This window comes from Actinosynnema pretiosum, assembly GCF_024171695.1.
GTDB lineage: Bacteria > Actinomycetota > Actinomycetes > Mycobacteriales > Pseudonocardiaceae > Actinosynnema > Actinosynnema pretiosum.
In genome coordinates, this window is record NZ_JAMTCF010000024.1 from 1 (window position 1) to 56,054 (window position 56,054).

The 56,054-nt window shown below is 72.3% G+C and carries 58 protein-coding genes and 4 tRNA genes (1 of these 62 running past the window's edge); 41 read left to right on the forward strand and 21 right to left on the reverse strand.

The features are described 5' to 3' along the window. Window positions 1-2,488 (reverse strand): RHS repeat domain-containing protein (locus tag LV78_RS35105; RefSeq protein ID WP_253850420.1); only part of this gene is annotated, 2,488 nt, incomplete at its 3' end. A gap of 958 nt (window positions 2,489-3,446) precedes the next feature. On the opposite strand from LV78_RS35105, the gene LV78_RS35110 reads away from it, so the two are divergent. Continuing rightward, on the forward strand, window positions 3,447-3,803 hold the full coding sequence (locus tag LV78_RS35110) for a helix-turn-helix domain-containing protein (RefSeq protein WP_253850421.1): 357 nt from the start codon (window positions 3,447-3,449) through the stop codon (window positions 3,801-3,803). On the opposite strand, the gene LV78_RS35115 is transcribed toward LV78_RS35110, so the two are convergent. From LV78_RS35115 to LV78_RS35130, 4 genes are all read right to left on the reverse strand, one after another. Then, the gene (locus tag LV78_RS35115) at window positions 3,749-4,087 is read right to left on the reverse strand and encodes a S26 family signal peptidase (protein WP_253850422.1); all 339 of its coding nucleotides are present in this window, start codon (window positions 4,085-4,087) and stop codon (window positions 3,749-3,751) included. The genes LV78_RS35110 and LV78_RS35115 overlap by 55 nt on opposite strands. Continuing rightward, on the reverse strand, window positions 4,087-5,871 hold the full coding sequence (locus tag LV78_RS35120; protein WP_253850423.1) for an ABC transporter ATP-binding protein: 1,785 nt from the start codon (window positions 5,869-5,871) through the stop codon (window positions 4,087-4,089). Before LV78_RS35120 ends, LV78_RS35115 begins: the two co-directional genes overlap by 1 nt. Further along, entirely contained in the window at window positions 5,868-6,806 is a 939-nt protein-coding gene (locus LV78_RS35125; protein ID WP_253850424.1) for a TlpA family protein disulfide reductase, read from the reverse strand. The genes LV78_RS35120 and LV78_RS35125 overlap by 4 nt, the downstream gene beginning before the upstream one ends. Window positions 6,807-6,868: 62 nt before the next feature. Further along, window positions 6,869-7,030 carry a hypothetical protein gene (locus LV78_RS35130; RefSeq protein ID WP_253850425.1) on the reverse strand — a complete coding sequence of 54 codons (162 nt, stop codon included), beginning with the start codon at window positions 7,028-7,030 and terminating at the stop codon, window positions 6,869-6,871. 572 nt (window positions 7,031-7,602) lie between these two features. On the opposite strand from LV78_RS35130, the gene LV78_RS35135 reads away from it, so the two are divergent. The 3 genes from LV78_RS35135 (at window position 7,603) to LV78_RS35145 (ending at window position 10,816) form a co-directional block, all read left to right on the forward strand. Continuing rightward, window positions 7,603-9,204 (forward strand): 3'-5' exonuclease, encoded by a 1,602-nt coding sequence (locus tag LV78_RS35135; RefSeq protein WP_253850426.1) that lies wholly within the window; start codon window positions 7,603-7,605, stop codon window positions 9,202-9,204. 16 nt (window positions 9,205-9,220) lie between these two features. Beyond that, window positions 9,221-9,484 (forward strand): hypothetical protein, encoded by a 264-nt coding sequence (locus LV78_RS35140; RefSeq protein ID WP_253850427.1) that lies wholly within the window; start codon window positions 9,221-9,223, stop codon window positions 9,482-9,484. 357 nt (window positions 9,485-9,841) lie between these two features. Then, window positions 9,842-10,816, forward strand: coding sequence for an aminoglycoside phosphotransferase family protein (locus LV78_RS35145; protein WP_253850428.1), 975 nt, complete (start codon window positions 9,842-9,844; stop codon window positions 10,814-10,816). Here LV78_RS35145 and LV78_RS35150 read toward each other — a convergent pair. Together LV78_RS35150 and LV78_RS35155 are read right to left on the reverse strand one after the other, a co-directional pair. Then, entirely contained in the window at window positions 10,776-12,176 is a 1,401-nt protein-coding gene (locus LV78_RS35150) for an NsdA family TPR-like regulatory protein (protein WP_253850429.1), read from the reverse strand. The genes LV78_RS35145 and LV78_RS35150 overlap by 41 nt on opposite strands. 138 nt (window positions 12,177-12,314) lie before the next feature. Then, the gene (locus LV78_RS35155) at window positions 12,315-12,701 is read right to left on the reverse strand and encodes a winged helix-turn-helix domain-containing protein (protein WP_253850430.1); all 387 of its coding nucleotides are present in this window, start codon (window positions 12,699-12,701) and stop codon (window positions 12,315-12,317) included. 100 nt (window positions 12,702-12,801) lie between these two features. Here LV78_RS35155 and LV78_RS35160 point away from each other — a divergent pair, with 100 nt between their 5' ends. The 23 genes from LV78_RS35160 (at window position 12,802) to LV78_RS41890 (ending at window position 28,983) form a co-directional block, all read left to right on the forward strand. Continuing rightward, window positions 12,802-13,056, forward strand: coding sequence for a hypothetical protein (locus LV78_RS35160; RefSeq protein ID WP_253850431.1), 255 nt, complete (start codon window positions 12,802-12,804; stop codon window positions 13,054-13,056). Then, entirely contained in the window at window positions 13,053-13,355 is a 303-nt protein-coding gene (locus LV78_RS35165; RefSeq protein WP_372495020.1) for a WhiB family transcriptional regulator, read from the forward strand. The genes LV78_RS35160 and LV78_RS35165 overlap by 4 nt, the downstream gene beginning before the upstream one ends. After that, entirely contained in the window at window positions 13,352-13,912 is a 561-nt protein-coding gene (locus tag LV78_RS35170; protein ID WP_253850432.1) for a hypothetical protein, read from the forward strand. Before LV78_RS35165 ends, LV78_RS35170 begins: the two co-directional genes overlap by 4 nt. Beyond that, complete coding sequence (locus LV78_RS35175) at window positions 13,912-14,346, forward strand: RRQRL motif-containing zinc-binding protein (protein WP_253850433.1); 435 nt, start codon at window positions 13,912-13,914, stop codon at window positions 14,344-14,346. The genes LV78_RS35170 and LV78_RS35175 overlap by 1 nt, the downstream gene beginning before the upstream one ends. Beyond that, on the forward strand, window positions 14,343-14,522 hold the full coding sequence (locus LV78_RS35180; RefSeq protein ID WP_253850434.1) for a hypothetical protein: 180 nt from the start codon (window positions 14,343-14,345) through the stop codon (window positions 14,520-14,522). The genes LV78_RS35175 and LV78_RS35180 overlap by 4 nt, the downstream gene beginning before the upstream one ends. 98 nt (window positions 14,523-14,620) lie before the next feature. Next, the gene (locus tag LV78_RS35185) at window positions 14,621-14,794 is read left to right on the forward strand and encodes a hypothetical protein (RefSeq protein ID WP_253850435.1); all 174 of its coding nucleotides are present in this window, start codon (window positions 14,621-14,623) and stop codon (window positions 14,792-14,794) included. 101 nt (window positions 14,795-14,895) lie between these two features. Next, window positions 14,896-15,231, forward strand: coding sequence for a hypothetical protein (locus LV78_RS35190; RefSeq protein ID WP_253850436.1), 336 nt, complete (start codon window positions 14,896-14,898; stop codon window positions 15,229-15,231). Further along, window positions 15,228-15,503 (forward strand): hypothetical protein, encoded by a 276-nt coding sequence (locus LV78_RS35195; protein WP_253850437.1) that lies wholly within the window; start codon window positions 15,228-15,230, stop codon window positions 15,501-15,503. Before LV78_RS35190 ends, LV78_RS35195 begins: the two co-directional genes overlap by 4 nt. Then, window positions 15,500-16,666: a coiled-coil domain-containing protein gene (locus LV78_RS35200; RefSeq protein WP_253850438.1), complete on the forward strand. Its 1,167-nt coding sequence runs from the start codon at window positions 15,500-15,502 to the stop codon at window positions 16,664-16,666. The genes LV78_RS35195 and LV78_RS35200 overlap by 4 nt, the downstream gene beginning before the upstream one ends. Continuing rightward, entirely contained in the window at window positions 16,663-17,049 is a 387-nt protein-coding gene (locus LV78_RS35205; protein WP_253850439.1) for a hypothetical protein, read from the forward strand. The genes LV78_RS35200 and LV78_RS35205 overlap by 4 nt, the downstream gene beginning before the upstream one ends. Window positions 17,050-17,148: 99 nt before the next feature. After that, complete coding sequence (locus tag LV78_RS35210) at window positions 17,149-17,508, forward strand: TraA-like protein (protein ID WP_253850440.1); 360 nt, start codon at window positions 17,149-17,151, stop codon at window positions 17,506-17,508. A gap of 53 nt (window positions 17,509-17,561) precedes the next feature. Beyond that, window positions 17,562-19,538 (forward strand): plasmid transfer protein TraB, encoded by a 1,977-nt coding sequence (traB, locus tag LV78_RS35215; RefSeq protein ID WP_253850441.1) that lies wholly within the window; start codon window positions 17,562-17,564, stop codon window positions 19,536-19,538. Window positions 19,539-19,734: 196 nt separating this feature from the next. Beyond that, window positions 19,735-20,220, forward strand: a complete 486-nt coding sequence (locus tag LV78_RS35220) for a Pycsar system effector family protein (RefSeq protein ID WP_253850442.1) — start codon at window positions 19,735-19,737, stop codon at window positions 20,218-20,220. 38 nt (window positions 20,221-20,258) lie between these two features. Beyond that, entirely contained in the window at window positions 20,259-20,969 is a 711-nt protein-coding gene (locus LV78_RS35225) for a hypothetical protein (protein ID WP_253850443.1), read from the forward strand. 76 nt (window positions 20,970-21,045) lie between these two features. Continuing rightward, complete coding sequence (locus LV78_RS35230) at window positions 21,046-21,744, forward strand: hypothetical protein (RefSeq protein WP_253850444.1); 699 nt, start codon at window positions 21,046-21,048, stop codon at window positions 21,742-21,744. Window positions 21,745-21,798: 54 nt separating this feature from the next. Further along, entirely contained in the window at window positions 21,799-22,254 is a 456-nt protein-coding gene (locus LV78_RS35235; protein ID WP_253850445.1) for a hypothetical protein, read from the forward strand. Window positions 22,255-22,289: 35 nt separating this feature from the next. Beyond that, window positions 22,290-22,616, forward strand: coding sequence for a hypothetical protein (locus LV78_RS35240; RefSeq protein ID WP_253850446.1), 327 nt, complete (start codon window positions 22,290-22,292; stop codon window positions 22,614-22,616). Between the two features lie 78 nt (window positions 22,617-22,694). Beyond that, complete coding sequence (locus LV78_RS41270; RefSeq protein ID WP_301307955.1) at window positions 22,695-24,101, forward strand: DNA cytosine methyltransferase; 1,407 nt, start codon at window positions 22,695-22,697, stop codon at window positions 24,099-24,101. Between the two features lie 16 nt (window positions 24,102-24,117). Beyond that, window positions 24,118-25,083, forward strand: a complete 966-nt coding sequence (locus LV78_RS35255) for a bifunctional DNA primase/polymerase (RefSeq protein WP_253850447.1) — start codon at window positions 24,118-24,120, stop codon at window positions 25,081-25,083. Next, the gene (locus LV78_RS35260; protein ID WP_253850448.1) at window positions 25,080-26,621 is read left to right on the forward strand and encodes a YfjI family protein; all 1,542 of its coding nucleotides are present in this window, start codon (window positions 25,080-25,082) and stop codon (window positions 26,619-26,621) included. Before LV78_RS35255 ends, LV78_RS35260 begins: the two co-directional genes overlap by 4 nt. A 199-nt stretch (window positions 26,622-26,820) precedes the next feature. Continuing rightward, a complete protein-coding gene (locus tag LV78_RS35265) occupies window positions 26,821-27,219 on the forward strand; it encodes a hypothetical protein (RefSeq protein ID WP_253850449.1) in 399 nt (132 codons plus the stop codon). Window positions 27,220-27,436: 217 nt separating this feature from the next. After that, a complete protein-coding gene (locus LV78_RS35270) occupies window positions 27,437-27,646 on the forward strand; it encodes a helix-turn-helix domain-containing protein (protein ID WP_253850450.1) in 210 nt (69 codons plus the stop codon). Beyond that, a complete protein-coding gene (locus LV78_RS41890) occupies window positions 27,643-28,983 on the forward strand; it encodes a site-specific integrase (protein ID WP_253850451.1) in 1,341 nt (446 codons plus the stop codon). The genes LV78_RS35270 and LV78_RS41890 overlap by 4 nt, the downstream gene beginning before the upstream one ends. 119 nt (window positions 28,984-29,102) lie before the next feature. Here the strand turns inward: LV78_RS41890 and LV78_RS35280 are convergent. The 4 genes from LV78_RS35280 to LV78_RS35295 form a co-directional block, all read right to left on the reverse strand. Continuing rightward, window positions 29,103-29,174: transfer RNA gene (locus tag LV78_RS35280), tRNA-Val, on the reverse strand. A gap of 50 nt (window positions 29,175-29,224) precedes the next feature. Continuing rightward, entirely contained in the window at window positions 29,225-29,644 is a 420-nt protein-coding gene (locus LV78_RS35285) for a TIGR02611 family protein (protein ID WP_253850452.1), read from the reverse strand. Window positions 29,645-29,658: 14 nt separating this feature from the next. Beyond that, entirely contained in the window at window positions 29,659-30,459 is an 801-nt protein-coding gene (locus LV78_RS35290) for an anti-sigma factor (protein WP_253850453.1), read from the reverse strand. Then, window positions 30,456-31,109 (reverse strand): RNA polymerase sigma factor, encoded by a 654-nt coding sequence (locus tag LV78_RS35295; protein WP_253850454.1) that lies wholly within the window; start codon window positions 31,107-31,109, stop codon window positions 30,456-30,458. Before LV78_RS35295 ends, LV78_RS35290 begins: the two co-directional genes overlap by 4 nt. 244 nt (window positions 31,110-31,353) lie before the next feature. Here LV78_RS35295 and LV78_RS35300 point away from each other — a divergent pair, with 244 nt between their 5' ends. The 5 genes from LV78_RS35300 to LV78_RS35320 all read left to right on the forward strand — a co-directional run bounded on the left by LV78_RS35300 (window position 31,354) and on the right by LV78_RS35320 (window position 32,842). After that, the gene (locus LV78_RS35300) at window positions 31,354-31,779 is read left to right on the forward strand and encodes an SsgA family sporulation/cell division regulator (protein ID WP_015800852.1); all 426 of its coding nucleotides are present in this window, start codon (window positions 31,354-31,356) and stop codon (window positions 31,777-31,779) included. Window positions 31,780-31,913: 134 nt separating this feature from the next. Further along, window positions 31,914-31,986: transfer RNA gene (locus LV78_RS35305), tRNA-Gly, on the forward strand. 60 nt (window positions 31,987-32,046) lie between these two features. Continuing rightward, window positions 32,047-32,118: transfer RNA gene (locus LV78_RS35310), tRNA-Cys, on the forward strand. Window position 32,119: 1 nt separating this feature from the next. Next, window positions 32,120-32,191 (forward strand) — tRNA-Val (locus LV78_RS35315). 231 nt (window positions 32,192-32,422) lie between these two features. After that, window positions 32,423-32,842, forward strand: coding sequence for a hypothetical protein (locus LV78_RS35320; RefSeq protein WP_253850455.1), 420 nt, complete (start codon window positions 32,423-32,425; stop codon window positions 32,840-32,842). A 139-nt stretch (window positions 32,843-32,981) separates the two neighbouring features. Here LV78_RS35320 and rox read toward each other — a convergent pair whose 3' ends face one another. From rox to LV78_RS35340, 4 genes are all read right to left on the reverse strand, one after another. Then, window positions 32,982-34,412 (reverse strand): rifampin monooxygenase, encoded by a 1,431-nt coding sequence (gene rox / locus LV78_RS35325; RefSeq protein ID WP_253850456.1) that lies wholly within the window; start codon window positions 34,410-34,412, stop codon window positions 32,982-32,984. A 277-nt stretch (window positions 34,413-34,689) separates the two neighbouring features. Further along, window positions 34,690-35,598: a trypsin-like serine peptidase gene (locus LV78_RS35330; protein WP_253850457.1), complete on the reverse strand. Its 909-nt coding sequence runs from the start codon at window positions 35,596-35,598 to the stop codon at window positions 34,690-34,692. Between the two features lie 148 nt (window positions 35,599-35,746). Beyond that, window positions 35,747-36,391 (reverse strand): response regulator, encoded by a 645-nt coding sequence (locus LV78_RS35335; RefSeq protein ID WP_253850458.1) that lies wholly within the window; start codon window positions 36,389-36,391, stop codon window positions 35,747-35,749. A gap of 12 nt (window positions 36,392-36,403) precedes the next feature. Continuing rightward, on the reverse strand, window positions 36,404-37,627 hold the full coding sequence (locus LV78_RS35340; RefSeq protein WP_253850459.1) for a sensor histidine kinase: 1,224 nt from the start codon (window positions 37,625-37,627) through the stop codon (window positions 36,404-36,406). 368 nt (window positions 37,628-37,995) lie between these two features. Here LV78_RS35340 and LV78_RS35345 point away from each other — a divergent pair, with 368 nt between their 5' ends. Then, window positions 37,996-39,207: a cytochrome P450 family protein gene (locus LV78_RS35345; RefSeq protein WP_253850460.1), complete on the forward strand. Its 1,212-nt coding sequence runs from the start codon at window positions 37,996-37,998 to the stop codon at window positions 39,205-39,207. A gap of 58 nt (window positions 39,208-39,265) precedes the next feature. Here the strand turns inward: LV78_RS35345 and LV78_RS35350 are convergent, their stop codons facing one another. Next, the gene (locus LV78_RS35350; RefSeq protein ID WP_253850461.1) at window positions 39,266-40,681 is read right to left on the reverse strand and encodes a short-chain fatty acyl-CoA regulator family protein; all 1,416 of its coding nucleotides are present in this window, start codon (window positions 40,679-40,681) and stop codon (window positions 39,266-39,268) included. 204 nt (window positions 40,682-40,885) lie between these two features. Between LV78_RS35350 and aceA the strand changes: the two genes are divergently transcribed. The 3 genes from aceA (at window position 40,886) to LV78_RS35365 (ending at window position 44,553) form a co-directional block, all read left to right on the forward strand. Then, entirely contained in the window at window positions 40,886-42,154 is a 1,269-nt protein-coding gene (gene aceA / locus LV78_RS35355; protein WP_253850462.1) for an isocitrate lyase, read from the forward strand. Between the two features lie 53 nt (window positions 42,155-42,207). Then, on the forward strand, window positions 42,208-43,809 hold the full coding sequence (aceB, locus tag LV78_RS35360; protein ID WP_253850463.1) for a malate synthase A: 1,602 nt from the start codon (window positions 42,208-42,210) through the stop codon (window positions 43,807-43,809). Between the two features lie 168 nt (window positions 43,810-43,977). After that, entirely contained in the window at window positions 43,978-44,553 is a 576-nt protein-coding gene (locus tag LV78_RS35365; RefSeq protein WP_253850464.1) for a TetR/AcrR family transcriptional regulator, read from the forward strand. 379 nt (window positions 44,554-44,932) lie between these two features. Here the strand turns inward: LV78_RS35365 and LV78_RS35370 are convergent, their stop codons facing one another. The 4 genes from LV78_RS35370 to aroB form a co-directional block, all read right to left on the reverse strand. Beyond that, complete coding sequence (locus LV78_RS35370) at window positions 44,933-45,355, reverse strand: VOC family protein (RefSeq protein WP_253850465.1); 423 nt, start codon at window positions 45,353-45,355, stop codon at window positions 44,933-44,935. A gap of 96 nt (window positions 45,356-45,451) precedes the next feature. Further along, window positions 45,452-46,558 (reverse strand): sugar phosphate nucleotidyltransferase, encoded by a 1,107-nt coding sequence (locus LV78_RS35375; protein WP_253850466.1) that lies wholly within the window; start codon window positions 46,556-46,558, stop codon window positions 45,452-45,454. Further along, complete coding sequence (locus LV78_RS35380) at window positions 46,555-48,534, reverse strand: TIM barrel protein (protein WP_253850467.1); 1,980 nt, start codon at window positions 48,532-48,534, stop codon at window positions 46,555-46,557. Before LV78_RS35380 ends, LV78_RS35375 begins: the two co-directional genes overlap by 4 nt. Then, window positions 48,531-49,679 carry a 3-dehydroquinate synthase gene (gene aroB, locus LV78_RS35385; protein ID WP_253850468.1) on the reverse strand — a complete coding sequence of 383 codons (1,149 nt, stop codon included), beginning with the start codon at window positions 49,677-49,679 and terminating at the stop codon, window positions 48,531-48,533. Before aroB ends, LV78_RS35380 begins: the two co-directional genes overlap by 4 nt. Window positions 49,680-49,910: 231 nt before the next feature. Here aroB and LV78_RS35390 point away from each other — a divergent pair, with 231 nt between their 5' ends. The 5 genes from LV78_RS35390 to LV78_RS35410 all read left to right on the forward strand — a co-directional run bounded on the left by LV78_RS35390 (window position 49,911) and on the right by LV78_RS35410 (window position 56,018). Continuing rightward, window positions 49,911-50,993, forward strand: a complete 1,083-nt coding sequence (locus LV78_RS35390) for an MFS transporter (RefSeq protein ID WP_253850469.1) — start codon at window positions 49,911-49,913, stop codon at window positions 50,991-50,993. Between the two features lie 243 nt (window positions 50,994-51,236). Continuing rightward, window positions 51,237-52,139: an SDR family oxidoreductase gene (locus LV78_RS35395; RefSeq protein ID WP_253850470.1), complete on the forward strand. Its 903-nt coding sequence runs from the start codon at window positions 51,237-51,239 to the stop codon at window positions 52,137-52,139. After that, the gene (locus tag LV78_RS35400) at window positions 52,136-53,710 is read left to right on the forward strand and encodes a trehalose-6-phosphate synthase (RefSeq protein WP_253850471.1); all 1,575 of its coding nucleotides are present in this window, start codon (window positions 52,136-52,138) and stop codon (window positions 53,708-53,710) included. Before LV78_RS35395 ends, LV78_RS35400 begins: the two co-directional genes overlap by 4 nt. Beyond that, window positions 53,710-54,984: an aspartate aminotransferase family protein gene (locus LV78_RS35405; protein ID WP_253850472.1), complete on the forward strand. Its 1,275-nt coding sequence runs from the start codon at window positions 53,710-53,712 to the stop codon at window positions 54,982-54,984. The genes LV78_RS35400 and LV78_RS35405 overlap by 1 nt, the downstream gene beginning before the upstream one ends. Next, window positions 54,981-56,018, forward strand: a complete 1,038-nt coding sequence (locus tag LV78_RS35410) for an alcohol dehydrogenase catalytic domain-containing protein (protein ID WP_253850473.1) — start codon at window positions 54,981-54,983, stop codon at window positions 56,016-56,018. Before LV78_RS35405 ends, LV78_RS35410 begins: the two co-directional genes overlap by 4 nt. Window positions 56,019-56,023: 5 nt before the next feature. Here LV78_RS35410 and LV78_RS35415 read toward each other — a convergent pair whose 3' ends face one another. Beyond that, a protein-coding gene (locus tag LV78_RS35415; protein WP_253850474.1) for a YihY/virulence factor BrkB family protein crosses the window boundary here: on the reverse strand, window positions 56,024-56,054 show its 3' end. The gene runs 890 nt beyond the window's last position; the window shows 31 of its 921 coding nt (coding positions 891-921); its start codon lies beyond the right edge, outside the window; its stop codon occupies window positions 56,024-56,026.

A 56,054-nucleotide genomic window follows, 5' to 3' on the forward strand; every position in this document is an offset into this window, starting at 1 on the left:
CCTCCTGCCCGGTCGGGTCGGTCGACCTGAACCTCGCGAACGCGCTGTCGTACACCCGGTAGCCCAGCAGGTAGTGCCCCCGCTGCAACTGGTAGGCGCCCAGGTAGCGGAATGGGTTGGCCTTGGCCGCAGCCCCGGTGGCCGTGACCGCGCCGTACGGGGCGTAGCTGTACTCGGCGGCGATCAGGCCGTTCCCGTCAACGAGGGCCAGAACGCTGCCCTGGTAGTCGGTCACCGCCCCGTGGCGCGCGCCCGAACCGTCCTTCACCCCGACCAGCAAACCATTGGTGTCACGGGTGAATCCCGAGCGCACGCCGTTGTCCACGAACTCTGATACCCCGAGCGCGGTGCGCGTGAACACGTGCGTGACCCGACTGCCACCGGTCGGGGTCTCGGTGATCTGGTTCGGTTGGGTCTGGTCGGCGGTGTCGTAGGCGAACTCCATCACCCGCGCGCCCTCGTAGTCCCCGGTGCGCACCTGGTTGCTGGGGCTGTGGGTGAAGCTCGTCGCCGGGCTCGACGTGGACTTGTAGTTGCCCGCCCCGTCGAAGGACACCGCCATGTCGTTGATCTTCGTGTACTGGTCGGCGGCGTTGACCTCATAACTGCGCCCCTCACCGGAGAGCAGGTTGGAGGCGTTGTCCAGCCGGTAGGTCCCGGCACCGGCCGAGGTCAGCCTGCCCAGCGCGTCGTAGCCGTAGTCCGTCGTGACGCCCTTGACGGTCTTGGACTGGACCCGGTCGGTGTCACCGCCGTCGGGCCGGGTGAACCGGTAGGAGGCCGCGAGCAGCTCCCGGTCGCCGTTGACCACGGTGATCGAGGTCTGCCTGCCCGAGTCGTCGTACCCGGTGCGCTGCGTGGCGCCACCGGGGAAGTCCGTGCTGGTGCGCCGATCCGCGTCGTCGTAGCCGAACCCGGTGGTCCCGCCGTGCGCGTCGGCCAGCGAGGTCAACCGGTCCGCCGCGTCGTAGGCGTACGTGGCCGTCCCGCTCGGCGTGGTCAACGTCCTGAGGTTGCCCACCTTGTCGTAGGTGTACGAGACGACCTCACTGCCGCGCGTGACGCGGGCGAGCTGGTTGCGCGCGTCGTAGGCCAGAACCCGCGACACACCGGGCACCTGCGTACCGGTGAGGTTGCCGTTGACGTCATAGCTATTGGCCTGCAACACCTCCACGCCGCGCTTGACCGACACCACCCGGTCGAGCCGGTCGTAGCCGTACTCCAGCTTGACGCCGTTGCCGTCGGTGACGCCGGTCAACCGCGACAGCGAGTCATAGGTGTAGGAACTGGCTCCGGCGGGAGCGGGTGGGGCGACGGCGGTGAGGTTGCCGCGCGTGTCGTAGGAGTAGTTGGTGACCGCGCCCTTGCCGTCGGTCCGGGTCTTCACGAGACCGCGGGCGAAGTAGGAGTAGGTCTCGATGTCGGCGTTCAGCCCGGTGGACCGCGCCTTGGTCAGGTTGCCGTTGGCGTCGTACTCGCGGGTGACCTGGTTCCCCGACCCGTCGGTGACCTGCGTGGGCAGGTGCGGGTGAGCGGAGTCGGTGTACCCCACCACGTTCTCCGCGCCGGTCGGCAGCTTGGTGCCGATCATGTTGTTCAGCGAGTCGTACTCGCGGGTGGTGGAGTGCGACAGCGAGTTCGTGGTGGTGTTGACGTCGCTGGCCGCGGTCCAGGTCTGCGACTGGACGTGCCCGAGCGCGTCGGTCGCCTTGGTCTGCCTGCCCTTGTCGTCGAACTCGTGGGTGGCGGCATGGCCGTTGGCGTCCGTGACGCGGTTGTCGGCGTAGGTGCTGGTGGCTCCGCCCGGCTTGGTCAGCGCCGTCAACCTCCGCGCCGAGTCGTACTCCAGGCTGTAGGTGTTGCCACGCGGATCGGTGATCGCGCCGGGCAGCTTCCAGTCCGCGGCGTCGCGGATGTAGGAGACCTTGGTCCGCTCCCCCGCGCGGTCGGTGAACTCGCGGATGGAACCGCCGTCGTAGGCGTAGTCCCCGTACGTCTCACCCGCCGGATCGGTAATGGACCGGGGAAGCCCGTCGGCGTCGTGGGCGAAGGTCGTCACGCGCGTCTGCGAGTCGGTCACGGACGAGACGTGTCCCTCGGGGGCGTAGCCCATGGTCAAGGCGTTGCCGTTGCGGTCGGACTGCGACACCAGCCAGCCCGATCCGGTGAACAGCCAACGCTCACCGGAGGAGTCGAAGGTGACGACGTAGCCGCCCTCGGGCGTCCTGGTCAGCTTGGTGTGGAGGCGCTCGGCGGGCGCGAAGGAGCCGTCGGCGTTCTTGTCGAACCACACGCACTCACCACTGGGCCCGTACAGCAGCGCGCCCGTGTCGTACTGGCGCAGCCCGATCCGGTCGTAGCCCCGCTCCCAACTCCCGTACCCCTCCTGGGTGTTGAGGAACCAGTTCACCGACAGGTGCAGACCCGTGCCCTTGACGGTCAGCTCGCGGTAGGCGAGCACGGCATTGCGGTTGGATAGGTTGACCATCAACTCTAAGCGGTCGCTGATCTGGTGGCGCTCCATCGGGAACCAGGGCAGCACGCCGTCGTTATCGGCCAGGCAGCCGATCACCGTTCTGGCCTCACCCTCCCCGCGCCGCTCTTGCCCGCGTTCACCCAAGGGCTGCCACGCCGCGCCAGGCGGTGGACCACCCGTCCCGGTGCGATTGGCCTCCTGTGGCGGCGACCAAGTCGCCGGTTCGGCGACACCCGGCTCGGCCTGGGCGATCACGGCGGTTGTCGGCACCGCAGTGACCGAGGCAGCGACCAGCGCGGCGGCTCAAGAGCGCAGCACTAACCCACGCAGCATCCTGCGTCTCACGAGAATCCCCCTTGCGAACTGGCACGCCCCCCGGCGCCCAGCGCTCCGGAACTCCTTGGTGAAGCCCGGCCGAACCGGCACTAACGGCGAAAGACCCCAGGCGCACTCGGAGAGCGCGAGCGGATTCGGCACCGTGGTGCCGATCATCGGATGACACTGTTGGCGGTGGTGGCCACCCACGACGCGCGGTATCGCAGGACCTGCCCCGGCCCGCCCGAACGGCATCTTGCGCCCCTTCGACCCAAGCGGGAACAGATCTCGTGGAATGCGGTCCGGACATCCGCTCCGAAGAACCGGGCGAAGCTCCCCGCGTGCAGGAACCGAAGTTTTCACCCACTTGGCCCCACACACCTCCGGAACCGACAGGTAGTGTCGCGGCGACGGATTGATCACGGGGGTCGGTCGATCCGTCACGAGCCGTTGGGGAACGGCTCGGCACGCGCGCGGGAAAACCGCCCCCACCGTGCTCGAACACCACCAGCACAGCTCAGAGCAGCGCGAACGCGCCGCTCACCGCTTTCCCGCGCGCGCAGCGAGAAAACCGGTCACGGTCCACCGCGCGGCTTTCGCCACACTCGCGCGGCCATGCCCGGATAAACTGGGGAAGCGCGGGGGAATGGCGAAGATGAGAATCGATCAGAGCACGCAGAACAATTCCGCGACGGTTCCGGAGAACGCCGCAGCGGAACGTCCGGCCACCGACCGCAGGGCGGATCTGGCCCGCGACCTGGACGAGCTGCGCCTGCTGCGCGGCCTGTCGTTCCGCGACCTGGCCCGCCGCACCGGGTGCGCGCGCAGCACCCTTCACGACGCGCTGGTGGGCCGCAGGTTCCCCCGGCTCGACACGGTGCTGGCGATCGTGCGCGCCTGCGGCGACGACCCTGCGGGCTGGCGGCCGAGGTGGGTGGCCGCCCGCCCGCGCGCCGGTCACACGCCGGGCACGGCGCCGACGACGTCCCGGCAGCTGACCAGGCCGAGCTGACGGGAGTCCTGCGAGCGCGGGTTGTCGCCCGCCACCGCGACGAACCCGGCGGGCACGCGGTGCACGCCGGGCATCGTCGGGGCGAGCCAGTCCGGCACCGGGTCGCCCGCGACCGCCGCCACCCGCTTGATCCGGTGCGGCAGCACGGGATCGGGCACCCGGAACACGACCACCTCGCCGCGCCGGGGCCCGCGCGCCCGCCTGCGGGCCACCAGCCGCTGGCCGTCGCGCAGGGTCGGCGCCATGCTGCCGCCCCGCACGGTCACCCTGGTCCACCACGCCATCAGCGCACCCTCCCGTCCTGGTAGCCGCCCGCCTGGAGGCGGAACAGCCGGGCGTACTCGCCGCCCGCGTCCATCAGCTCGTCGTGGCGGCCCCGCTCGGCGATCCGGCCGCCGGACAGCGTGACGATCAGGTCGGCGCCGCGCAGCGCGGACAGCCGGTGCGAGACGAGCAGCCGGGTCCGCCCGGCCGCGTGCCGCCGCAGGGTCTCGTGCACCCGGTGCTCCCCCACCGCGTCCAGGCCGGACGTGGGCTCGTCCAGGACCAGCAGCTCGGCGTCGGCGCGCATCAGGCACCGCGCGAGCGCGACCCGCTGCCACTGCCCGCCGGACAGCGCCACACCGGTCCGCTCGCCGTCCGCGTGGGTGCGCGAGAGCATCGTGTCGTAACCGCGCGGCAGCGCGTCCAGGACGTCGTCGACGCGCGCGGCGATCGCGGCCGAGGTGACGCGCTGCCGGTCGTCGAGGTCGCGGACCTGCCCGATGCCGATGTTCTCGGCGGCGGTGAGGTCGTAGGCCATGAACTCCTGGAACACCACGCCGATCCGCGCGCGCAGCGCCGCGACGTCCAGCTCGCGCAGGTCCACCCCGCCCCAGGTGATCGAGCCGCGCTGCGGGTCGTAGAACCGGCACAGGAGCTTCACCAGCGTGCTCTTGCCAGCGCCGTTGACCCCGACGAGCCCGACGGCGGCGCCCGGCGGGATGGTGAGGTCCACGCCGCGCAGCACCCAGGGCCCGTCGTCGGAGTACCGGAACCAGACGTCGTGGAGCCGGATCTCGGCTTCCCGCAACGGGATTCCCGTCCCCCGCTCCAGGTCGTCGGGCGTGCCGACGACGTCGAGGTAGTGCCCGAACAACCGCACCGCCCGCCCGGCCTCGCCGAGCTGGAGCACCACCCCGGACACCCCGCCCTGCACCCCGGCCACGGCCCCGAGGAACAGCACGAGGTCCCCGACCGTGGCCCGCCCGGACCCGACGCCGACCGCGACGACGACCGTGCCGATCCCGCCGACCACCGCGCCGAGCAGCGCGAGCCCGCTCTGCGCCAGGGTCCCCCGGCGGGCGGCGGCGAGGCGGGCCCCGGAGACGGCGGTGAGCGAGTCGACCATCCTGGTGTGCAGCAGGCTCCCGAGCCCGAAGAGCCGGATCTCCTTGGCGGCGCGCACGTCCGTGAGCAGCGCCCGGTAGAACAGCCGCCGCCGGTCGGCCGCGACCCAGGCCTCCTCGGTGGCCGCCTCGCGCCGGGCGGTGGCGAGCCGAGCGAGCACGGCGGTGGCCGCGCAGACCAGCAGCAGCGGCACCATCGGCGGCCAGACGAGCAGGAGCGCGCCGGTGAACCCGAAGAGCAGCACGGCGGAGCGGACGGCCTCCTGGGCGAACTGGGAGACCGTGCCCGGCGCGTCCTGCGCGGCCTCCTCGGCCAGGCGGAGGCGGTCGTGGAAGGCGGGGTCCTCGACGTGGCGCAGTCCGGGCAGGGCGGCGATCCGGCGGAACAGCCTGCTCTCCACGGTGAGCGCGACCCGGTGCTGCACGACGTCGCCGAGGTGCCCGCAGAGGTAGAGCAGGGCGACCGCGCCCCCGCCGGCGAGCGCGGAGCCGACGGCGAGCACCGCGGCCCGCTCGGCGGAGGCCGTGCCGGAGGTGAGCTCGTTGACCAGCAGCCCGGTGAGCCAGGCGCTGGCCGTCGGCCCGGCCCCGGCGAGCACGGTGAGGGCGAGGGTGACCGCCGCGAGGGCGGGCGCGGCCCGGAAGGGGAGCGCGAGCGCGGCGGTGGCGGAGCGGATCACCGCGCGGGCGCCGGGACGGCGAGGACGCCGTCGCCGAGCTTGGTGCCGGAGGCGGTGACGACGCCGCCGTGGACGTGCAGGAGGGTGGGGAAGGCGAGGACGCCGAAGGCGGTGAGGAGCGGGTCGTCGGCGCCGATGAGCACCACGCGACCGAACTGCCCGACCTTGGCGACGAGCCGGGCGGTGGCGTCGGGTTCGGCGGGGTCGACGTCCACGAAGGACACGAACCTCCCCGGTGGCGGCTCCGCGACGAGCGCGTCGCTGAGCACCCGGCAGGGCCCGCACCCGACGGAGAAGAACCCGATCCCGGTGGGTTCGCCGAGGTCTTCGCGCGTCAGCGCTTCCCCGTCGGTGTCGACGGCGGAGAACCCCTGGACGACCGTGCCCGGTGCCGGGAGGTTCGAGTGCCGGGGCGCGGCGCCCGCCTGGAGCTCCTTGATCCTGGCGACGAGCCCGACCGTGAACAGCAGGTGCGCGCCCACCACGACGACGAGCAGCGCGACGACGATCGTGAGCGGTGTCAACGTTTCCCCCAGTGAGACGGATGGCGCGAGGTACCCGCAGCAGGCGACCGCGATCAACGCGCCGTTGCGCGCGAGGTGGCGGGCTCCGAGCGGTCCCCCGTCGGACCCGAAGCACCGGCAGCTGACGCCCCGACCACCGAGGAGCGCCACACCGATCCCCGCGCAGAACACCAGCAGCAGAGCGGCGGCGACCAGGAACCCGACCTTCGTGCCCGGAAGCCCGAGCAGCACGACGACGAGCGCCTCGCCCACGAGCAGCGCGCCCACCACCACCCCGACGGGCGCCCACCGGGGCACGAGCGGGGAGAGGGACTCGCGGAACTCCCGGATCTCCCGCCGCCCCCGCGCCTTGCCCAGGAGAGCGGCGAGGAAGACCCCCACGAGCACCGCACGACAGATCAGCTCGACCACGACGACCTCCGGTCAGGCGCAAGGCGCCTGCGGGGCCGCACGACCCCGCAGGCGCCCCCCGCTCACGAGCAGGTGCTGCTCTTCGTGGAGCAGATCCCGTTGCAGTTGAACCGGTACCCCTTCTTGCAGCACTGCCCGTGCTCGGGAACGCACGCCCCGGCGTCGACCCGCGGCAGCACAACCGCGACGAGCCTCTCGGCGGCGGAACGGATGAGTTGCTTCATGGTCGTCCTCCCCAGTCCCAGGTGATCCACTGACGAGGTCCACGGTGACGGGCCAGGGGTGGGCGTGGAAAGGGCGTCGGACGAAGTCGGACGCGCTCGGACGTGGTGGGGAACGGGGAATTCGAGTGGCGTGGAGGGGCGCCGGGCTCAGGTTTCCGGGTTGTTCGCGCTGCCCGGAAAATGCAAGATGCCCCTGACCATCACTGGTCAGGGGCATCTGGCGCACTGTGGGCGATACAGGGATCGAACCTGTGACCTCTTCGGTGTGAACGCATCCGAAGATTTCCTAAGCGTTTGACACGGTCTCAGCTGTAGCACTTTGAAGTGTAGATACAGGCTTAGATCGTCTCATTCGTCTTTAGCTCTAACACCCCTTCCCGTCGCATCTCGGCAACCTCTTCGACTACACGCTCGCAGACTGAGCGTGCACAGTCGAGCGCAAATTGGTTCACCATCCCACCTGCCCGCACGGAAGCAGGTGTCGAAAACCCCTTTCAACCTTCTCGACGGCCAGGGGCAGGTAATCGATCCCCCACACCTGCCAGATTTCAGCACTCCCTGAAGGGAACGTGATGGCCGCGAAGACCAAGCAGCCCAAGCCTCCGACCTACGGCCCGATTCAGATCGCCGCCCGCATCGGGCTCGCCCGGTGGCAGGCCGAGGTGGCCCGCGAGCGCGACCTGTTGCCCGGTCCGGACCTGCCCAGCGGGCGCTGGTCCGAGGAGCTGGCCCTCAAGCTGACCGACCAGGTGCCCGACATCGTCAAGGCCGTGGGTGCCGAGCACCCCATCGGGGCCTCGCGCGCCGCCGACCACCTGAGCGAGCGCGCCGGGCTGGAGATCACCTGGCACGACGTCAAGGCCATCGCCGCCGCCCGACCGGACCTGCTGCCCGTGGCGATGGAGTACGAGAAGGGCTACGACGTCCACGCCCTCTACGCCGTGACCGACCTGGACGCGCTGGCCGAGCAGCACGGCGGGCTGCTGGCCGGGATCGTGGCGGACCGACTGCGCTGGACCGGGACCAGCCAGACCCGCGAGCAGGCCGCCGACGCGCTGGGCGTGCAGCCGCGCGAACTCGACAAACTGCCCCTAGAGCGCGGCCCACTCGGACGGTACGACACCGAGCAGGTCCGGGCACTGGCCGCCGACGAGACCGCGGCGGCCGAGGTGATCGCCGACCGCCGTCTCGGCCCCGACCAGGCCGCCTCCCGGCTGGAGATCCGCCGCACGGACTGGGACTACGCGGTCGCGGCCGGGTGGATCGCGCCGGTGGAGACCGTGTGGATGAAGGTCTCCCGCCGCCGCGAGGTGCCGGTACCGCTCTACCGCACCGGTGACGTGGACGCGCTGCTGGAGATCCCCGGCGTGCCGTGGGAGCAGGTCAGGGCCTGCCGCCGTGGCGAGCCGAGCCCGCTCCGGGAGTTCGCGCCGCACGAGCCGTCCCGCGCGACGGTGCTGCGACGCTGGCTCGCCGAGTTCGGCGCGCGGCACGACGTCGAGGTGTGGGCGGTCTACGACCGGGGTTCGGAGCGGTGGCGGATCGACTGGGAGATGCCCGGCGGGCACCCCACCCGCGAGGAGGTGCAGGCGGCGATCGGGGCCGATCCGGTCGTGTCCGCGTACGCCGCCGACCTGGAGCTGTCCACCGAGGTCGGCGCGGCGATCCGCTGGGCCCGCGACATGCTGGAGCCGGGGGCGGCGGTCATCCTGGACACCGAGACCACGGGCCTGGGCGGGGACGCAGTCGTGGTCGAGATCGCCGTGATCGACGCCCACACCGGCCGGGTGCTGCTGGACACCCTGGTGAACCCAGGCGACGTGCCGGTGGGCGCCGGGGCACGAGCGGTGCACGGCATCACCGACGCGCAGCTGGCGCAGGCGCCGGGCTGGGACCGGGTGCTGCCCAAGCTCCGCCGGGTCACGCGCGACCGGACGGTACTGGCCTACAACGCCGAGTTCGACCAGCGCGTGGTGGTGAACACCAGCGTCCGCAACGGCAAGCGGCCGATGCACCTGGCCGAGGACGCCACCTGGGGGTGCGTGATGACCCGCCGCAGCGACTGGCTGCGCACCCAGCGCTGGCAGGCGCTGGGCGGCGGCCACCGGGCACTCGGCGACTGCCGGTCCGCCCGCGAGGTGCTCATCGACATCGCCCAGCTCGACAAGCACTGACCGGGCAGGAGGCACGATGGACTTCAGGTTGAAGGGCACGCGTGAGCAGGTCGCGGTGTGGGTGGAGGTGCTGCGCGGGGCGCTGGACGTCCAGTCCGTGTCGGCGTTCCGGCCGTGGACGCGCGACGATCCGCTGTCGAAGGTCGGCGCGGTCTACGTCACTGCGGAGCTGCGCCTGGAGGACGCGCGGCGGGTCGTGCAGGCGACGGCGACCCGGCTCGACAACGGCCAGGCCGCGCTTCCTGCTGCGCCACGTCGACGGCGGCGGCAGTTGAGGTAGCGGGTTAGCGATGTTGGGGGCTCCGCACCAACGTGGTGTGGAGCCCCCAACACTAGGTATGTCCTGCGCCCGAAAGCTTCGTTCCCACGTGGGCGGGGAAGACGCTGGCGAGGCCATGATCCCCACCCACAACACCGGAACACCCCCGCGTGCGCGAGGAAGACGCAGTCCTCAACGTCCACCGTGAACGGCCGCCGGGAACACCCCCGCGTGCACGGGGAAGACACTTCTTGACCTGCGGTTCCCTGAACCAGAACAACGTTTCTCATTCAGTTGAGCAGGTGCCGTGCCAAGCACGACGACCTCGGTTCGATCTCGTCAGAGGCCCCAGTATGAGCCCATGCGGAGGAGTCGCCAATGGTCAACACAACCATGTCGCGTGCCCTGCTGAGCAACCAGCAGAAGCCTTCCCGCACCACGAGTAGCGTTCAACCGGTGACGCCGAGTAGGAGCACCAGCCCGCTGACCTCCGCTGAGGCCGAGCGCGTTCTGACCACCGCCTGCCGTCAGGTCGACCTCGACCCCACCGACGCCGAGTTGCTGCGGATCGGCTCGAACGCCGTCTACAGGCTGCGCACCCCAGTCATCGTCCGCATCGCACAGGCCAACGAAGACGAAGCGGGCGCTCGTCGTCAGGTCGCGGTTGCCCGCTGGCTGGCCGCAGTCGACTACCCGGCCACACGGGCACTTCGTGTGAAGCAACCCGTCAAGACCGACGGCGGCTTGGTCACCTTCTGGGAGTCAGCCTCCGAACGAGAGGACTACGCGCCGATCACCCAGGTCGCACGCCTGATCCGCGAACTGCACGAACTACCGCCGCCGCACCTGGATCTCCCAGCGTTCGAACCGTTCACGCAGACGCTGACCGACATCGAGCAGCACACCGGCAAGGAAAAACTCGACTTCCTGAAAGAGTCGCTGGAAAAGCTCAAAGCGGAATACGCGCTGCTGACCTTCCCGCTCCCGGCAGGCGTGATCCACGGAGACGCCAACGTCGGCAACGTCATCCTGGATCGTGACGGGAACCCGCTGCTCATCGACCTGGACAACTTCGCCATCGGCCCACGCGAGTGGGACCTGGTTCAAACCGCCGCGTTCTACGAACGGTTCGGCTGGCACACCGAAGCCGAGTACCGGACGTTCGTGGACGTCTACGGCTTCGACATCATGGAATGGCCCGGCTATCGCGTTCTCGCCGATTATCGTGAGATCGCCATGACCGTCTGGCTGGCCCGGAAGGCAGCGGGTAACCCTGAGGCTGGAGCCGAGCTGACCAAGCGCCTGGCCGCGCTCAGGACCGGAGGGAGCCGCGCGGACTGGGAACCGCTGTAGCCCACAACCGGGTGGTGCGCGCCTGTTCCACGAAGGCGCGCGCCACCGGGCTGTCACCCAGGCCGTCCAACCGCTGCCGGAACTCCCCCACGTACGACGCGCACCGCGCCGACACCAGCTGCTCGCCGACCTGCAACGCGGTCAGCGCCACCCGGCACGCTTCCTCGGTCTCGCCCTGGTGTAGGTAGGCATCGGCCAGCACCATCGTGGCGAAGAAGTCGCTGCGCACCTGCTCACCGTTGCCGCCCACCGACTGCATGGCGTACGTGGTCGCGTCCACGGCACGCCCCAGGTCCCGGTTGCAGTGCCCCAGCTCGGCCGCCAGTTCGGCGTCGTCGAAGTAGCCGAACCACTCGGCCTGGCCGTCACCCTCGCACCGCTCGAACTCCCGTACGGCTACAGCCATAGCCCGGTCGCACGCCACGGTGTCGCCCAGCCTCGCCAGCGCCCGCGCTTCCATCGCGGAGAAGTGCGCAGCCGACCGCGCCGAGCCTGCTGACTCCGTGCCCACCCGCGCCGCGCGCGCCAGGTTCGCGGCCTCGCGGTAGCGCCCCAGGAACGTGGCCTGGTGGCTCATCGCGTCCAGGATTCCTGCGGCCAGCAACCGGTCACCGGCGGCGTCGGCAAGCTTGAGCGCCTGCACGAAGTACCGCTGAGCCAGACCGTGCAGACCCGCGTCGTAGGACATCCAGGCACCGAGCATGGTTGCGCTCGCCGCCACCTGGAACAGCTCCCGGCCGACGACGTCGGTGTAGGTGCCGCGCAGCAGCTGCGCGAGGTCGTTGCGCAGGAACTCGACCAGCGACCGGCGCGCGTGCCCGCCGCCAAACTGGGCGTCCAGGCGGTCGAACAGGTCCACGGTGGTGCGCACGCGAGCCAGGTCGGCCAGGCCCACCACGCGGGCGCCCGTGGACAGCAGCTCGACATCGGCGGCCGAGCTGACCAACCAGGAGAGCGACGCCTCGTTCCAGGCCGCGACGTTGGTCGGCGACGCCAGCAGGGTGTGGACCTGGTCCAGGTCCCCCTGCCACAGCCGCGTCAGCGCGGCGACCCCCTCTTCGGAGCTGTCCGGGTACTTCAGGCCGAAGTCGGCGGGCAGCTTCTCTGTGCGGCCGAAGCCAAGTTCCTCCAAGCCGACTGTCCTGCCCAGACGCTGGCCGAGCGCAGTCGCGATCGCCCGCCGCGTGGGCAGGTCGCGGGGCACCATGCCGTTCAGCCAGCGCGAGACGTAGGTGTGGGTGAGCGGTCGCCCAGCGTGCGTGCTGACTGCGCGAGCGAACGTCTTGCGCCCCACAGAACCATCTTCCCGCAGGAACCCGGCCTCGCGCATCAGCGCAGCCAAGCGTTCATTGCCGTCCACGTCGTCACCTCCCGCTGCGCCCTTGACCGAGTGTGCCCTCAACTGCGCCCTTTTGTGTGCCCTTTCGCTACCCGAAACTTTGAGCCATCGGGAAAACAGCGATTGCGGAGGGAGGGAACAGCGATCACCAAAGGCGGTTCACGAACTGGGCAGCCGATCGATCAGGCTACCGACTTGCCTCTCCAAGGCGTCAAGGTCCCGGCGAACGGATCGCAACTTGTCGCGCACATCCAAGAGGTCTGCCCGAGCCGCTCGGATCTGCTGATCGGCAGTCAACGGCGCATCACCCACTTCGCACACGACCGCCCTAGCGTTCGCCTTGATCCGTACCCTCCCCTCAGCCGCGAGCTGCCGAACCGCTTCCCCCACCGTGTTCGGAGCCGCTCCCAGGAGCTTGGCCAAGTCCCGGTAGCTGGGCAACTGCTTCCCCACCGAGTACTCCCCGTCGTCTATGCCACGACGAATCTTGTCAGCTAGCTGAGCACGACTGCGCTGCTCAGGGGCGTTCTCAACGTCATCGGCCACCGCCCCAGAGTACTTCCGCCTTAAGTCACTCGTTGACACGTGTCTCACAGCACCTTACTGCCTCAAGTCATACAAGCTGTCTTAAGTCACTGGAGAGGTCATGAACGAGCCCTACCTGGTCATCCAGCCGAAGCAGCAGGCCGACGAGCCCGCGCCGCGCCCCACCACCACGCTGCCCAAGAGCGACCTGGAGCTGCTGAGCAGCGCCCTCCAAGACGCGCTGGCCGCGCAGGAGCAGGGCCTGGTCATCGGCCCACCCGTGGACGAGATCACCCTGCGCCGCGCGGAGCGGCGCGCCCGCCGCGCCGACGCCGCGCGCACCCAGGAGACCTACATCGTCAGCGGTGCGGCGTGACCACCGCGCGCTCCCTGAACAGGGGAGACACGTTGTGGACGCTGCTGGGCAGCCTGTCCGGCACCGACTTCGGCGCGCACCCCGCGTGCGTCGGCGAGGACCCGGAGCTGTTCTTCCCGTTCCCCGGTCAGCACGACCAGGTGGCCGCGGCGAAGTCGGTGTGCGGGCGGTGCCCCGTGCGCCAGGCGTGCCTGGCCCACGCGCTGCACCACGACGCGGAGGGCGTGTGGGGCGGCACGACCGAGGACGAGCGGCGGCAGCTGCGCCTGGTGGTCGTGGACCGGAAGGCGGCAGCGTGATGGCGACGCAGGCGTTCCGGATCGATGACGGCGGGGACTGGTCCGCCGCGAGCGACGGGGTGTCCCGGTTCGGGGTCTACCTGGGGCGGTCGGGGTTCGAGCTGGTGGAGGACGCGGCCAGCTTCGCCACCTCGGTGGTGCGGGTGGCGCTGCCGCCGGTGATGTCGCCGGGGTACGTGCGGCAGCACCCGCGTGTGCAGGACGTGTCAGCGCTGCGTGGTGACGCCGGTGAGCTGGTGTTCGCGGTGTCGCTGGTGTCGGCGCTGCCCGCCGCGCTGGAGGCGATGGGGCGCCGCTCGCTGGGCTGGGAGCGGGAGCGGTTCGCCGGGCAGGTGTCCTGGTTGGAGCCGGTGCGCTGCGACCGGGTCGGGTTGCTGCCGGTCCTGGTGGTGCGCGTGCCGGTCCCGGTGGAGGCGCTGCCCGCGCCGCGCTACCGGGCGGACGGTGCGCCGGAGCTGGGCGCGGCCAAGCGGGCGGTGCAGGTGGTGGTGGCCGAGCTGGAGCGGGTGGTCGCGCCGGTGCTTCAGGCGCTGGAGCCGCACGGGGCGGTGGCGTGATGGGCCGCCGGTTCGAGCTGGTCACGGTGGTGTTGCCGTGGAACGGGCAGGCGGTGTTCTGCCGGGGTGAGTTGGACGGGTTGCCGGTGTTCGGGTGGCGTGGCAGGCCGGGCGCGGTCCCGGCCGGGTTGTGCACCCGGCGGCAGTTGCGCGCCGAGGGGCTGCGGCCCGGCGGGGCGGACCCGGTGGCGCTGCTGGTGTTCGGCCACCGCTTGCCCGCCAGGTCGGTGGAGGTGTGCCCGCTGTGGCGCCGGGAGACCGCGCGTCCGGTACGGCCGATGACCGCCGCGAAGTGGGCGGCGCACCGGGCGGCGATGCGTGCCCGCCAACTCTGCCGCACCTGCCTGGCCCAGGTGGACCACGTGGTGCGCGGTCCGCTGCGCCAGTGCTCGACCTGCTACCAGTCCGACGACGCGACCTGGAGCGCCGCATGAGCAAGCACCAGCGCAACCTGATCGACCGCGCCACCGGCAACCGGTTCACCCAGGAACGGCCTTTCGGCCCGGTCCAGCCGGTCACCGGCGCGGACGGCACCCCGCCGCCCTCGCAGCGCTCCCGCTCGTGGGAGCGCCTGGTGGCCAGCGGCGTGGACCTCCAGCCCGACAACTGACTTCGCCCGGACCAGCGGGCACGTCCCGCCAAGAACAGCCCCGCCGGTCCGGCCCGCCCACAACACGCCCCCAGGGGGGCGAGACAGGAGAACGTCCGGTGGACACCGTCCAGATCACCGTTGAGGTCACCGGCACCTGCCCCTCGGGGCACCCGGTCAGCTCGAACCTGTCCTACGCGGTCGTCCAGGGCAGCCACGGCGCGGTCAGCGCCAACGCCACCTGCCCGGTGCACGGCCAGCCGGTGCACATGTCCGGCACCTACACCGCCTGACCAGCAAGCCCGGACCGGCGGGCACGTCCCGCCAAGAACAGCCCCGCCGGTCCGGCCCATCCACAACACGCCCCCAGGGGGCGAGTCAGGAGAGCACCAGCATGTCGAGCACGGACAAGTCCCACAAGCCGCTGTTGCGGCCTGATGAGTACCGCGAGGCCGCGCGCACGGTCCTGACCTTGAGCGACGCCGACCAGGACCTGCTGGCCAAGGTGGCGGACCGCTACCTGGACGTGGCCGACGTGGTCGAGCGCGCCGGTGAGGTGCCCGCCGAGCAGCGCGCCCAGTTCGCCCACGACGTCGACCACGTCGTGGAGTACCTGGTCAAGGCGCTGACGGCCACGACCAACAACGTCTGGCCGCTGCTGGCCACCGCGCGGGTGTTCCTGCGGCTGGCGAGGGACGCGGCGCGTCCGCAGCAGGGTCGGGTGGCGTGATGGCGATGGGGTGCCTGGGCAGGATGCTGTCCGCGCCGTTCGTGCTGGTGGGGTCGCTGCTGAAGCTGCTGTTCCTCCCGGCCCTGGTGCTGGTGTTCGTGGTGCTGCTGGCCCCGGAGGGCTGGGGTCTGGTGGTCGGGGTCGGGCTGGGCGGCTACCTGGCGGGCGTGATCACGGCGTTCCGGGCCGGGGCGCGGGGCATGACCCGGTCGCTGGAGCGCAGCGGCATCCGCTTCACCGGTGACGAGCGGTCCACGGGTGGTCGGCGATGAGCACCTGGCAGGAGAGCCGCCGCGCCGACAAGGCGCTGGCGCGGGAGCAGGACCGGGCGGACCGGGCGCAGGCGTTCGAGCAGCGCCGCCTGGACGCGGTGGCCAGGGCCGAGCAGCAGCGGGCCGATCGGGAGGCCGCCGAGCTGCTCGCCCGGCAGCGGAGCGAGGCCGCCCGCGAGCGGCGTGAGCGCCTGGTCGCCGCGACCACGGGGTGGGTGCGGGCCAACGCGCTGAACCTGATGTTCGTGCCGGTGATCCTGGTCCCGGCGCTGCTGGCCTGGACCGCGATGGCCGCCTACGGGGCGCAGGTGTTCGGCCCGGTAGGTGTGCTGCTGCCGCTGTTCTCCGAGGTGGCGATGTGGGCGTTCGCGTTCGCGGTGCCGCTGGCGCGGCGGGCCGGGCGCCCGACCCGGTGGCTGCACTTGGGCGTGGCGGTGTTCGCGCTGGTGGCGGGGGCGCTGAACTTCGTGCACGGCCTGGACGCCGGGGACCACGCTGGGGTGGCCTCCGGTGTGGTGATGGCGCTGGTGTCGGTGTCCGGGGTGGTGGTGCACCAGCTGATCACCGCCGCCGAGGGCAAGGCCCGGCCCACCCGCGCCCAGCGCGACGCGGCGCGGTTGGAGCGGGCGGCGCGGCAGCGGGTCCACCAGGTGCGGCGGGCGGCGCTGCGGCAGGCAGTGGCCGAGATCGCCGAGGACGGCACCGCGCGCCTGGTGCACCGTCCCGGCGTGGTCGCGCTGCGCCGTCGCCTCGGCCGCGCGCGGCTGGTGCCCACCACCGTGGCCGGGCTGCCGGTCACCGCCGAGGACACCGTCGCCGACGTCCTCATGGGCGAGATCAACGAGTACCTCGCGGCGCTACCCGCCACCCCGCGCACGCCCGCCGCGCAGGAGCGCGGCGAGCCTGCCGAGCAGCCCCACACCGGCACGGGCGCGCAGGCCGCGCACACCTCGGGAACAGCGCAAACGCCCACCAGTGCCGACGCGGACAAGATCGCGCGCTACACGGCGCGGGCACGTGCGGCCATCGACGGTGGCCGCCTGCCCGCCGCACCCTCGCGCAAGGACGTGCAGCGGTTCCTGCGCTGCCGCACCGAGTACGCCGCCGCCGTGGCGCGCGCCCTCGGCGGCGACCAGGACCCCGGTCAGGAGGTGACCGCGTGAGCACCGCGACGGCGACCAAGCCGACCGACGTGGCGCGGCGTGAGGCTGCGGCGGAGGTGATCCGGCAGGCCGAGGAGGTCATCGGCGCGGCGGCGATGCTGTTCGGTCCGCGTGCCCTGACCGAGGCGACCCGGTCGCGACCGACCATCGCGAGCACCGCCGAGGGTGAGGGCGACGGGAAGGTGTCCCGGTCGCGGCGCTGGGGCCGTCCCCTCCCGGCTTCAGCCTCTCCCGGCAACGCGGCCGAGGCGACCGGGACGGCGGCCGGTGACACCGGCGAGAGCGCCCTGGTGGTGGTCGACGGGGTCGACATCACCGACCTAATGCCCACCGCCCTCACCGTGGCGGCCGGGCTGGCCGCCCGCGACCGGGTCGCGGCCTGACCTTCCGGGTGCGGCACCCACCCCCGCCGCGTGGGTGCCGCCGCCCGGTCGGCCAAGGCTCGACCACCCCACACCACTTCCGTCCGGAAAGGACACCTGATGGCCGAGATGATCGCGTTCGGTGAGCCCGAGTTCTTCGCCACCAGCCAGATCCGCGACTACTGCAACAACGCCCGCCAGATCCTGCGCCCGATGGCCTACGAGCTGGAGGTGGCCAGCGAGGAGCTGCGCGCGTCGCTGCGCTTCGTCAAGACGGTGGACCCGAAGATGCTCGGCCTGGACCGGATCGTGCGGGCGAAGCTGGTCGCCGACCACCTCAAGAACGCCGGTGAGGCGCTGGTGGTCGCGCAGACCTCGATCACCAAGACCTACCTGTCCTTCCGCAAGCACTACGTGGTCGAGCTGGACAAGGCGGGTTACACGCCCCCGAAGGGCCGGGACTTCGACTTCAAGGGCTGATCCCGCGCACGGCACGCGGCGACCGCGAGAACAACCAGCGAGAGGAGCAGGTCATGGGCAGGCGTACCGGCGGAAGCCGCACGACGGAGTACGAGCAGAGCAAGGACTTCGGCTACTACGTGCCGCGCAGCTACTGGGCGTCCCGCTTCGCCCCGTACGTGGGCGAGTGGGCCGCCGTGGGCGGGATGTGGGCGGCGGGCGCGGCCACGCACGTGCTGTGCGCGGACAGCGAGGTGCTGCCCTGGGTCACGCCGGGGCTGACGCTGCTGGGCACCGGGTTGTCGGCGGTGGCGTGGAAGGCCGGTGCGGCGCGCGGGCTGTCGACCCGGCTGCACGCCACCGCCACCACCGCCCTGGGCGGGCTGTGGCTCACGGCCTCCTCCATCGTGGCGCCCTGGACGCAGCCGATGACCGGGCTGTGCCTGTACGGCGGCGCGGCGGTGGCGCTGTCCTGGAACATCCGCCGGATGCTCCGGAGCGGCGGCGAAGGCGGCGGGGACGGCACGGGCGGGCTGTTCGAGAAGATCAAGCTGGCCGGGGTGCGCACCGGGCAGGTGGCGGTGGCCCCGAACAAGGTCGTGGTGCCGCTGGCGCTCCCGGCCGGTGAGGTGTCCATCGAGGACGTGCAGAAGAGCGCGGACAAGGTGGCCCAGGTGCTGCGGCTGCACAAGGGCTCGGTCCGGATCACCGGCGACCCGGACGACCTCTCGCGCGGCGAGATGACGATCGTGCCGCAGGACGTGCTGCGCAAGCCGCAGCCGTGGGCCGGCCCCTCGCACCCCGGCGGTTCGATCACCGACCCGCTCGTGGCGGGCCTGTACGAGGACAACGAGCCGCAGTGCCTCTACCTGCCCGGAGACCGCAAGACCCAGCGGCAGGCCACGCACTACGTGGTGCAGGGCATGAACGGCTCCGGCAAGAGCCACGGGGCGAAGCTGGTGTGGGCGGAGATCCTGACCCGGATCAACGTCAACCTGCTGGTGCTGGACCCGTCCAAGGGCGAGCAGACGGTCGGGTTCCTCGGGGACAGCACGCCGGTGGTGATCGGTCAGCAGCAGTGCCAGGACCTGATCTCCAAGGTGCCCGACGTGATCACCGACCGGGCCACCCAGCTGGGCCGGTGGGGCTTCGACCAGTGGAGCCCGGAGGCGCACGCCAAGCACGGGATGCCCTACCTGGTGATCTGGGTCGAGGAGGCCCCGCGCGTGCTGGAGGACGCCAGGACCATCACGCGCATCGCCCAGGAGGCCCGCTCGGCCGGGATCTCGCTGGTGCTGTCCCTGCAGAAGGCCAGCTTCCGGCAGATGTCCACCGACATCCGCTCGCAGCTGGGCGGGGTGTGGTGCTTCGGGGTCAGCCAGATCGAGGACGCCGCGTTCACCCTGTCCGAGGAGGTCATCGACGCCGGGGCCCGCCCGGACCGCTGGAAGAACCGCCGCCCCGGCTGCAACTACCTGGAGGGACCCGGCATCGAGGAGGAGCGTTTCCCCGTCCCCGCGCGCACCTTCGACGTCGGCTCCGACGAACTGTCCGAGGCGATCGAGGCGCACGCCGACGTGCGGGCGCCGCTGTGGGAGCCCACCGCCCGAATCCTGGGCCTGTCCACGAAGCCCACCAGCGAGAAGGGAACCGCCGTGCCCGCGCCCAAGCCCGCCCAGGACAACGACGACCTGGACGCCCTGCCCCTGCCCGAGGACGACGAGGTGGCCGCGCTGCCGGTGGACCACGAGCCGGAGCTGGAGTGCGGTCCCGAAGACGAGCTGCCCGAGGACAACGAGATGGAACTGCCCGGCGGGCGCCCGCCGCGCAAACAGGCGCTGGCGATGCTGCGCAGCTCGATCGAGGAGCTGGCCGCGCGCGGGCAGACCGAGCTGACCGTGCGGGACCTGCCGGACCCGGAGCTGCTGGGCCGCACCCGACAGTGGCTGTCCTCCACGCTGGCCCAGTTCGCCCGCGAGGGCCTGCTGGTGGAGTCCGGCACGGTCGGCAACGCCACCCGCTACACCCTCCCGCTACATAACGCGGCGTGATCGGGCGGGGTGTTTCCGACGCCTGACGTGACGTCACGTCAGAAACGCCCCCAACCCCGGACCCGACGCGTGCGCGCGCAGGTGCGCGCGCGAAACCCCCTTTAGTAACACCGTTCTGACAACTCCTGACGAGTTGCCGGACGACCCCGCACACCCTTCTGACGCTACGCACAGTAATCAAAAGGAGGTTCCGATCATGGAACTGGTCACCAACCTCAGCCCCCGCGACCTCGCCGCCCAGGAGCAGTCGATGCGGCTGCGCGTGGAGATCACCGAGGTGCAGGACGAGCTGCGCAAGGGCGACACCAAGGCGCTGGGGCTGCTGGGCCTGTTCGGCGCGGGCCTGGCCGCCGTGGTCGCCCTGTACCGCGACGACGTCGCGTTCCCGGCCACGGTGCTGCTGTTCCTGGCCGCACTCCCGATGGGCTCGGCGCTGGCGTTCCTGCTGCTGACCGTGCGCCCGTGGCTGGAGGGCACCGGCGGGTTCCTGCGCTGGGCCGCCTACCACCGCGAGCCCGAGGCCGTCATCGCCGACCTGGCCGACGCCACCCCGGCCGAGCTGGCCCACGAGCTGGTGGGCCTGTCCGTGCTCGCGGTCAACCGTTACCGCCGCATCCGCACCGCCGTGCACCTGCTGCTGCCCGCCCTGGCCCTGATCGCCCTGGCACTCCCCCTGGCCTGACCCCGCCCTCTTCCCACCGTCCACTCAGGAGGAACCCCGTGAACAACCAGCAGGACATCACCCGCGTCACCGAGGCCCAGGCAGTCCTGGAAGCCGTCCACGCCGCGCGCGGTCCCCTCGGACACGTCACCCGTGAGTTGCTGACCGACGCCCTGGACCACCTGGCGTGGGTGGCCAGGGGCACCGCGTGGACGCTCAACGCCTGCGCCGCCGACGGTGCCCGGAAGCTGGCCGAGGCCGCCGAGAACGCCGCGCAGCCCGAGCTGGCCGAGCTGGCGCGCGAGGTCCAGGAGGTCGCCCATGCCGTCGCGACGGCATCCACCGGCCAGCGCGTCTCCCTCGGTCAGGCCCACAACACCGCCCGCGTCGCCCAGGGCGGCACGCGGCCGGGACCGGGGAAGTACGGCGCCCAGGCCGGGGAGCAGGCGGTGGCGCAGCTGTCGCGGGCCGCAGCCCTGATGCGCCAGAGCGGGCGCGCCGTGATCGACGCGGCCGGGGTGCAGACCGTGGTGGGCGCGCTGGAGCGCATCACCAGCCTGCTCGCCGCACTGCTCGACCGCTGCGCCCACGCGGCCAAGGAGCTGGCCGAGCGCTCCACCGACGAGGACGCGGTCGAGCGCCACCGCGCCACCGCCCGCGACGTCTCCACCGCTCGGCGCAACACCCGCGAGCTGCGCCGCGAGCTGGAGCGGGTGCATGACCTGACCGGGCAGCTGCACGAGCTCGACGCCCGCACCCGCCGGTCCTGACCGGCCCTCGGTCGGGGCGAACGCCCCCTCCGCCCCGGCCCCGCCACCACATACACCTTCCACATAGGAGGAGCACGTGAACGACCGGGACACCATCACCCGACTGACCGAGGCCCGTACCGCGCTGGACGCCGCCCGCGACGACAAGCGCGCCCTGGGGCACGTCGGCCGCACCCGCCTGGAGGCCTGCCTCGGCCACCTCGACACCGTGCTGCGCGGCGTGGACGTGATGCTGAGCCAGTGCGCGAACGGCGCCCTGAAGCTGGCCGAGGACGCCGACGCGGCCGAGCTGGTCCAGCTGGCCCACGAGTTCGAGAGGACCGTCCGGGCCACCACGACCCTGTGCAAGCCCGCGAGGACGGCGCTGCGCACGGCCCACAGCGCCGCGTGGACCGCGCACAGCACCCGTGAGCCGGAACCGGGCAGGTTCGGCCTGATGGTCGGCGAGAACGTGGTGACCGCGCTGGACCAGGCCGCCCTCCTGCTCTCCTACGGCGGTCGTCCCGTCACCACCGCAGCCGCGCAGCCCGAGGTGGTGGCCGTGCTGTGGCAGATCACCGAGCGGACGGCCGAACTGCTCGGCCGCTGCGCCGACGCCACGCACGAGCTGGCCAGCAACTCCACCACCACGGACGCCGCCCAGGCCCACCGCGCCACCAACCGCGCCATCGCCATCGCCTTCAGCCACACCGTCGCCCTGCGGCGCGCCCTGGACCGGGTGCACCCCCTGGCCTCAGACCTGGACGAACTGGCCGCCCGCACCCGCCGGTCCTGACCACCCGGCCGGGGCGGCCCCGTTCCGCCCCGGCCCTCTTCCCTGGGAGTCCCCGTGAACAGCACGCCGCGTCTCGCCCTGGCGGGCACCGCGCACCACGAAGCCGGGCACGCCGTCGTCGCCCTGGCCCTGGGTGGCACGGTGCGCGGGATCAGCCTGCGCCCGGTCGGCGGCGACTGGCACGGCGACGTCGGCCTGCGCTTCCCCGACACCGACCAGGCCGTACCGGACCTGGTGGTGGCGCTGCTGGCCGGTGCCCACGCCGAACACCGCTGGCACGCACTGCACCGCCCCACGCACACCGCCTACCCGTACGACATCGACGCGGGCGCCGCACCGGACCGCGACCTGGTCCACGACCTGCTCACCGCCCTGCCCCGCCGCGAGCGCCCCACCCAGCGCGAGCTGGACGCCAGGGCCGCCCGCCTGGTGCTCACGCACTGGGCCCGCGTCGAGCACCTGGCCGCCCGCCTGATCCAGCACGGGCACCGCGACCGCACCCGCTCCTGAACACCGGAAAACCCGACACCAGCAAGGAGAACGCCATGAGCGACAAGATCCGCTTCGCCGTCCTGCTCTACCCGCACCCGACCGAGAGCAAGGGCTGGCTCAGCGACGTGATCTGCAGCGACGGCCCACACGTCATGAAGCCCGCCCGCCCCTACGAGCAGGCCGTGGACGCGGTAAACGGCGAGCTGGAGAACCTGTTCAGCTACCTGGCCCCGCAGCAGGTCGAGGTCTGGACGATCCACACCAGCAAGCCGGTGGCCAGCGAGCTCAAGCTCCTGTCCTCCACCGCCATGTTCCGCCGCCTGGCCGCCCTGGACGGTGACGGCGTCACCGTCGACCGCCAGACCGTCCGCATCCGCTAGCCCGCCCTGCGGGTGGCCGGGCCACGCGCCCGGCCACCCGCCCCGAGCACCGCCACACCGAGCAGGACGGAGCACGTGATGAGCCTGACCTTCACCGACATCTTCTGCGGCGCAGGGGGTTCCTCGATCGGCCTGAGCGCGGCCGGGTTCACGCTCAAGCTGGCCGCGAACCACTGGGCCAGGGCGATCGACACCCACGCGGCGAACTTCCCCGACGCCGAGCACCTGTGCGCGGACGTGTCCAACTACCCCATGCGCTCGCTGCCGCGCACCGACGTGCTGTGGGCCTCCCCGATCTGCACCGAGATCAGCCCCGCCGGTGGGCGCCGCCGCCAGCGCGCCCAGCTCGACCTGCTCGACCACGCCCCCGAGCCGGTCGCCGCCGCCGGGTTCGAGCGCACCCGCGCCACCTTCCACGACGTCATCCGCGCCACCGAGGTCCACCGCTACCGCGCGGTGATCGTGGAGAACGTGGTCAACGTCGCCACGGACTGGCAGCTGTTCGACTGGTGGCTCACCGGCATGAAGACCCTGGGCTACCAGGTGCAGTTCGTCTCCGTCTCCTCAGCCCACGTCGGCGACCAGGCCAACCCGCACGCCCCGCAGTGGCGCGACCGGCTCTACATGGTCTTCACCCGCGACGGGGTGCCGCTGCCCGACGTCACCCCGCGCCCGCAGGCGTGGTGCTTCACCTGCGAGCGGGCGGTGCGCGCCAAGCAGGTGTGGCGGCGTCCGCGCGTGCGGCGCATCGGCAAGTACGGGCAGCAGTACGACTACCGCTGCCCCCGCGCGGCCTGCCGCCACGCGCTGGTCGAGCCGTACGTGCTGCCCGCGTCCGCCGCGATCGACTGGAACGACCTGGGCGAGCGGATCGGCGAGCGCGCCCGCCCGCTGACCGGCACCACCATGACGCGCATCCGGGCCGGGCTGGCCATGTTCGCCGGTGAGCCCACGATGGTCACCGTCACCCACGGCCAAGGCGAGCACGGCCGCGCCTACCCCGCCTCGGCCGGTCCGCTGCCCACCCGCACCGCCAAGATCGGCGACGGGCTGGCCTGCCCGCCGATGCTGGTGCCCTCGGGCGGCACCTGGCGCACCCAGGCCACCCCCGCCGCCACGCCGATGCCCGCCCGCACCACCAGCGAGACCGACGCCCTGCTCTGCCCGCCCGGCACCGGCGGGCGGCCCGCCCCGGCCGACGCGCTGGTCATCCCCTACAGGCGGGGCGCGAAGCCGCACCGCCCGGACCGGCCGATCTCGACCCTGGCCACCCGCGCCTCCCACGGCCTGCTGCACACGGACCTGCGGATCGAGGACTGCCGCTACCAGATGCTGCGCCCCCGCGAGCAGCTGCGCGCCCAGCGCTTCCCGGACAGCTACACCGTCACCGGCAACGTGTCCGAGCAGACCATGCAGGCCGGGAACGCCGTCTCCGCCAACGTCGCCCAGTGGCTCGGCACCGCCGTCGCCCACGCCCTCGCCTGAACAAGGGAGGTTCGCCATGCGCTCGAACAGCACCACGCTCACCGCGGCCCTGCACGCCGCCGCGCGCGGCTGGCACGTCTTCCCCCTGCGCCCCGGCACCAAGAAGCCCGCCCTGCACGGCGTTCGCCACTGCCCGCGCACCGCTCCGTGCGTGGACGGGCACCTGGGGTGGGAGCAGCGCGCCACCACCGACCCCGACACCATCCGTCGCTGCTGGTCGGCCGGGGAGTTCAACATCGGCATCGCCACCGGCCCCTCAGGGTTGGTCGTGGTCGACCTGGACACGCCCAAGTCGCCCGCCGACGTGCCCCCGGACGGCTGGAACCGGGAGGGGGTCCTGGATGGGCACGACGTGTTCGACCTGCTCTGCCGCGAGGCCGGGCAGCCGGTGCCGTGGGAGACCTTCAGCGTCCGCACCACCAGGGGCGGCACCCACCTCTACTACCGGGCGCACGAGGGCACGGCGCTGCGCAGCACGAAGGGCGAGGAGGGCAACGGCCTGGGCTGGAAGGTCGACACCCGCGCGCACGGCGGCTACGTCGTGGCGCCCGGCAGCAGCACCCCCACCGGCTCCTACACGATCACCGACGACCTGCCCGTGGCCGACCTGCCCCCCTGGTTGCACCAGCGCCTCACCCCCAAGCCCGTGGTGGCCCGCACAGCCGCCCCCCAGACCGGCTCGGAGCAGCACTCCGCCTACGTGGACGCGGCGGTCCGGGGCGAGTGCGACAAGGTCGCAGCGGCCGCCTCAGGGCGGCACAGCAGCGTGCTGTTCACCGCCGCCGTCGCCCTCGGCCAGCTGGTCGGCGGCCAGGCACTCCCCTCGGCTACAGCCGAAAACGCCCTCCACCAAGCCGCAGCACACATGGTCAACAGCCGGTGCGGCTGCACCGACCGCGAGATCACCCGCACCATCACCAACGGCCTACGCGCCGGAATCAGCCGTCCGCGCACCATCCCCAAGGCAGGAAACGCAGCATGACCACCCCAGCCCGCCCGCTGCACGCCGTCCACGACGGCGACCAGGCCACCCCGGCCACCGCGCCGGAGTGGGAACCGCCCATGCCCCTGGGCACCAGCCGCGCCGTCCCCGCCTTCCCCGTGGACGCCCTGCCCGACTGGATCGCCGCCCACGTCACCGCCGTCGCCGACCTCACCCAGACCCCGCCCGACCTCGCCGCGTGCCTGGCGCTGGTCGCCCTGTCCACCGCCGCCGGTGGCCGCGCCCGCGTCCAGATCCGCCCCGGCTGGGACGAGCCGGTCAACCTCTACTCCGTCACCGTGCTCCCGCCCGCCTCCCGCAAGTCCGCCGTGTTCAAGGCCATGACCCGCCCCATCCGCGCGGTGGAGCGCGAGCTGGTGGAGGAGGCCAAGAGCGCCATCGCCGCCGCCCGCATCGGGCGCCGCGTCGGCGAGGAGTTCGCCGCCCGCGCCGAGAAGGCCGCCGTCAACGCCGACGCCGCCGACCGGGACGCCGCCCTGGAAGCCGCCGTGAACGCCGCGCTGGAGGTGGACGAGTCCCTGCCGGTGGTGCCCCGGCTGATCGCCGACGACGCCACCCCCGAGGTCGTGGCCACCCTGCTGGCCGACCACGGCGGACGCATCGCCGTCCTCAGCGCCGAGGGCGGGCTGTTCGGCACCCTCGCAGGGCGCTACTCCGGCGCGCCCAACCTGGACGTGTTCCTCAAGGGCCACGCCGGTGACCTCCACCTGGTCGACCGCCAGGGCCGCGAGGCCACCGCCGTGGAGGAGCCCGCCATCACCCTCGGGCTGACCATCCAACCGTCCGTGCTGGACGGTCTGGCCCGGCACGAGTCCTTCCGGGGCACCGGATTGCTGGCCCGGATCATGTACTCCCTGCCCACCAACACCGTCGGCAGCAGGATCGCCCGGCCCGCGCCGATGGCGCCCGCGGTGGCCGAGACCTACGACCGGCGCATCCGCGCCCTGGTGCGCGAGCTGGCCGAGTGGACCGACCCCGCCGTCATCCCCTTCACCCCCGCCGCCGACGACCTCATGGCCGAGCTGCAGGACGAGATCGAGCCCCGCCTGCACCCGGTCACCGGCTCCTGGGCCCACCTCGGCGACTGGGGCGGCAAGCAGGCCGGACTCACCGCCCGCATCGCCGCCCTGCTCCACATCGCCCACAACCCCACCGCGTGGAGCGGGGCCATCACCACCGACACCTTCACCGCCGCCCGCCGCATCACCGACTACGCCGCCACCCACGCCCTCGCCGCGTTCGACCGCATGGGCTCCGACCCGATCGTGGACGACGCCCACGTGGTGCTCGACTGGATCGAGCGCACCCGCCCGACCAGCTTCACCGTCCGCGACCTGTTCACCTCCCTCTCCCGCGCCCGCTTCCGCAAGGTCGGCGACCTCACCCCGGCACTGGAGGTGCTGGAGCAGCACGGCCACATCCAGCTCGCACCGGCACCCGTGCGCTCGGGACGGGGCCGCAAGCCGAGCCCGACCTACTACGCCCACCCGGTCTACCGCGCGGAGCAGGACCGGTGACCCGCCGCAGAAACCGCAGAAACCGCAGAAATCCCCGGAACCACCTGTTCGCGCAGGTCAACGAGCTACCGAAGCTTCCGGCTCGCCAGCCGCAGAAAGTCGCAAAAAAGCCGCAGAAAACCCGTGCGGGCCCTCGCGTGCGTCGCGGACGCCCCAATCAACCAGACCTGCCCACCCCCACGATCGGAAAGGCCGACCGGTGGAACTGCCCCACTACGACTACTTCGACGCCGTGCTCGACGCCCTCCACGAGGCGGGCCTGCCGCCCCACAACTGCTTCGCCGAGTCCCCCGACGGGACGCGCCTGGAGGCCGTCTTCACCTGGACCGCCTGGACCTCAGGGCTCAACCGCGAGGAGCTCCCGCACGGAGTCCTGATCATCTGGACCCAGTTCGACGGGTGGGAGTACGCGCCGTTGCGCGGCAACGGCTACAACGAGGACCCCGCAGAGCTGTGCCGGGAGTTCATCCCCTCTCCGGCGTCCCTCGTGGAGGTGGTCCGCCAGCTGATGCAGGCCCCCGAGACGATGCCGGGCGACGGCCGTCCGTGGGCAAAGGCGGCCGAGCTGGAGCGGGCGCTGGAGGAGTGGGAAGACTAGGCCGAACGGCCGCCTGGGCGGGAGCCTCCGGAATTCTGCGGCAATTCTGCGGCATTCTGCGGCTCCCGACCATGATCACCTCTCGCCATGGTTGACCTGCACAAACACCCCCATCCATCGAATTCTGCGGTTTCTGCGGTTTCTGCGGCAGCCAAGAGGCCTCGCCAGCCGCACCCCTTGCCACCCCGACCTACCCCGACACCTGAAGGAGACCCTCATGAGCGAGCACGAGACCGCCCCTCAGCCCGCCCTCATATCCGTCACCCAGGCCGCCAAGATCCTGGGCCTGAGCCGGGCCACCGCCTACCGGTACGCCAGCAAGGGCCTGCTGCCCGTCAAGAGGTACGAGAACAGCGTGTACGTCCTGCACGCCCAGCTCATCGCCTCTTTGACCCCTGACAACGACCCGACCGAGGAGGCCGCGTGAGCAAGCGCAAGAAGCCGAAGCGTCCAGAGGGCAGCATCTACCAGCGCGGCCGGAAGTGGGCCTACGCGTTCGACGGACCGCCGCACCCGCTCACCGGCGAGCGCCAGCGGATCAGCAAGAGCGGGTTCGCGACGGCGGACGAGGCCGGAGAGGCGATGGACGAGGCCCGTGCCGCCGTCAAGGCCGAGACCTACGTCAAGCCCAACCGCGCCACCGTGGCCGACTTCTTCGAGGCCTGGTTCCCCTACGTCCGCACCACCACCGAACCGACCACCGCGGCCAACTACGCCGCGCTCGCCCGCGCCTACGTGCTGCCGTGGATCGGCAAGCGACCGATGCGGGACATCGTTCCCTCCGTGCTCGCCGCGCTGTACGACCACCTGCTCACCGAGGGGCGCCGCAAGCGGGACACCAACTGGGAGATGTACCAGGTGTGGCTGGACGCCCAGGTGGCCAAGCGGGAGATCCGGCCGCGCGAGATCGCGGACAAGGCCGGGGTGAGTTACGCCGCTGCTCACAAGGCGGTGCAGCGCTACCGGGCGGGCCGATTCCCCACGAAGCCCGCGCCGGGACTGTCGGCCAAGACCGTCAAGAGCGTGCACATCATGCTCAGTTCGGCCTTCACCACGGCGGTGGTGTGGAAGTACACGAGCGGCAACCCGGCCGCGCTCGTGAAACCGCCGTCCGTGCCGCGCAGGTCGCACAACACCTGGACCCCGCAGGAGATGACCCGCTTCCTTGAGGTCGCCAGGACGGACCGCCTCTACGCCCTGTGGGTGCTGATGGCCTCCACCGGAATGCGTCGCTCCGAGGTCTGCGGGTTGCGCGCACCCGCCCTCGACCTGGTTTCCGGCACGATCCGCATGACCAGCACCAGAGTGGTCGCCGGTGGAAAGGCCAAGGACGGCAGCGGCAAGAGCGCGAGAAGCCGTAGGCAGTTGGCGTTGGACAGGTTCACCGTCCAAGCGCTGCGCGTCCACCTCGCACAGCTCGACCAGGACAAGCGGGACTGGGGCGCGGGTTACCAGGACGTCGGGCTGGTCTTCTGCTGGGAGACCGGCAAACCGATCTACCCGGACACCCTGACCGAGCGGTTCAACCGCCTGGTCGACCTCGCAGGGGTGCCGCAGATTCGCCTGCACGACGTGCGTCACAGCTACGCGACCATCGCGCTCCGCTCGGGCGTGCACCCCAAGATCGTGAGCAGTCGGCTCGGCCACTCCACCGTGGCCTTCACGCTCGACACGTACTCCGCCGACGTCCCGGACCTGGACCGGCAGGCCGCCGAGGACATCAGTGGTCTATTCCTGCCGCCCAGCGGAGAGGAGGACGAGTGACCTGCTGACAGGCAGTTGGCTACCGTTTCGGCTACCGAACCTCGGTTTCCGGTCGTTCCTGCCTGTCCGCAAAAATAGGTGTACCCCTGACCTGCTGGTCAGGGGTACACTATGCGGTGTGGGCGATACAGGGATCGAACCTGTGACCTCTTCGGTGTGAACGAAGCGCTCTCCCGCTGAGCTAATCGCCCTCATTCAGTTTTCCCGCCCCGCTCTCGCGGTGTGTGCATACCGTACAACATCACCCCCGGTTTCCAAAAATCGGGCTCTCCAGCCACGCCCAGTCCAGCCCGAACCAGCCTCCCACCAGCGAGAACGCCCCGAGCAGCCAGCAGGTCGCCAGGACCACCAGGCACGTGCACGACACCACGAGCAGCTTCACGACCACCGACTGGCGCTTCAGCCACTCGACCCACGCGTCGTAGTAGCGCTTCGCGAACTTCAGCAGCCTGCCCGCCCACGCGAACTCCGTCGCCAGGATCGCCAAGCCCGCGAACACGACCAGCCAGCCGGGTCCGGGGTACGGGATCATCACGACTCCGAGGACCAGCACCAGCCCGCCGACGACCCCGACCCCGATGCGGTACGCCAGCCGCAGCGCGGGGTTGCGGCGGAACCACTTCGGGGTCGTGCCGATCGTCTTGTCCTCCTCGGTGCGCATTCGCCCATCATGGCTCACGCCGGTGTCACCAGGCCCGACGCGACTACATCCGATGGGGTGGCCGGCGCGGTCCTGCCCGGTTCCAGGGAGATCGCGTAGCGGTCGTGGGCGGCTGCCTCCGCGTTCCACGGGAGGAGTTCGGGGGTTCCGCCCTGAGCCGGGACGTCGAAGGTCGCCAGGGGGACCGGGGCCTCGCCGGTCAGGCCCCAGACGACGTAGACCTCGGCCTGGCCGTTCGGGGTCAGGGCTAGGGGGACCACTGCGGCATCGCCTGCTGTCGCCAGGAGGACGGCCTTGGGGTCGCCCGACTGCGACTGGAGGACGGTTCTGGACGCACCCGGATCGGCCGCCACGGAGAGCGCCCGCTGGTAGCGGTCCGCCCGCGCGTCGCCCTCGGCGACCTGGTCGGTCAGCTGGGACAGGCGCACTGCGGCTGCGGTGCCCGCCAGGAGGACCAGAGCGGCAGCCGCGGCGGTTGCCAGCCTCGCCCAGTGGCGGCGGGGCCTCAGCGGCACCACCGGAGGCACAGCGGGCGCAGGAGGCGTGGTGGGCGTGGCGGGCGTGGCAGTGGGGACGGCGGGCTCCGCGTCCACCGCCGCCAGCAGCCTGGCGCGCAGACGCGGCGGCGGGTCGTGCTGCTCCACGGCGCCGCCGATCACGGCCGCCACCTCCTCGGTCTCCCGCACCACCCGCGCGCACCGCGCGCACCCCGGCAGGTGCGCCAGGAACGCGACCTCCTCGTCCGGCCCCAGCGCCCGCAGCGCCCACCCGGCCGCCAGCTCCTCACCGGAGCAGCGCCCCGACTCCCCCGTCACCGCCGCGCCTCCGTCGCCTCGTCGTTCTCCCCGGTCCACACGGACCGCAGCAAGCCCCTCAGCCGCCGCACGGCCGCGAACGTGCGCGACTTCACCGTGCCCAGCGGCACCCCGGTCAGCGCCGCCACCTCGGCCTGCGTGTACCCGCCCAGGTAGGCCAGCGACAGCACCTGCCGCTGGTCCTCGGGCAACCTCCCCAGCGCGGCCCGCACCTCGGCGCCGACCAGCCCGGCCAGCGCGGCCCCGTCCGCGCCCTCCGCGGGCGGCACTGCGCGCTCGGACACCTCGTCGGTGAGCGGCACCGAGCGGACCCTGCGGGTGTTCTCCCTGCGGACCGCGTCGACCGCGCGGTGGTGCACGACGGTCATCAGCCACGTCCCGAACGCGCCCTTGGCGCTGTCGTACCCTTGTGGACTGCGCCACAGCACCAGGAAGGCCTCCTGCACCACGTCCTCGGCGAGGTCGGGGTCGACGCAGATCCTCCTGGCCAACGAGTAAGCCGGGCGACCGTAGCGGTCGTACAGATGTCCGAACGCGGTCCGGTCCCCCTCGACCACCCGCGCGACGAGGGCGGCGTCGACCGCTCTTCCGCCCGTCGTGGCAGGTGTCGGGGGGTCTGGGCGCGGCGGCGGTGCGGGCGGGTAAGCCACCAGAGAGGTCCTCACGTCCAACATTCGCGCAACAGCCGGTACCGGGTTCAGGTTAAACCGAGCAAGATGGCCCTAGAGGGGACATCAGCAGATACAGAGAGTAATAAAACAGGCACGTACAGAAGTCTTGTTAGCCCAGAAGGGTGATAAACGCCCCGATGTCGAGCGTTCCTCGCCACAGACACGTCACATCTGGCGAACTCGGTCGTTTGCTAGGCCGGGAAGGGAGAAGAGGGTAACGACGATGCGCAATGACCACGTCACGCTCCGCTCAACAGCGGTCTTCGACCTGCTGGCGCCACGCACCCCGGCTGTTCCGGTGCAGGTGGAGCTTCGATACGACACGAAGGACCCGTACGCGGTCATCGCCGCGTTCCGCACCGGCCGCGCCGGGTGGGTCGAGTGGGTGTTCGCCCGCGACCTCCTCGCCGACGGCCTGATCGCGGACGCGGGCGACGGCGACGTCCGGATCCGACCCGCGGCCGACGACCCCGAGGTGGTGGTGATCGAACTCAGCTCGCCGTCAGGGCACGCCATGTTCGAGGCCTCCGCGCAGGAGCTCGCCGACTTCCTCGACCGGACGTACGACGTCGTGGTGCCGGGGAACGAGCACCTGTGGGTCGACGTGGACGAGGCGCTGACGCACCTGATCTCCAACGACCTGAGCTGAAAGCGCAGGTAGCAGGGCTGGGGGACCCCCGATTTGATTCTCCGACCAGGTGTGTAATAAAGTTCCTCCTGCACCGAGGAAGACACGAACACCGGAGCCCGAAAGGGCAAAGGCGAGTGAATTCCGAGGGGCGTGCGGATGTAGCGCAGTTGGTAGCGCATCACCTTGCCAAGGTGAGGGTCGCGAGTTCGAGTCTCGTCATCCGCTCGGCAGAGGGCCCCTTGGGCTCAGGCCAAATATTCGGTGTGCTAGCATTCCGGAGAAGTTGGCGGAGTGGCCGAGTGGCTTAGGCAAGGGCCTGCAAAGCCCTGTACACGGGTTCGATTCCCGTCTCCGCCTCGGACGATTAGCTCAGCGGGAGAGCACTACCTTGACACGGTAGGGGTCACTGGTTCAATCCCAGTATCGTCCACAGGAGAAGGTCGAACGCCCGGTAGGTGGTTAACCACCTACCGGGCGTTCTGCTGTGCGCGGAGCACTTCCGGTCGGGCCACGAGGATGACCAGCGTCACGCGCGAGCAATTCCCCGCAGCCCCCCGAATGGACCGGGCTCCACCCGCTCGCCGGGTGGAACGCGGCTCCGCGCACCACTCCATCCGTGGTTCGCCGATTCTTGCGGCGGCCGGTGAGAAGAGGAGTCATCGTGCGGTACGGGCGTTCGGACGACGAGTGGGAGACGCTGGCGGAGGAGGGGAAGAGATTCCTCGTCGAGCAGGCGGAGATGAAGCGCATGACCACGTACACGGAGTTCAACGCGACCATCGCGCGGCGGACGGGTCTGCGCGCGTTCGACTTCGACGCGGAGTCCGAGCGGGCCGCGCTCGGCGACCTGCTCGGGCAGATCGCCCAGGACGCGTTCGCGGAGACCGGCGGGCTGCTGATCAGCGCGCTCGTGCAGTACCTGAGCTCGAACGACGCGGGGTCCGGGTTCTACGCGCTGGCCAGGGCCAAGGGGCTGCCGGTGCCGGGCAACGCCACCGAGCGCCAGCTGTTCTGGGCCGGGCACGTGGGCGCGGTGCACAAGCACTACGCGCGACCGGTCGCGCGCAGGCACAGCGTGTGACGCGGCCCGCGGGCTCGGCCTGACGTCGGCCGCTCCCCGGTGGCGGGGAGCGGCCGACGTCTGCGGGTCGGGTTCGGGGCAGCGGCGGGGGGCGGAGCAGCAGCGGGGTCGGGGCAGCAGCGGGGTCGGGGCAGCGGGGTCAGGGCGTGGGAGCGCCGAACCACTCGCGCAGGCGGGCGTCCAGGGCTCCCTGGTCCTCCCCCGCCCAGGCCACGTGGCCGTCCGGGCGGAGCAGCACGGCGGGCTCGGCGAGCTGCTCGCCGACGTCGACGACGTGGTCCACCCGGTCCGCCCAGCGCGACGCGGTGAGCGCCCCGGTCTGGTCGAGGAGCAGGCCCCGGCCTGCGCGGGTGAGCTCGTAGAGGCGGGAGCGCTTGAGCTGGAGGTCGCGCAGGCGCCTGCCGACCAGCGGGTGGTCGTCGCCGAGGTCGTAGCGAAGGTCGATGGCGACGACCTTGCCGATGAGGTGGCGGTTGACCTCCTCGAAGTCCATCAGCTCGGACAGCAGCTCGCGGACGGCCACCGGGCCGGGTTCGGTGGAGATCAGCTGCATCTGGGCGCGGGTGTTGTCCAGGACGCCGCGGGCGACCGGGCGGCGTTCGGTCCCGTAGGTGTCCAGCAGGGTCGGCGGGGCCCAGCCGTTGACGGTGGCGGCCAGCTTCCAGCCGAGGTTGACGGCGTCCTGGAGGCCGAGGTTGAGGCCTTGGCCACCGGTGGGCGGGTGGACGTGGGCGGCGTCGCCCGCGAGCAGGACGCGGTCGACGCGGTAGCGCTCGGCGAGCCTGGTGGCGTCGCCGAAGCGGGAGAGCCAGCTCGGGTTCCTGGCGCCGAAGTCGGTTCCGGCGGTGGCGCGGAGCTGGGCGGCGAACTCGTCCAGGGTCGGCGGGGTGGAGCGGTCCTCGGCGACCTCGTCGGCCGGGACGACGACGCGGTAGCGGCCGTCGCCGAGCGGGCCCGCGCCGAAGCGGAGCTGGGTCCTGCGGACCTCGGTGACGATCCTGGTGATCTCCTCGGGGGGCGCGGTGAGCTCCAGTTCGCCGAGGAGGGTGTCGACCTTGCTGGGCTCGCCGGGGAACGGGATGCCGAGGAGCTTGCGGACGGTGCTGCGGCCACCGTCGCAGCCGACCAGGTGGCGGGCGCGGAGGGTGGAGCCGTCGGCGAGCTCGGCGGTGACGCCGTCGGCGTCCTGGGTGAGGCCGGTGAGCCGGGCGCCCCTGCGGATCTCGGCGCCCGCGCGGAGGGCGTGGGCGGTGAGCAGGGACTCGACGACCGGTTGGGGGATGCCGAGGACGTAGCCGTGGGCGGTGTCCAGTGCGCCCGGCGGGAGGGGTTTGGTGATGCCCGCGAAGAAGCCGCCCAGGGGGTGCTTGGTCCCGCGCGCGAGGAAGTCCTCCAGGAGGCCGCGCTGGTCGAGGATCTCGATGCTGCGCACGTGCAGGCCCAGCGCGCGGACGTGCGCGGGCGGTTCCGGCTCCCGGTCGAGGACCAGGGTGTCGACGCCGTGCAGCCGCAGCTCGGCGGCCAGCACGACACCGGTCGGTCCGGCGCCGACGATGATCACGTCAATCATGGTTGCCCGTTCGCCGTGGTTGGTTCAGCCTGCCGCCGCGCGGGGTGGGGCGCAGCGCGGGAACCCGGTCGGGCCGGGGTCCTCGCGGCTTCGGGCGGAGATTGTGCGGCCGGGTGGGGGGGCTTGCGGCAAGAGGGGGTGTGCGCTATACGTTGGGAGTGGCGGGGAGTGGTGTCCGCCTTTTCTCCCCCGGTTCCGGGGATCGCCGAGGTGGTCGACGTCGCGTTTGACCGCGCCGTGCCCGCGCCACCGGGGTGCGGTGGCGCGGGCACGCCGGTCAGGCCGCCTGGGCCTGGTTGTAGAGGTTCTGGGCGTCCGCGCCGAAGTACGGGCCGAACATCCAGAACGGCAGGATCACGATCTTGTAGCTGTTCACCGAGATCAGCGTTCCCGTTCCGGTGGCCTCGGAGAAGCCGTGGAACCACGGGCCGCCGCTCGCGCCTCCGGTCATGTCGCAGGTCAGGCCGATGCCGGAGCTGAGGAAGGCGTTGAAGGTGGTTCCGCTGCAGTAGACGAGCTTCGTGCCGTCGTACGGGTCGGCTGCTGGGTAGCCGAAGGCGTAGGCGGGGGCGGCCTTCGGCTGGTTGAACGCGATGCCCTGGGCGCCCACGACGTCGGTGAGGTTCTGGCCGTTCAGCTGGTTGACGACGATCGCGCCGACGTCGTAGTTGATGTCCTCGGTCGCGTTCCACTGCGGGGTGCTGTAGGTGGCGCGGGCGGTCCAGGTGCCGTACGGGGTGGCGCCGTTGTCGTAGGCGGGGACGAAGACGACGTTCGCGTGGTACGCGCCGTCGAGCTTGACGCAGTGGCCTGCGGTGATCACGGTGCTCTTGTTGGCGCTGGTCACGGCGTTGCCGCTGCACGAGGCGGTGCGGCCCTGGTAGGTGAAGAAGACGCGGCCCGCGGTGGTGACGACGGCGCCGCCCCCGGTCCACTGGGCGCCGCCGCTGGGGATCGCCTCGGGGGCGATCTGGGCCGGTAGGGCGGCGGGGACGTCCTTCACGTCCGACGGGGCGACGGTGGGCAGGTCCAGCGGGGCTGCGGAGCGCATCCGGTCCGGGGTCCAGTAGTCGGACACCTCGGACGGCTTGGGGGTCTTGGACGCTTCGGGGGCCGCTTGGGCCAGCGGGACGGCCAGCAGGGGTAACAGGAGGGCGATCGCCAGTGCTCCCAGTGGTGCGCGCATGGGGTTTCCACCTCTCGTGGGCGGGCGGCAGGGACCGTCACCTGGAAGCTACCGACGAGGGGTGGGCGCGCGTCTCCGGCTAACGGGTGAGGTCGCCGGGCGAAAACCTTTGCGGGGTGGCGAGTGGCGGTTTGTCCACTGTGGATGGTCAGCGGGACGCGTCGTGCACGGTGATGGCCACCTGGGTCCGGTTGGCCGCACCCAGCTTGGCCATGATCCGTCCGATGTGGACCTTCACGGTCGACTCGCTGAGGAACAGCTCCTTGGCGATCTCGGCGTTGCTCGCGCCCCGGCCGACCGCCTCGGCGACCTCGCGCTCCCTCGGGGTGAGGCCGGACAGCCTGCGGCGCGCCTCCGTTCGGCCGTCCGGTTCGGCGGCGAACTCCAGCAGCAGGCGCTTGGTGACGCCGGGCGAGATCATGGCCTCGCCGCGCGCCACCACGTGCACCGCGCGCACCAGGTCGCGGGGCGGGGTGTCCTTGAGCAGGAAGCCGGTCGCGCCGCCGCGCAGGGCCGCGTGCACGTACTCGTCCAGGTCGAACGTGGTGAGCACGACGACGGCGGGCGCGTCCGGGAGGGCGGTGACCCTGCGGACCACCTCAAGGCCGTCGACGCCGGGCATCTGCACGTCGGTGAGCACCACGTCCGGGTGGAAGCGGTCGACCAGGTCGAGCACGTCCGAGCCGTCGGCGGCCTCGGCGACCACGCGCAGCTCGGGGTCCGACTCCAGGATCAGCCTGATGCCGCCGCGCACGAGCTCCTCGTCGTCGAGCAGGAGCACCTTGACCGCCACCGCGCCGTCCGTTCAGCAGGGGAACTCAGCACGGACAACGTACCCGCCGCCCTCCGCTCGCGCGGACACCGTCCCACCGGCCTGGGTCACCCGCTCGCGCATCCCGAGCAGCCCGTAGCCGGAGCCGGGAACGGCGCCGCCGGGGCGCGCGGGGACGCCGTTGGCGACCTGCACCACCAGCCGCTCCCCCACCTCCAGCAGCACCCGGACGGGCGCGCCGGGGGCGTGCTTGCCCGCGTTGGTCAGCGCTTCCTGGACGACCCGGTAGGCGGCGCGGCCGACCGCCGGTTCCACCTCGGGCAGCGGGTCGGGGCGGACCAGGTCGACCCGGCCGGGCGCGTCGGCCACCAGGGACGCGATGCCGGGCAGGCCGGGGGCGACCACCTCGGACTCGTCCTCGCGCAGCACCCGCAGCACGTCGCGCAGCTCGGACAGGGCGGCGGAGCTGGACTTGCGGATGATCTCGGCGACCTCGGCGGTCTGACCGTCCGCGATGACGGTGAGGGCGCCTGCCTGGAGGGCGATCACGCTGACCCGGTGGGCGACGACGTCGTGCATCTCGCGGGCGATGCGGCGGCGCTCGGCGGTGACGGCGCGCTCGGCGAGCAGGTCGCGCTCGCGCTCGGCGGTCTCGGCGCGCTCGCGCAGCAGGTCCAGCACCTTGGCGCGCTGGTGCACCCAGACGCCGGTGAGGAGGGGGAGGAGGGTGAAGACGGCGTTGGTGACCAGGTAGGAGGGCCAGTCGAGGCGGTCGGCGAGGAAGGCGGGGACGAGGAACGCGAGGTAGGTGGGGGTGGCGGCCAGCCAGGTGCGCCAGGTGAAGCCGTGGCGGGCGGCGGTGGTGTGCAGGCCGATGACCAGGACGGTCCGTGGGGCGGTGAGGAACACGCCGAGCACGCCCATGACGACCGAGAGGAGCAGGCCGATCGCGACGGTGAGCAGGGGCCAGCGCCTGCGGACCAGGAGGGCGGGGGCGGTGAGGAGGAAGGTCGTGGTGGCTGCGGGGCCGCCCCTGGAGAGGACCTCAAGGCCGGCGCCCGCGGTGATCGCGGCGGCTACGGCGAGGTCGAGGAGGAAGAGGGAGCGGCGGCCTTGCCAGGTGGTGTCCAGCCAGGGGACGCGGGACCAGAACTCGGGACGGGAGGTTCTCGGGCGGGCGGTCCTCGGGCGGGCGGTCCTCGGGCGGGCGGTCCTCGGGCGGGGCGGGGCGCCGTCGGGGGGTGCCGCGCTCTCCACGCCTGGGGCTCCTCACGTGCCGGGGCGGCGGGCGCCGCTCGTCCGTTCAGGTTAACGAGTCCGCGCAGGTGGGGACAGGGGTTCGGGGGTTGGACGAAAGTAGTAGATCCGGCGGGGACGGGGGCGGGGGGCGGGACGGCGTGGTTGCGTCGTTCCGTCTTGGCGATGTGGCCCGTGTCGCACGATCTGGGGGTTTTGGTGCGCGCGGACGAGGTGGCGGTCAGGTGTGGTGGACGGGTGGTGTCGCGTGGTGGTGGAGAGACGCGGTGCCGGATTAATGGCGGTCATCGCGGATAACCCCTCCGGACGACAGCCGGACGCCCGCTCGACGTGACGCGGGGCCGGTCTTCGGGGACGGAGGGAGTGCCGTGGCACTGGCATCGCGGGTGGACACAGCACGGGCGTTCGGGCGGGTTCTGCTGCCGACCCTGGCCAAGGGGGTGATCGTTCGGCGGCCGTGGGTGCTGGCGGTGGAGCAGCGCGGGCAGGCCGACGAGGCCGCGATCCGGACGGTGGCCGCGTTGCGGGCCAAGCACGGGCCGGGGCCTGTGCGGCTGCGGGTGCCTGGGCGGAGCGTGGCGCTGGTGGTGTCGGTGGAGGACGTGGTCCGGCTGCTGGACGACACGCCTGAGCCGTTCGCGCCCGCGACGGTGGAGAAGCGGGCCGCGCTCCGGCACTTCCAGCCGCACGGGGTGCTGGCCACGCGCGGGGCCGAGCGCGGGGAGCGGCGGCGGTTCACCGAGGAGGCGTTGCGGCCGGAGAACGCCGACTGGGAGCGGGTGGTTCGGGACGAGGCGGATCTGCTGGTCAGGCACGCGCGCAGCACCGGGGTGCTGACCTGGGACTCCCTCTCGCAGGCCTGGTGGCGGATCGCCCGGCGGATCGTGTTCGGGAGCGGGGCGCGCGGGGACGAGGAGTTGACGGGGCTGCTGGGGGCGTTGCGGGCGGATGCGAACTGGGCTTACCTGCGACCGCGCCGGGAGGGGGTGCGGCGGCGGTTCGAGGAGCGGGTTCGGGAGCACGCCGAGCGCGGTGAGGCGGGTGGGCTGGCCGAGGGGCGTCCGGTGCGGGACGTGGTCGAGCAGGCGCCGCACTGGCTGTTCGCGTTCGACGCGGCCGGGATCGTGGCGATGCGGGCGCTGGCGGTGGGGGCGGCCGGGGACGAGCCTGGGTCGGTGAGCGTGCTGGAGTCGGCGCGGTTGTGGCCGACCACGCCGGTGATCCTGCGGGAGAGCACGCAGGAGACCCGGTGGCACGGGGAGGTGCTGCCCGCCGGGACGACGTTCGTGATCTTCACGCCGTACTTCCACCGGGCGCACGGCGACTCGTACCGGCCGGACCTGTGGCCGCAGGGCGCGCCGGGGGTGGTGCCGTTCAGCGGTGGTCCGGCGGTGTGCCCCGGTCGGGACCTGGTGCTGGCGAGCGCGGGGTTGCTGGTGGAGGTGCTGCGGGAGCAGCTGGTGTTCCGCAAGCGGTTGCGCGAGCCGCTGCCCGCGACGCTGGACCACACCGCGCTGGAGCTGGAGGTGACCACGCCCGAGGACGCGCGGCCTCGGGCGCACGCCGGTCGGGGTGACTGAGCCCCGTTGCTGAGCCGCCGCTGAGCCGCCGCTGAGCCGAGTTGTTGGTGGGCGCGGGCTAGCGGACCTTCCCCGGTTCCAGCGGGTAGGGGATGAAGGTGCTGCGGTTCGCGTCCACGCGCAGCGGCCTGCCGACCGGGGGCATCGAGCGCTGCGGGCAGAGGGGGCGGTCGCAGGTCTGGCAGCCGGGGCCGATCGGGGTGGCCGCCGAGGCGTCCTCCAGGTCGACGCCGGTGGAGTAGACCAGGCGTGAGGCGTGCCGGATCTCGCAGCCGAGGCCGACCGCGTAGATCTTGCCGGGGCTGGCGTAGCCGCCCCGGCTGCGCGAGACGGTGCGGGCCACCCACAGGTAGCGCTGGTTGTCCGGCATCGCGGCGACCTGGGTGATCACCTTGCCGGGAGCGGAGAACGCGCCGTAGACGCTCCACAGCGGACAGGTGCCACCGGCGCGGGAGAAGTGGAAACCGGTGGCGGACTGGCGCTTGGAGACGTTGCCCGCCCGGTCGACGCGCACGAAGGAGAACGGGATCCCGCGCTCGCCGGGGCGTTGGAGGGTGGTGAGGCGGTGGCAGATCGTCTCGAAGCTCATCGCGAAGTGGTCGGAGAGGAGTTCGATGTCGTAGCGCAGCTTCTCGGCGCTCTCGTGGAACGAGCGGTACGGCAGCAGCAGCGCGGCGGCGGCGTAGCGGGCGAGGCCGATCCGGATCAGCGAGCGCACCGGGCCCTCCGGCTCGCGGCTCTCCTGGACGATCGCGTCCAGCTCGTCGCCGAACTCCAGCAGCGCGATCTGGGTGGCCATGCGGAACGCCTGCTGGCCGGGGCGCAGGTTGCCGGACAGCCGCAGCACCCGGTTCACCGGGTCGTAGTGGTGCAGCTCCCCCGCCGAGTTGTGGTTGCCCAGCTCGCCCGCGATGCCCTGGACGCGCACGCCGTGCCGGTCGGAGAGCCGGGCGGCCAGGGCGGAGCGCATCTCGCCGGGGCGGATGCCGGTGCGGCCCGCCACCTCCTCGGCGGCGGTGTCCAGCTCGGCGAAGTGGTTGGCGTGCGTGTAGAAGAAGTCCCGCACCCGCTCGTGCGCGCCGACGACCAGCTCGCCGGACCGGTCCCCCGCGACGGCGGTGAGCTGCTCGTCGGCCTGCCGGTAGCGGCGATGCAGGTCGATCACCGCCCTGGCCAGCTCGGGGCGGGAGGTGGCGACCTCGCGCAGGTCGCCGGGTGAGACGTCGGTGCCGGACAGGGCCTCCTGGAGCTCGGCGAACAGGCGGGCCGAGTCGTGGGTGGCGAAGAACGAGGCGTCCACGCCGAACGACTCGGTGAGCCGCAGCAGCACGGGCACGGTCAGCGGGCGCGAGTCGTGCTCGATCTGGTTGAGGTAGCTGGCCGAGATGCCGAGCGCGCGGGCCAGCTCGACCTGGGTGAGCCCGCGCTCCTCCCGCAGCCTGCGCAGACGTGCTCCGACGAACGTCCTGGCCATGGCGCACCTCCGTGGTGAGACGACCCAGGGTAGGGCAGTTTCGCGAACTTGCGCATTTGCTGAATTAGCAGAACGGGGGGTGGGGATTTTCTGAAATTCGCAGATTGCGTCGGTCGTCCCGGCTTCGCGGGGCGCGCATCGTTCACCGCAGCGGGACTTCAGCCGGTGGCAGTGGGTGGGACGGACGACGTGGAGGGCCTTGCGATGTTGAGCGCGGAGCAGATCGCCGAGCAGTGGGCCACCGACGCGCGGTGGGCCGGGATCGAGCGCACGTACGGCGCGGAGGATGTCGTGCGGCTGCGGGGCAGCGTGGTGGAGGAGCACACGCTGGCGCGGCGCGGGGCGGAGCGGTTGTGGGAGCTGCTGCACGACGAGGAGTACGTCAACGCGCTGGGCGCGCTGACCGGGAACCAGGCGGTGCAGCAGGTCAAGGCCGGGCTGAAGGCGATCTACCTGTCGGGGTGGCAGGTCGCGGCGGACGCGAACCTGTCCGGGCAGACCTACCCGGACCAGAGCCTGTACCCGGCGAACTCGGTGCCGCAGGTGGTGCGGCGGATCAACAACGCGCTGCTGCGGGCCGACCAGATCGAGCACGCCGAGGGGCGCGGCGGTGAGCGGGAGTGGCTGGCGCCGATCGTCGCGGACGCCGAGGCCGGGTTCGGCGGGGTGCTCAACGCGTTCGAGCTGATGCGCGGCATGATCGCGGCGGGTGCGGCGGGGGTGCACTGGGAGGACCAGCTCGCGTCGGAGAAGAAGTGCGGGCACCTGGGTGGGAAGGTGCTGATCCCGACCGGGCAGCACGTGCGCACGCTGAACGCGGCGCGGCTGGCCGCCGACGTGTCGGGGGTGCCGACGGTGGTGGTCGCCAGGACCGACGCGCAGGCCGCGACGCTGCTGACGACGGACGTGGACGAGCGGGACCGGCCGTTCACCACCGGTGAGCGCACCGCCGAGGGGTTCTACCGGGTGCGTGGCGGGATCGAGCCGTGCGTGGCGCGGGGGCTGGCGTACGCGCCGCACGCCGATCTGCTGTGGATGGAGACCTCGCTGCCGGACCTGGACGTGGCGCGCGAGTTCGCCGAGGCGATCAAGGCCCGGTACCCGGAGCAGATGCTGGCGTACAACTGCTCGCCGTCGTTCAACTGGCGCAAGCACCTGGACGACACGACGATCGCGAAGTTCCAGCGGGAGCTGGGGCACATGGGCTACAAGTTCCAGTTCATCACGCTGGCCGGGTTCCACGCGCTCAACCACTCGATGTTCGACCTGGCTCGCGGGTACGCGGAGAGCGGGATGAGCGCGTACGTCGAGCTGCAGGAGCGGGAGTTCGCGGCGGAGGCGGGTGGTTACACGGCGGTCAAGCACCAGCGCGAGGTCGGGACCGGGTACTTCGACCGGGTCAGCACGGCGCTGAACCCGAGTGGTGAGACCACGGCGCTGTCCGGGTCGACGGAGCAGGCGCAGTTCGCCTGAGGGTGGGATTCGTTGGGGCAGTTCGGTTTCCGGGCAGGAGGAGGGAGAGCGGCGTGCAGGAGTACCGCAGGACGGAGATCACCGGGGCGTTCGGTGAGCGGTTCGAGGAGGTCCTGCCCCCGGAGGCGGTCGCGTTCGTGGCCCGGCTGGACGACCGGTTCGCGGGTGGGCGGGCGGAGCTGCTGACCGAGCGGCGGGAGCGGCGGGAGGGGTTCGCGGCCGGGGCCGTTCCGGACTTCCTGGCCGAGACCGCGCACGTCAGGGACGACCCGTCGTGGCGGGTGGCGCCGGTCGCGCCGGGGTTGGCGGAGCGGCAGGTGGAGATCACCGGGCCGCCGGACCGGAAGATGGCGTTGAACGCGCTCAACTCCGGGGCTCGGGTGTGGATGGCGGACTTCGAGGACGCCACCTCGCCCACGTGGCGGAACCTGGTGTCGGGGCAGGTGAACCTGCTCGACGCGGTGGAGGGGCGGATCGAGTTCACGGGTGAGAGTGGGAAGCGGTACGAGCTGGGGGCTGATCCGGCGACGATCGTGGTCCGGCCGCGCGGGTGGCACCTGGTGGAGAAGCACGTGGTGGTCGGGGGGCGGCCGGTTTCGGCTTCGCTGTTCGACTTCGGGTTGTTCTTGTTCCACTGTGGACGGAGGTTGGTGGAGAGGGGGGCTGGGCCGTACTTCTACCTTCCGAAGTTGGAGGGGTATAGGGAGGCGCGGCTGTGGAACGAGGTCTTCCTGTTCGCGCAGGAGGAGTTGGGGCTGGCTCGGGGGACTATCCGGGCGACGGTGCTGATCGAGACGATCACTGCGGCGTTCGAGATGGAGGAGATCCTCTACGAGCTGCGGGAGCACAGCTCGGGGTTGAACGCGGGGCGGTGGGACTACGTCTTCAGCGTCATCAAGAACTTCGGGGAGCGGGAGGGTTTCGTGCTGCCCGATCGGGGGGCGGTGACGATGGAGGCGCCGTTCATGCGGGCTTACGCGGAGCTGCTGGTGCGGACTTGTCACAAGCGGGGGGCGCACGCGATCGGGGGGATGGCGGCGTTCGTGCCGAGCCGGGACGTCGAGGCGAACGCGGTGGCGCTGGAGGCGGTCGCGGCGGACAAGCGGCGTGAGGCCGGGGACGGGTTCGACGGGTCGTGGGTGGCGCATCCGGGGCTGGTGGAGGTGTGCGCGGGGGCGTTCGAGCGGGCCGATCGGGTGGGTGGGGTGGGCGGGCTGGACCGGGTGGGCGGGGTGGACCGGGTGCGGGAGGAGGTGGTGGTGACGGGGGCGGATCTGCTGGCGGTGGACCGGACTCCGGGGCGGGTTACCGAGGCCGGGCTGCGGGGGAACGTGTCGATCGCGGTTCGGTACCTGGAGTCGTGGTTGTCGGGGGTGGGGGCGGTGGCGATCGACGGGTTGATGGAGGACGCGGCCACTGCGGAGATCTCGCGGTGCCAGGTGTGGCAGTGGGTTCGGCACGGGACGCCGCTCGCCGAGGGTGGGGTGGTGCGGGAGGAGCTGGTGCGGGAGGTGCTGGAGAAGGAGCTGCTGGCGGTTGCCCCGGAGTGGCGGGAGGCGGTGCGGGAGGTGTTCGTGGAGAACACGTTGGTGGAGCGGTTGCCGTTGTTCTTCACGACCAGGGCTTACGCGCGGTATCTGGTCGAGCGCGGGTAGTGGGAGGGGATGGGCGAGGGGGCCGCGCGGAGCGGCCCCCTCGCGGCGTTTGGGCTGGTCGGGTGGGGTGTGGCGGGGATCGGGGGCGGAGGGGTGGCACCATGTCGGTGGCGTGGCGGGTGAGTGCGAGGGGTGGGTTCGGTGGAGGCTGGCGGCGGGGGTGCGGGCGTGGGTGCGGGTGCGGGCGAGGGGCGGGTGAAGCGGGCTGATGCCCGGCGGAACCAGGAGGCGTTGCTCGACGCTGCCGCTGCGGTGTTCGTGACAGGTGGGGTTGAGGCGCCGGTTCGGGACATCGCCGCCAGGGCCGGGGTGGGGGTTGGGACCATCTACCGGCACTTTCCCACCCGTGCGGATCTGGTGATCGCGGTGTTCCGGCACCAGGTGGACGCTTGTGCTGAGGCTGGGCCCGCGTTGTTGGCCAGTTGTTCTTCGCCGCACGAGGCGGTGCGGCGGTGGGCGGATTTGTTCGTGGACTTCCTGGTGACCAAGCACGGGTTGGCTTCGGCCATGCGGTCCGATGACGAGGGGTTCCAGGCGTTGCACGCGCATTTTTTGGAGCGGTTGCTGCCGGTGTTCGCCGGGTTGCTGACTGCGGCGGAGGGTGCGGGTGAGGTGCGGGAGGGGTTGGTGGCGCAGGAGGTGCTGATGGGGATCGGCAACCTGTGCATCGGGGCTGACCTTGACCCGTCTTACGACGCCCGGCGGGTGGTGGGGTTTTTGGTGGACGGGCTGCGGGTGCGTTGAGGGTTGAGGAAGTGAAGGGCAAGAGCTGAAGAGCTCGCCTCGCCGGCGGGGCAGGCCTCCAAAAAAGAGGGGGAAGGGCTCTGCCGGCCGGTGGCCGTTGGTCTTGTGGTCCCGTTGTACTACTGCGGTGGTCCGGGTCCCTCTTCTCCGTTTGGCCTCCTTTCAGGCAAGCACACTCGTCAAGACGCCGTATGACTGTGCGGTCTGCCGAACAGTGCGGCGGCATCTTGACGAGCGCGCTCGGGCTGCGCCAGGCCAAACGGAGAAGAGGGACGCGGGATTGGGGCTGCTTGGGCTCGCTGCGCTCGCCCCGCAGCCCGCGACGCGGTCAGCCCGCTAGTGCGGTTGGCTTGCGGCTAGCTGGTACTGGGTGGGGGCGTTAGGGCTGGTAGGGGGCTGCGATGTCGAGTACCCAGGTGACGCCGAAGCGGTCCTTCAGCATTCCGTAGAGCGGGGCCCAGGTTGATGGTGCCAGCGGGGCGAGGATCTGCGCGCCCTCGGACAGGGCGTTCCAGCGGGTGGTGAGTTCGGCCTCGTCGTCGCCGCGCACGGAGACGAAGAACGGGGCCGTGCCCGCGTCCCACTCGCGGGACGGGGGGACGTCGTAGGCCATCACCGCGAAGCCCTCGGGGGAGGCTGCCTGGCCCCACATGATCTGGTCGGCCTGCTCCGGGGTCTCGGCGGCGTGGGCGTCCGCGTAGGTGACCGCGACCAGGTGGCCGCCGAAGACGTCGCGGTAGAACTCCAGGGCCGCGCGGGCGTTGCCTCGGAAGTTCAGGTGGGGGGTGACGTTCACGGTCATCGGTGGTTCTCCTCGGTGTGCCGTCGTGCTGTGGGACGACACTCGCAGGGGTAGCGGCCAGGTTGTGGCCGCTACCCCCGCGTGTGAGGGAAGTTGTCAGCGGTTGGCCGGTTCCAGGGCGGTCACCCCCTCCCTGGACTCGGCCAGGTGGTCGTCTACCACGGTGTCCCTGGCCTCCACGCCCGCCGGGACGACCGCGCCGGGGAGGAGCACCGAGCCGTGCACGAGTGCGCCCGGTTCTACCACCGCGCCGGGGAACACGACGCTGTCGCGCAGGTCGACGCCGCGCAGGTCCACGCCGTCCGGGAGGCGGTGCGGGAGGAGGCTGCCGGTCAGCGGGTCGAAGCGGGGTGGCTCGCCCGCCAGGGTTGTGGGCAGGGCGTCGAGCGGGAGGGGGGACGGGCTGGTGAGCAGCTTCAGGTGCTCCTCGCGGTAGCGGGCCACGGTGCCGATGTCGGCCCAGTAGCAGGAGATCGGGTGGGCCAGGACGCGGTGGCCCTGCGCGATCATGTGCGGCAGGACGTCGCGGCTGATGTCGTGCTGCCAGGCGTCCTGCGGCTGCGCGTCCAGCTCGGCCAGGACGCGCTCCAGCACGTCTGCCTTGAAGAGGCAGAACGCGGTGAAGATTAGATCTGAGGTGGGGTTCTCCGGCTTCTCTACGAGTTTGCGGACGGCCAGGGCGTCGTCCACCTCGACCATGCCGAAGAGGGAGACGTAGCGGCGTTCGATGCGCTGCACGCCGATCGTCACGTCCGCGTCGGCCGCTCGGTGGGCCTTGATCATCGGGCCGTAGTCCAGGTCGTAGACGTGGTCGGCGTGCTGCACCAGGACGTCGCGGGCGCCTGGGGCGAACACGTGCTCCGCGTTGGCCAGGAGGGCGTCGGCCGTTCCGCGTTCCGGTGGGCGTTCGGGGAGGGGGCCGTCGTGGCCTGAGCGGATCAGGGGGTCGTGCGGTCCGAAGTGGACTTTCAGGTTCTTGCCGTCCCAGTTGGCGCGGAGGTGGTCGATCAGGTCGCGTTCGCGGTGCAGGGACATCAGGACCAGTTCGGGGATGCCCGAGCGGACCGCGTTGGCGACGCTGAAGTCGACCAGCCTGCACGAGGCGGCGTAGGGGACGAGTGGCTTGCAGGTGTGGTCGGTGAGCCTGCCCATGCGCTCGCCCAGTCCTCCGGCGAGCAGGGCGGCGCGGACGTCTGCGGTCACCAGGTCCTCCCCTGCGGGTGGGATTGTGGGAGCAGGGTGCGGAGGAGGTGGGTTGAGGTCGCCACGCCTTGCTCCCTGGGGATCAGGGCGTCCTCGTGCTCGACGTAGAGGGCGCCGGTGAAGCCGACGTCCAGCAGGGCTGCGGTGATGGCGGGCCAGTCCAGTTCGCCTGCGCCCAGGGTGCGGAAGCGGATCGCGGGGCCGGGGCCGTAGCGGGACCAGCCCGCGCCGCGCGGGTCGCCTGGGGCGGTCCAGCGCTGGAGGTCCTTGGCGTGGGCTGCGGCGGTTCTGGCGCCCAGGCGGTGGATGGCGGTGACGGGGTCGTGGCCGACCGCTGCCAGGTTCGCGGCGTCCAGGCAGAGGCGGACGTCGGCCGGGTGGGTGGCGGTGGCGTCGAGGAGGGCCTCGGCGCTGGTCGGGTCGTAGGCGACCTGCTTGGGGTGGGGTTCGACCAGGACGGTGATGTCCAGTTCCGCGGCCAGGTCCAGGAGTGGGGTGGCTGCTTTGCGCCAGTGGTCGATGTTGTCGGACCAGGAGACGTGGCTGTGCCACCAGGACAGCCAGCGGGACAGGTCGGGGACGCCGAGCATCAGGCGCACCTGGGGGACGCCGAGGTCGGCTGCGGCTCTGAGGGTGGCCTCGGCGTGGCGGCGGGCGTGGGCGGCCTTGTCCTCCGGGGTGCCGGGGTGGACGGGGTCGGTGTGCGGGCCGTGCGGGCCCAGGAGGAGTTGGGTGTCGCGGCTGTTGCTCAGGCAGGCGACTCGGACGGTGCTGAGGGCTTCTGCGGTCTCCTCGCGGTAGCGGGGGTCGCGTTGCCAGCGGACGGCGTCGAACAGGCCCGAGGTGGTGTCGGTGGGCAGGTCGACGACGTCTGCGGACTTGGCGGCGGCCAGTGCCGCCGTGAGGCCGGAACCGCCCCAGGAGGCCAGGCAGAGACCGATTGGGATGGGTGGGGTGGAGGGGGGTTCTCGGTCTGGCGTGGGTGGGGTGAGGGGGCGTTGTTCTGGGAGTTGGTGGAGGTCGAGCAGCCAGGCGGAGTGGTCCTCGATGGTGTGCGGCAGGACGATCTCGCCCGCGTGCTCGCAGGACTGGAGGGCGGCTTGGACGGTGCGGGCCGGTTCGTCCACCGGGAGGACCTCGGTGATCGGGAGGGCGGCGCGCAGGCGGACCTCCAGTTCCGCCAGGAACTCCGGGCAGCCGTGCGGCACTCCCCCGCCGACCGCGACCGGGAACGGTTGCGCCCCTGGGGTTCCAGGGAGCAGGCCCGCCGCCTCGGCCGCCGCCCGCGCGCCGGTGACCAGGTCGTCGAGCGCTTGGTCGACGATGCCTGTCGCGACCGCGTCGCCGTCGACCCAGGCCCGGCAGACCTGCGGGGCCAGCGCCGCGACCGCCGCCTTGGGGTGGGAGCGGTCGGCCAGCTCGCGGGCGAGTGCGGCGGGTGTGGGGTGGTAGGCGGTGGTGAGGGTGGTGCGGGGGCCTCGGCCGTCGGCGCCGCGCACGGCTGCCCGCAGGCCCGCAAGGCCCAGGTCGAACGCGCTGCCCTCGTCGCTGCCCAGGTACTCGCAGCCGCCCACGCGGACGGGGGGCGCCTCGCCGGAGCAGGCCAGGAAGCCCGAGCCGGTGCCGCAGACGACGACCACGCCCCGGCCGCCCAGCGCGACCAGCCAGGGCAGGGCGTCGTTCGAGACCACGACCGGGCCGCGCAGGCCCGCGTCGAGCGCCAGGGCGCGCAGTCTGGCCAGCTCCTCGGCCGGGGCGGACGGGTCCAGGGTGGCGGTGGCGATCCAGCCCGCGCCGCCGACCTCGGCGAGGTCCGCGAGGAGTGCGCGCCACTCGGCGTCGGCGTCGTCGGACGAGGCCGGGTTGACGGTGCCGCGCCTGGCCAGGCCGTTCGGGCCGACGACGGCGGTGTCGCTGCCGCCCGCGTCCACCGCCCAGAGCGGGCGGTCGACGGCGGTGTCGCCCGGCAGGCTCATCGGAGCCTCACCAGGGCGGCGCGGACCTCGTCCTCGGTGACGTCCTCGGCGATCACGGTGGCGCCCAGCTCGACCGGCAGCACGAAGCGCAGGCTGCCGTCGCGGATCTGGCGGATCTTGAGCAGCGCCGCGACCACGTCGTCCACCCTCGGCACCGCGCCCAGCTCCTCCAGCGCGACCGGGAGGCCGAGGCGGCGGATGAGGGCGGTGACGCGGTCGGCGACCTCGGGCACGACCAGGCCGCGCGCCCGCGCCACGTCCACCGCGACGACCATGCCGAACGCGACGGCCTCGCCGTGCAGCACCGGGCCGTAGTTCGTGACGGTCTCGACGGCGTGGCCGGTGGTGTGGCCGAAGTTCAGCGGTCGGCGCAGGTCGACCTCGTACGGGTCGCGGCCGACGAGCTGGGTCTTGATGGCGCCCGCGGCGTGCACGAGCACGTCGATGGCGGGTGAGGCGCAGGCCAGCAGGTCGTCGGCGTTGGCCTCGATGTAGTCGAACAGCTCGGGCGAGGCGATGACGGCCTTCTTGACCACCTCGGCGAGGCCGGAGCGGATCTGCCTGGTGTCCAGGGTGCGCAGGTGCTCAAGGCAGGAGATGACGGCCTTGGGCTGGTAGAAGGCGCCGACGAGGTTCTTGGCCTCGCTGTGGTCCACGGCGACCTTGCCGCCGATGCCCGCGTCGACCTGGGCGAGCAGCGTGGTCGGCACGTTCACGTAGGGCACGCCGCGCATGTAGGCGCTGGCGACGAAGCCGACGGTGTCGACCACGACGCCGCCGCCGAGCGCGATGACCACGTCGCGGCGGGCCAGGTCCACCTCGGCGAGCCAGTCGATCAGCTCGAACGCGGTGGTGAGGGACTTGGACTTCTCACCGGCGCGGATCGCGGTGCGGCCGATGAGCTGGCCGCGCGCCGCGAGCTCGGCGCTGATGCGGCCCTCGTGCAGGTCGGCGACGACGTCGTCGGTGATGACGACGGCGCGGCGGCCGTCCAGCTCGGTCAGCAGCGCGTCGACCGCGCGGTCCACGTCGGGGAGGACGTGGATGCGGTAGTCGTCGGCGCGGGTGACGTGGACGTCGACCTGGTCGAGGTTGCCGGGCAGGGGGATGTTGTCGTGGATCCGGTAACCAGCGGGACTGTCCATTCGCTCCTCCGGGGATCGCCTGAGAAGGGGACGTGTTGGCACCTCGACCATCTCAGAGTTACGTTGGGGCCACAAATCCGTAACGTTATGTGGTCAATCGGGGGTTACCGGGTGCCTGTAACCGCACAACACCGTTCCTCGTCGCTCGGGCTGATCGCGGCGGCGGCCAGCTGGGGGTTGTTCTGGGGTGGATGGGCTGCCCTGCTGCCGGACTTGAAAACCGCCGTCGGCGTGGATGACGCGGAATTCGGCCTCGTCCTGTTCGGGATCCCGATGGGGGCGCTCGCCGGGATGGTGCTGACGGCGCCGCTGGCGCGGGCGCTGCGGCAGTGGACGCTGCCGGTGGTGCTGGTGGGGTTCGCGGTGGCGTGCGCGCTTCCGGGGGTGGTGTCGGGGCCGTGGGCGTTCGGGGTGGCGCTGGCGGCGGTCGGGGCGACGTCCGGGGCGATCGAGGTGGCGCTGAACAGCACCGTCGCGGCGCACGAGGCGCGGGACGGGACGCGGTTGTTCAACCGGGTGCACGCGGCCACGCCGCTGGCGATGGTGCTGGCGGCGCCGACGGTGGGGTTCGCGCGGTCGCAGGGGGTTCCGCCGTTGCCGGTGCTGCTGGTGGTGTCGGGGTTGGTGCTGGTGAGCGCGGTGCTGGCGGTGGACCGGGACGGGTGGGGGTCGGGGGCGGCGGGTGCTTCGGGGTCTGCTTCGGGGTCTGCTTCGGGGGGTGGGTCTTCGGCGCGGCGGTTGGTGGCGCCGGGGTTGCTGGCGTTCGGGTTGCTGGCGGCGGTGGTGCTGTTCCTGGAGAACGCGGTCGAGCAGTGGGGGGCGCTGCACCTGGAGCAGGGCATGGGCACCGGGCCGCTGCTGGGGAGCGCGGCGCCCGCCTGCTACATGGCCGGGTTGGCGGCCGGGCGGATGGTGGCGCAGTGGCGCGGTGACCGGGTTTCCGGGCGGGTGCTGGTGATGGTGGGCGGGGTGCTCGCGGCGATCGGGATCGGAGTGGCGTCGGCGGCTGCGGCGCTGGAGCTGTCGCCGGTGCTGGCGCTGGCCGGGTTCGCGCTGGCGGGGGTGGGGATGGCGCCCGCGGTGCCGACGTTGTTGGGGCTGGCCGGGGCCTCGGTGGACGACGAGCGGCGGCCGGGGGCGATCGCGACCGTGACGACGGTGTCGTACCTGGGGTTCCTGGGGAGCCCGCCGCTGGTGGGGTTGCTGGCGGGTGGGATCGGGCTGACGGCGGCGCTGGGGGTGCTGGCCTTCGGCGGGGTGGTCGTGGCGGTGGCGTCGGTGGTGGTGCGCGAACCCGCGCGGGTGGACGGGTGAGACGGGTGAGTGGGGCGGACGCGGGACTGGTGCGTGGGGCGGGTGCGCGGGACGGGTGCGTGGGGCGGGACGGGGTGCGGGTGGCGGGGTCGTGCGGGCGGTGAACGGGTTTCCCGGTGTCGGGGACTCGGGGTCGGACGTCGTCGTCGCCGCTGGTCAGCGGCTTGATCACAGTTCCCCGACCGGCGCAGGTCGGGAGGCTGCGGGAGCCCGCAGCGTGCGGGCGGTGAACGGGGGTACGTGATGGGTGTGCTGGTCATCGGGAGCGGTTACCTGGGTGGCGCGGTCGCTGCGCGGCTGCGGGCCGGTGGGGTCGACGCCGTCGTGTGCTCGCGGCGGCGGCCGTCCGCCGCGTCCTCGGGCGGGGCGCCGTGGCGGGAGTTGGACGTGCGGGACGCGGGCGCGTGCCGGGAGCTCGTCGCGGAGCTGGAGCCCGAGGGCGTCGTGGTGGTGCACGGGCCGTCCGACATCACGTGGTGCGAGGCGAATCCCGAGCAGGCTCGGGAGGCGCACGTCGGTGGGGCGCGCAACGTCGCGGACGCCGTCGGCGGGCGGCACGTGCTGCTGATCTCGACCGACAACGTGTTCGACGGGACGCGGGCCAGCAGCGGGGAGTCGGACGCGGTGTCGCCCGCGAACGCCTACGGCGCGGCGAAGCTCGCCGCCGAGCGGACGTTCCTGGAGCGGGGGAACGCGTTGGCGCTGCGGGTGAGCCTGGTGCACGGGTGGGACCCGGACGGGCTGCGGCCGAACTTCGCCACCACCTGCGTGCGGGCGCTGCGGGAGGGGCGGGAGCTGGCGGTGCCCGAGGACCACTGGAACACGCCCGTGCACGTGGACGACGTGTCGGCCTGGGTGGTGGCGCTGCTGGGGGCCCGGCGCACCGGGGTGCTGCACCTGGGTGGTCCCGACCGGCTCAGCAGGCTGGAGTGGGCGCGGCGGATCGCCGCCGCGCAGGGGTTGGACGAGGGGTTGTTGCGGCCGGTGCGGCGCGCGGACAGCGCGTACGCGTGCCGTCCGGAGAGCGCTTGCCTGCACAGCGAGCGCGCGGCGCTGCTGCCGGAGCTGGCCGGGTTGTCCCCGGAGGGGGTGGACGTGAGCGCGCGCCGGTTGCCCGAGGAAGTCCGAGCAGTGGAGGACCGTTGACGCAGCAGCAGATCGACCCGAGCGGCGCCGCGACCGGGCAGGTCCCGGCCGGGGCCCCGACCCCCACCACGCAGGCGGGCGCGCGGGCCACCCCCGACACGACCGCTGGGCCACCGGCGGCCACCGGCGTGGCGAGCGCGTCCACCGGCGCCACCCGCGCCGAGCACCTGTTCCTGGCCAGCAAGCGGGCCGTCGTCACGTACGCGCCCGACGAGGCCGGTGAGCTGCGGGCCTGGCTCGCGCCCGGCGGCACCGGGAACGTCGTCGCCGAGCAGGCCGGGTACCTGGACGTGTCCTGGATCGCCAGCGCCGACACCGACGACGACCACCGCGCCGTGGAGCGCAACCCCGACGGGGCCGTGGTGGAGCTGCCGTCGGGGCGGTCCATCCGGCTGCACCAGATCCGGCACGACCGCGAGGTGTTCCGGGCGGTGCAGGACCTGTTCACCGCCGAGCTGATGTGGGCGGGCAACAACTACGGGTGGGACCGGTGGACCACGCCGACGTTCGACGGGACCACGCGCGAGGTGTGGGAGAAGTTCGGGCGGTTCACCGAGGACTTCGCGGACGAGCTGCTGCGCCGCTCCGATGGCGTGGACTCGCCGGTGTTCCTGGTGCACGACTACCAGCTGGTGCGGGTGCCGCAGCACGTGCGGGCCGCCCGGCCGGACGCGCCGATCCTGCTGTTCGTGCACATCCCGTGGCCGTCCGCGGACTACTGGCGGATCATGCCCAAGCAGGTCAGGGTGAGCGTGCTGGAGGGGATGCTCGCCTCGGACGTCATCGGGTTCTTCAGCGCCCGCTGGGTGCGCAACTTCCTGGCGTGCGTGAGCGACCTGCTGCCGGACGCGGTGGTGGAGGGCACCTCGGTGCGCTGGCGCGGGCGCAGCACGCGGGTGCTCGCCCAGCCGCTCGGGTACAGCCCGGAGACGGTGCGGCGCCGGGAGTCCGCGCTGCCGCCGGGGATCGCCGAGTGGGCCGGTGACGCGAAGCTGGTGGTGCACTCCGGGCGCACCGACCCGATCAAGAACGGGTGGCGGGCGGTGCGGGCGTTCACCCGCGCCGTGCTGGACGACCCGGAGCTGCGCGGGGCCAAGATGCTGGTGCGGATGAACCCCAACCGGCTGTACGTGCCCGCCAACGCCGACTACGTGCGCCGGGTGGAGGAGGAGGTCGAGCGGGCCAACGCCGAGCTGGGCGCGGACACCGTGCGCACGCACTGCGACAACGACGTGAACCACACCTTCGGCTGCTTCGAGCGGGCCGACCTGCTGGTGTTCAACTCCACTGTGGACGGTCAGAACCTGAGCGTGTTCGAGGCCCCGCTGGTGAACCGGCGGGACGCGGACGTGGTGCTGTCGGAGCTGGCCGGTGCGGCGGAGATCCTCGGGCCGGTGTGCCGGGAGGTGAACCCGCAGGACGTCGCCGAGCAGGCCGAGGCGATCGCGGCCGGACTGCTGGCCTCGCGCGAGGACCGGGCGCGGGCGGCGCAGGTGCGTCGGGACACCGCGCGGCCGTGGACGCTGGAGCGGTGGGTGGACGACCAGCTGGCCAGCCTGGGGCTGCGCTGATGACGGCGCAGGGCGCCAGGCAGGGCAGCCAGGCCGCGCACGACGCCGCCTACTACGGGCTCGGCGACGCGCTGCTGGTGCGCGGCGAGGGCGTGCGGGTGTGGGACGAGTCGGGGCGCGAGTACCTGGACTGCGTGTCCGGCACGTTCAACCTCGTGCTGGGGCACAACCACCCCGAGGTGGTCGCGGCGGTGAAGCGGCAGGCCGACGAGCTGGTGTTCGCCAGCTCCTCGTTCCAGACCGCGCCGACCAACCGGGTGCTGGAGCTGCTGGCGGAGCTGGCGCCGGACGGGCTGGACCGGGTCAACCTGCGCAGCGCGGGCGGGTCCACCGCCAACGAGGGCGCCATCAAGATGGCCCAGTGGCGCACCGGCAAGCGCGACGTGGTGGTGCCGTTCCGGGGGCACCTGGGGCAGACCATCGCGACCGCGAGCTACAACGGGACCTCGCGGATGCGCGAGCCGTTCCCGTACCACCTGCCGGGCGCGGTGCGGGTGCCGGACGCCTACTGCCACCGGTGCTTCTACGGCAAGACGCCGGACTCGTGCGGGCTGTGGTGCGTCGACCGGATCGAGGACTTCCTGCGCTACGCCTCGTCCGGGAGCGTGGCGGCGATGGTGGTCGAGCCGATCAGCGGGGTGGGCGGGAACATCGTGCCGCCGCCGGGATATTTGGCGCGGTTGCGGGAGTTCTGCACCGAGCGCGGGATCGTGCTGGTGTTCGACGAGAACCAGACCGGGCTCGGGCGCACCGGCAGCGTGTTCGCCGCCGACCACTTCGGCGTCACCCCGGACGTGATCACCGTGTCGAAGGGGCTGACCGGCAGCGGGCTGCCGCTCGCGGCGATCATCACCGGCGAGGAGCTGGTGGGGATGCCGCGCTCGATGCACGGGTTCACCTACGGCGGGCACACGCTGTCGGCCGCGGCGGCCGTGGTGACGCTGGGGATCGTGCGGCGGCCGGAGTTCCTGGCGCACGTGCGGGAGGTCGGGTCGGTGCTGCTGGAGCGGTTGCGGGCGCTGGAGCACCCGGCGCTGGACGAGGTGCGCGGGGTCGGGCTGATGCTCGGGGTGGAGCTGGCCGAGCCGGACGGGTCGCGCTCGCCGAGGCTCGCCACCGCGCTGCAGGAGCGGTTGGCCGCGCTCGGGGTGGTGACCAGGGTGTCCGAGCACGGCGAGGGCAACGTGATCGAGCTGCGACCGCCGCTGGTGCTGGGCGTCGAGGACGCGCACCTGGTCGCGGACCGGTTCGGAGAGGCGCTGGACGGGCTGTGAGCGGTGGGGTTGCGGGCCGGGTCGCGCCGGGGGTCGGGTCCCCCGGCGCGCTCGGGCGGGTGGTCGAGCTGGGCGCGGGGGGACCCGCGCTGGTCGCCGGGATCGCCGTGCCCGGCGGTGGCGCGCTGGTCGAGGTGGAGCTGATGGGGGTGTGCCGGTCGGACCTCAAGGAGGTCGCGGGCACCAGGGGCGGGCCTGGGCAGTTCGGGCACGAGCTGGTCGGGCGGGTCGTGGAGAGCGACGTGCCGGGGCTGCGCGCCGGGACGCGGGTGTGCCTGGACCCGAACCGGCCGGTGACGCGCGGCAGCGGGTTCGCCGACCGGCTGCGGGTGCGCGGGGACGCCGAGGAGGTGCGGCTCGCGCTCCCCGTCGTGCCGGAGGGTGTTCCGGCGCGGCGGCTGGTGTTCGCGGAACCGGCGGCGTGCGCGGCGCACTGCCTGGGCGCGGTGCGGCGGCACCTGGGGACCGAGGTCGCCGGGAGGTCGGTGCACGTGCTCGGGGCCGGGATCGCCGGGGTGCTGATCGCGGCGCTCGCCGAGCGGGCCGGGGCGCGGGTGGCGCTGCGGAACCGGTCGGCGGACCGGTTGGGGTTCCTGCGGGAGCGGGGCGTTCTGCTGTCCGCCGTGGACGGTGCGGGCGATCCCGAGCGGCCGGACGCGGTGGTCGTCGCGGCGAGCTTCGTCGTGGACGAGCTGCTGGTGGAGGCGCTGGACCTGGTGCGGCCCGGCGGCCTGGTGCTGCTGTACGGCGGCACCCGCGCCGGTCAGCGGCTGGCCGGGCTGGACGTGGACCTGGACGCGGTGCGGCGCGGCGAGCTGCGGGTCGAGGCGCGCTGGCGGGGCTCCCCCGTGGTCGTGGGCGGCAGCTACGGCACCGCGCCGCAGGACTTCGCCACCGCCGTCGAGGCCGTCGCCGACGAGCGGCTGGGCGTGGAGCGGCTGGTGACGCGGGTGGTGCGCCTGGCCGAGCTGCCGGACGTGCTGCGGGAGCTGGTGTCGGGTCGGCAGCTCGGCAAGGTCGTGGTCACCCGGTAGGCCGGTCACATCGCCCTGGTGTCGCGGGGCGGGGCG

Excerpts from the sequence above, each read along its gene's own strand:
- LV78_RS35220 (WP_253850442.1), top strand. The coding sequence starts at position 19,735 with ATGGAACTGGTCACCAACCTCAGCCCCCGCGACCTCGCCGCCCAGGAG.
- LV78_RS35395 (WP_253850470.1), top strand. The coding sequence starts at position 51,237 with ATGGGTGTGCTGGTCATCGGGAGCGGTTACCTGGGTGGCGCGGTCGCT.
- LV78_RS35300 (WP_015800852.1), top strand. The coding sequence starts at position 31,354 with ATGCGCAATGACCACGTCACGCTCCGCTCAACAGCGGTCTTCGACCTG.
- LV78_RS35140 (WP_253850427.1), top strand. The coding sequence starts at position 9,221 with ATGGACTTCAGGTTGAAGGGCACGCGTGAGCAGGTCGCGGTGTGGGTG.
- LV78_RS35160 (WP_253850431.1), top strand. The coding sequence starts at position 12,802 with ATGAACGAGCCCTACCTGGTCATCCAGCCGAAGCAGCAGGCCGACGAG.
- LV78_RS35180 (WP_253850434.1), top strand. The coding sequence starts at position 14,343 with ATGAGCAAGCACCAGCGCAACCTGATCGACCGCGCCACCGGCAACCGG.
- LV78_RS35135 (WP_253850426.1), top strand. The coding sequence starts at position 7,603 with ATGGCCGCGAAGACCAAGCAGCCCAAGCCTCCGACCTACGGCCCGATT.
- aroB (WP_253850468.1), bottom strand. The coding sequence starts at position 49,679 with ATGGACAGTCCCGCTGGTTACCGGATCCACGACAACATCCCCCTGCCC.
- LV78_RS35115 (WP_253850422.1), bottom strand. The coding sequence starts at position 4,087 with ATGGCGTGGTGGACCAGGGTGACCGTGCGGGGCGGCAGCATGGCGCCG.
- LV78_RS35200 (WP_253850438.1), top strand. The coding sequence starts at position 15,500 with ATGAGCACCTGGCAGGAGAGCCGCCGCGCCGACAAGGCGCTGGCGCGG.
- LV78_RS35370 (WP_253850465.1), bottom strand. The coding sequence starts at position 45,355 with ATGACCGTGAACGTCACCCCCCACCTGAACTTCCGAGGCAACGCCCGC.
- rox (WP_253850456.1), bottom strand. The coding sequence starts at position 34,412 with ATGATTGACGTGATCATCGTCGGCGCCGGACCGACCGGTGTCGTGCTG.
- LV78_RS35285 (WP_253850452.1), bottom strand. The coding sequence starts at position 29,644 with ATGCGCACCGAGGAGGACAAGACGATCGGCACGACCCCGAAGTGGTTC.
- LV78_RS35175 (WP_253850433.1), top strand. The coding sequence starts at position 13,912 with ATGGGCCGCCGGTTCGAGCTGGTCACGGTGGTGTTGCCGTGGAACGGG.
- LV78_RS35110 (WP_253850421.1), top strand. The coding sequence starts at position 3,447 with ATGAGAATCGATCAGAGCACGCAGAACAATTCCGCGACGGTTCCGGAG.
- LV78_RS35210 (WP_253850440.1), top strand. The coding sequence starts at position 17,149 with ATGGCCGAGATGATCGCGTTCGGTGAGCCCGAGTTCTTCGCCACCAGC.
- aceA (WP_253850462.1), top strand. The coding sequence starts at position 40,886 with ATGTTGAGCGCGGAGCAGATCGCCGAGCAGTGGGCCACCGACGCGCGG.
- LV78_RS35145 (WP_253850428.1), top strand. The coding sequence starts at position 9,842 with ATGGTCAACACAACCATGTCGCGTGCCCTGCTGAGCAACCAGCAGAAG.
- LV78_RS35130 (WP_253850425.1), bottom strand. The coding sequence starts at position 7,030 with ATGAAGCAACTCATCCGTTCCGCCGCCGAGAGGCTCGTCGCGGTTGTG.
- traB (WP_253850441.1), top strand. The coding sequence starts at position 17,562 with ATGGGCAGGCGTACCGGCGGAAGCCGCACGACGGAGTACGAGCAGAGC.
- LV78_RS35330 (WP_253850457.1), bottom strand. The coding sequence starts at position 35,598 with ATGCGCGCACCACTGGGAGCACTGGCGATCGCCCTCCTGTTACCCCTG.
- LV78_RS35270 (WP_253850450.1), top strand. The coding sequence starts at position 27,437 with ATGAGCGAGCACGAGACCGCCCCTCAGCCCGCCCTCATATCCGTCACC.
- LV78_RS35380 (WP_253850467.1), bottom strand. The coding sequence starts at position 48,534 with ATGAGCCTGCCGGGCGACACCGCCGTCGACCGCCCGCTCTGGGCGGTG.
- LV78_RS35255 (WP_253850447.1), top strand. The coding sequence starts at position 24,118 with ATGCGCTCGAACAGCACCACGCTCACCGCGGCCCTGCACGCCGCCGCG.
- LV78_RS35190 (WP_253850436.1), top strand. The coding sequence starts at position 14,896 with ATGTCGAGCACGGACAAGTCCCACAAGCCGCTGTTGCGGCCTGATGAG.
- LV78_RS35260 (WP_253850448.1), top strand. The coding sequence starts at position 25,080 with ATGACCACCCCAGCCCGCCCGCTGCACGCCGTCCACGACGGCGACCAG.
- LV78_RS41270 (WP_301307955.1), top strand. The coding sequence starts at position 22,695 with ATGAGCCTGACCTTCACCGACATCTTCTGCGGCGCAGGGGGTTCCTCG.
- LV78_RS35240 (WP_253850446.1), top strand. The coding sequence starts at position 22,290 with ATGAGCGACAAGATCCGCTTCGCCGTCCTGCTCTACCCGCACCCGACC.
- LV78_RS35405 (WP_253850472.1), top strand. The coding sequence starts at position 53,710 with ATGACGGCGCAGGGCGCCAGGCAGGGCAGCCAGGCCGCGCACGACGCC.
- LV78_RS35350 (WP_253850461.1), bottom strand. The coding sequence starts at position 40,681 with ATGGCCAGGACGTTCGTCGGAGCACGTCTGCGCAGGCTGCGGGAGGAG.